Below are 55464 nucleotides of genomic sequence, written 5' to 3'. Positions count from 1 at the left end.
CTAAATGCCGACCCTACGTTTTACATCAACGATGTAGGGTGCGCATTTATGCGCACCAGGATCTTAGTGCAAATATTTCTCAAACCATCCTAAGGTTCGGCTCCACGCCAGCTCTGCTGCTGCCTTGTCATAACGCGGTGTCGAATCATTATGGAAGCCGTGATTCACACCGGGATAAATATACGCCTCGTAAACCTTATGGTTGGCTTTAAGTGCCGCTTCATACGCTGGCCAGCCTTCATTGATGCCTTTATCCAGCGCCGCATAATGCAGCAGCAGCGGGGCCTGAATTCGCGGCACATCTTCAGCCTTCGGCTGGCGGCCATAAAACGGCACTGCGCAGGCCAGCTCAGGAAAAGCCACTGCCGCCGCGTTGGCGACACCACCGCCATAACAGAAACCGGTAATGCCAACCTTGCCGGTGCCAGCCTCGTGATGCATCAGGAAATCCACCGCGGCGAAAAAGTCGTTCATCAGTTTGACCGGGTCAATCTTCGCCTGCATGGCGCGACCTTCTTCATCATTACCCGGATAGCCACCGACGGAACTCAGCCCATCCGGTGCCAGCGCGATATAACCGGCTTTTGCCACGCGGCGGGCGACGTCTTCGATATAGGGATTCAACCCGCGATTCTCATGCACCACCACCACGGCAGGGACTTTGCCGCTGACTTTCGCCGGGCGCACCAGATAACCGCGTACCTCTCCGTGTCCCTGTGGCGATGGGTAGTGAATGTACTCCGGGTTGATATCGGGATCGGTGAACTCCACCTGCTGCGCCAGCGCATAGTTCGGACTCATGGCACTTAACAACGTGGCACCGGTCATCCCGGCGATGGTGAACTTTGCTGCCAGTGTAATGAACTCGCGTTTGCTGATTTTGCCGTGGGCGTAATAGTCATAAAGCTCAAGCAGTTCCTGCGGAAAATCCTGTGCGGTAAGACGTGTCATAACCTCTCCTTCGCTGATTAACCAGATGGTATTGCCGCTCTAACAAAGCACAGTCAGGAGCAGGTGACAAATGGCATGACGCAAAGGGTTAAGGATTTTTCTGCACTTATGTTGTTACCTGTAAGCAACATAAAACCCTTTTTTTGTTTCTGATTTATTATTGTTGAGTTAACAAATTGGATATTTTTAAGCGGCTGACTATAATTTATAGCTGGATATCCCACCCGGAAAATTAACTCTTTTGTGGGGTGGAATAAAGCATAAGTTAAATCCATTTCATTGATTTTACATGAATTAGTGACAGTTAAATTTTTGCAAAAGACACTGTTATAGTTTTGTTGATCCTCACTGTTTATTTTTAAAAACACCACTTCCTTTTACAGTCACGCTCTCTTTCTTCGACTCGCGGGAAAATAAATTCGTTGCCGTTCAGGCGTTAATTATAAGTAAAAACTGGTGTTCTATTTGGCAAAGAGGTAAGCAATGTTTGGATTAGATGCCTTTCACCTGGCAAGGATACAGTTCGCATTTACTGTCTCCTTTCATATTATCTTTCCTGCCATCACCATCGGTCTCGCCAGCTTCCTGGCGGTGCTCGAAGGTATGTGGCTGAAATCCCGTAACGAGACCTATCGCGATCTCTACCATTTCTGGTCCAAAGTCTTTGCCGTGAACTTCGGCATGGGTGTGGTCTCTGGCCTGGTGATGGCTTATCAGTTCGGGACTAACTGGAGTGGTTTTTCACAGTTTGCCGGGAGTATCACCGGTCCGCTGCTGACCTATGAAGTCTTAACCGCCTTTTTCCTCGAAGCGGGTTTCCTTGGTGTCATGTTGTTCGGCTGGAACCGCGTCGGACCCGGCCTGCACTTCTTTGCCACCTGCATGGTGGCGCTCGGAACCATCATATCGACATTCTGGATTCTGGCTTCCAACAGCTGGATGCACACCCCGCAGGGTTACATTATTCAGAACGGCGTGGTGGTGCCGCAGGACTGGCTGAAAATCATCTTTAACCCCTCGTTCCCGTACCGTTTGCTGCATATGTCGACCGGTGCCTTCCTCGCCAGCGCCTTCTTTGTCGGTTCTTCGGCGGCCTGGCATCTGCTGAAGGGGAATGATAATCCGGCCATTCGTAAGATGTTTTCGATGGCGCTGTGGATGGCGCTGATCGTGTCGCCGATTCAGGCGATGATCGGTGACGCGCACGGTCTCAACACCCTCGAACATCAGCCCGCGAAAATTGCGGCGATAGAAGGTCACTGGGAAAACCCGCCGGGTGAAGCGACTCCGCTGATCCTGTTCGGTATTCCGGATATGGAGCAGGAGCGGACCAAATACGCGTTGGAGATCCCTTATCTCGGCAGCCTGATCCTGACCCACAGCCTCGACAAACAAGTTCCGGCTCTGAAGTCGTTCCCGAAAGAAGATCGCCCGAATTCCACCGTAATATTCTGGTCGTTCCGCGTGATGGTGGCGCTGGGGCTGCTGATGATTACCCTGGGCGTGATCAGCCTGTGGCTACGTTTCAAAGGGCATTTATACCAGTCGCGGCCCTTTCTGTGGTTCGCGTTGCTGATGGGGCCGTCGGGTCTGCTGGCGATTCTGGCGGGGTGGTTTACCACGGAAATTGGCCGTCAGCCGTGGGTGGTCTATGGCGTACAACGCACCATCGATGCGGTCTCCGCGCATGGTGATCTGCATATGAGCATCAGCCTGCTGGCGTTCATTCTGGTGTACTGCTCGGTGTTTGGCGTGGGGTATGGCTACATGATGCGTCTGATTAAACAGGGGCCGCAGGAGGGCGAAGGTCACGATGTGACGCCGGGTGGCCCGGGTCAGAGCAACACGCCAGCACGTCCGCTGTCTGCCGCTACCCATCAGGAGGGAAGCCACAAATGATCGATTTTTCTATTATCTGGTTCGCGATCATCGTGTTCGCCATCCTGATGTATATCGTGATGGACGGTTTTGATCTCGGTATTGGCCTGCTGTTTCCCTTCAACAAAAACCCGGTCGAGCGCGACATGATGGTGAACACCGTCGCCCCGGTGTGGGATGGCAATGAAACCTGGCTGGTGCTCGGCGGTGCCGGGATGTACGGTGCCTTCCCGCTGGCCTACTCGGTGATTGTCGATGCTCTGACCATTCCGCTAACGGCGATGCTGGTCGGGCTGATTTTCCGTGGTGTCGCCTTTGAGTTCCGCTTTAAAGCAACGGAATCACACCGCCCGTTCTGGGACAAAGCCTTTATCTGGGGCTCGGTGCTGGCAACCTTCAGTCAGGGCGTCTCGGTGGGAGCCATCATTAATGGTTTTCCGGTCAGTGGCCGCACCTTCGCCGGGGGCTACATGGACTGGCTGGCACCGTTCCCGCTGTTCTGCGGACTCGGCCTGTTGGTGGCTTATGCGCTGCTTGGCTGTACCTGGCTGATTATGAAAACCGAGCATGAGCTGCATCGTAAGATGTCCGCGCTGGCAACGCCGCTGGTGATTGCGCTGCTGGTGATTGTCGGTCTGATCAGCCTGTGGACGCCGTTCAGCCATGAGGCGATTGCCCAACGCTGGTTCACCCGTCCCAACCTGTTCTGGTTCCTGCCGGTTCCGGTACTGGTGCTGGTGTGTGCGTGGGGGATTGTGCGCGGTGTCAAACGCGAAGCCCATTACAGTCCGTTCCTGCTGACTTTGCTGCTTATTTTCCTCGGTTTCTCTGGTCTGGGTATCAGTGTGTGGCCGTATATCATTCCGCCTTCCATCACCATCTGGCAGGCAGCATCACCCGCCATCAGCCAGGCATTTATGCTGGTGGGCGGTCTGCTGATTATCCCGGTGATTCTGATGTACACCTTCTGGAGTTACTACGTGTTCCGCGGAAAAATCAAAGCCGACGAAGGATACCATTGAGATGCCAGGCGGGGTCAGCAACATGCATAACCATACTGAAGCGAAAGCGCCATTCTGGAAACGTATGATGTGGCTGGTGATCATTTACGGCGCAAGCGTGCTGGCACTAGGTGTGGTGGCAACGCTGTTTCGGATGATGATGACGGCTGCGGGGATGCGCTCGCATTAAGACATTCGGATGCGATTTTACCTGGTGCGGATAAATCCGCACCCTACAGACGTAGGGTCGCCATTAATGGCGACCCGGTAAGCAATCATATCGTTGCCTGCGTAAAAATTAGCTAACTAAGCAATTAATGCTTTTCCCGTTACGCTTTCTTTACTCTTCCTTACATTGGTAATACGTTTTTGTTATATTTATGTGACCGATAACGCAAATTCTGCGTCACCCACTTCCTTTCGATCATCACAGAAATGCTTAGCCTGAATCTGAAACAACAGTACATCGACGATTTGGTGGACTGGATTGAAGCGAACCTGACCGACGACCTCAACATCGATCTGATTAGCCTGAAATCCGGTTATTCCAAATGGCACATGCAACGCATGTTCAAAGAAATGACCGGACAAACGCTGGCGTCCTACACCCGCAAGCGTCGCCTGACCATGTCGGCGATGGCGCTGCGTCTGACGCGTATGCCGCTGATTGATATCGCCGTGCGCTTTGGTTTTGATAACCAGCAGAATTTTACCCGGGTGTTCAAAAACCATTTTTCGCTGACTCCCGGCGCGTTTCGTCGCATCCCGGAACTCCAGCTGAAAGACTTCCACAGCCGCATTACTACCCGACATCGCTGGGTTGACGTGCGACTGTCAGAGAAACCGGAGCTGCAACTCAGCGGAGAAGTGATCGAATGGGAATGCCGCTTTGGTGAGTTCATTCATGATCATGGCCATGTGGTGGCACAGCATGCGCGTGACTTCGTCGCCTTTGCCGGACAGCATGCCAGCAAAGGTTGGCTGGGCTTTCAGTTCAGCCCCGGAGAAGGGTCTGCCGATCAGCAGCACATTAGCCTGTTCCAGGCGCTGGAGAGCCAGCATGGCGATGTCCTGCCGCGTAATGCCGTGAACTGGACGGGTGAAAGCGGTTTATATGCGGAAGTGGACTGGCAGGGCTCGCCGGAACACATCAACGCCTTTACTTCCGACATGTATTACGTCCATCTGCCCGCGCTGGGCGTGGCACGCCGTCAGGGTAAGGATTTACTGCGCCTTGATCTGCAAAACAGCACGCCGGATCGTCTGTTCGGCACCTTTTTTATCCCGGTTACTGCCGGATAATGCATAAATCGTGCGGTAGTCTGTGATAAACCGCACGATTTTATAAAATCATCGCCATAAGCGGCGTAAAATTCTTCATTGAAACCTGATCCCCCGCGTAAAACCCTGACGCCCCCGAATCAGGCTGAATAATCACCTGCATTCCAGGTCCATCCCGGACCCCAAAGAGAAGAAAAATGATGCGACTTTTACCGTTGTTCCTTGTGACAGCGCTGACCGCGTTTTCGGCTATTGCCAGCGCTCAGCTCTCCGAACCGTTCTCACCGCCAGCCGGTCTGCATCCGCATCAGACCTGCCAGCAGCATGAAATTTCGGGTGATAACCCATTACCGCAGAACGATGGCGGGATGATGGAGTGTGGTCATCGCGACGCGCTGCAAAACTAAGTTTGCAGCGTCTGCCGCTCTGAGCGGCGTGCCAGCAGGCTGGCACGGATAAACGCGACGATAAACACCAGCGCAAACAGCACCACAATGGTGGGAGCAGGGGCGCTGTCCAGATAAAACGACCCATACACACCACCCAGCGACACCACGACGGCCACGATTACCGCCGTCAGCAGCGCGTGTGAAAAGCGCCGCGTCAGCAACAGGGCAATCGCCCCTGGTGCAATCAGCAGGGAAACCGACAGAATGATCCCGACCGCTTTCATTGTTGCCACTATGGTCAGCGCCACCATGCACAGCAGACCATAATGCAACAGGCGGGTGGGGAGTCCACTGGCCTGCGCCTGTTGTTGATCGAAGCAAAACAACAAAAAATCCCGCCATTTCACCGCCATTATCAGCAAAATCGCCGCGGCAATGATCCCGGTTTGCATCATGTCTGCCACCGTGATGCCCAGCATGTCGCCAAACAGGATGTGATCGAGATGGACCTCTGGTTTGCTGGCGATATACAGAATCAACCCGACCGCGAACATTCCGGAGAAGACAATCCCCATCACCGTATCCTGCTTGATGCGGCTGTTGTCCTTCAGGAAACCGCTGGCAACCGCGCAAAACACCCCGGCAACAAAGGCACCGGCGGCCAGCGGCAGGCCCAGCATCCACGCCAGCACGATACCGGGAAAGACCGCATGGCTCATGGCATCTCCCATCAACGCCCAGCCTTTTAGCACCAGAAACACCGACAGCAGAGCGCAGGGAATCGCGACCACCACGGCAATCAGCAGCGCGTGGCGCATAAATTCGAACTGGAAAGGTTCGCTCAGCAGACTCAGCATTGGGCATCCTCCAAAGAAGTTCGGGCACGCCGCCGCTGCGCCAGCAATCCCTGTTGCGGGGCAAAGATAAACGCCAGCAAAAACAGCAGCGTTTGCGCCACCACGATGATACCGCCCGTGGCGCCATCCAGATAATAACTGGCCCAGGCTCCGAGGAAGCTGGTGACGCTGCCAATGCCGACAGCGATGGCTAACAGGCGCGGAAAACGATCGGTCAGCAGCCAGGCGGTTGCACCCGGCGTCACCACCAGACAAATCACCAGAAATGCCCCCACGGTTTGCAGCGCGGCGACGGTCGACAGTGCCAGCAGGGTGAAAAACAGCAGCTTGAGGCGTCCTGGATGCAGGCCGATGGCACGCGCGTGGTTCTCATCAAAAAACGTGACCAGTAAATCTTTCCATTTAAAAAACAAAACGATGATGGAGACTGCGCCAATCAGCGTCAGTTGCAGAATATCGGCGGGGGCGATGGCGAGAATGTTGCCCAGCACGATGGTCTGGATGTTTACCGCCGTCGGGTTAAGCGACACCATAAACAGGCCGAGGCCGAAGAAAGACGAGAAGATCAGGCCAATGATCGCGTCTTCTTTTAACCGGGTACGCTGGTTAAGGAACAGCATGCAGCTGGCCGCCAGTCCACCGGAAAGAAAGGCACCGAGCGCAAACGGCAAACCGAGCATATACGCGCCCGCCACGCCGGGTACGATGGAATGCGACAGCGCATCGCCAATCAGCGACCAGCCTTTCAGCATCAGATAGCAGGAAAGAAAGGCGCACAGGCCACCGACCAGCGCAGCGACCCACATGGCGTTCAGCATATATTGGTAGGTAAAGGGTTCTATGAGTTGCTGCATCGTCAGACCCTCTGTTTGCCGGGGGGCAGATGTGCGACGAACGGACGTTCATCATCGGTGATGATGCGTTCTTCTGAACCGTTCAGCACCACATGGCGTAGCACGCCGCTAAACGCGCGTTCCAGATTTTGCTGGGTGAAGGTCGTCGCCGTCGGACCGCTCGCCAGCACCGTGCCTTTCACCATCACCGTGTAGTCGCAGAACTCCGTCACTGAGCCGAGATTATGCGTTGAGACCAAAAGGGTTTTCCCTTCATCGCGCAGTTCCCGCAGCAGGCTGATGATTTTGGCTTCGGTCTGCACATCTACGCCGGTAAACGGCTCATCAAGCAGAATCACTTCGCCCTGTTGTGCGATAGCACGCGCCAGAAACACGCGTTTTTTCTGGCCGCCGGAGAGTTCACCAATCTGGCGATGACGTAAGGCCAGCATGTCGACGCGATCCAGTGCAGCGTTGACCATGGCGTGGTCATGTTCTTTGGCGATACGCAGCATCCCCATATGGCCGTAACGTCCCATCATCACCACATCTTCCACCAGCACCGGGAAAGACCAGTCAACTTCTTCTGCCTGGGGTACGTAGGCCACCAGATTACGCCGTAAAGCCTGACGCGTTGGCATGCCGAGGATGCGTATTTCCCCCTGCGCCAGCCGCACAAACCCCATCACGGCTTTAAACAGCGTCGATTTCCCGGAGCCGTTAACCCCGACCAGCGCAGCGATGGAACCGCCCGGCACGCTGAAACTGGCTTCACGCAGGGCGGTGTGCCCGTTGCGGTAGGTGACGCTCACTCTGGATGCGGCAATGCCTGCGACCTGTGTCATAGCGTTACTCCTTCATGCCGTCTTTGATGCCCTGCACCAGGGTGCGGGTGGTGACATTGAGTAAGTCGAGATAAGTGGGGACCGGGCCATTGGCCTGGCTGAGCGAATCGACATACAACACGCCGCCGTAATGCGCTCCGGTTTCCCGTGCCACCTGGCGTGCCGCTTTGTCGGATACCGTGCTTTCACTGAAAACTGCGGGGATGTGCTGCTCCCGCACGCGATCAATCACGCGGCGTACCTGTTGCGGCGTGCCTTGCTGGTCGGCATTGATCGGCCACAGATAGAGTTCTTTCAGCCCCAGGTCGCGCGCCAGATAGGAAAATGCGCCTTCGCTCGATACCAGCCAGCGTTTATTTTCCGGGATTTGTGCCACTTGCTGGCGCAGCGGGAGCAGCGTCGCGGTGATTTTCTGTTTGTAAGTCTCGGCATTGCGCTGATATATCGCGGCATTGGCCGGATCGTAATGCATCAGCGCATCGCGGATGTTGTCGACATAAATCAAGGCATTGTCGGGGGACATCCAGGCATGGGGATTGGGTTTGCCATTGTACGGGCCTTCGGTGATGCCCATCGGCGTCACGCCGCGTGTAACGATAACTTCGGGCACATCTTTTAAGTGCTGATAAAAACGGCGGAACCATAGTTCAAGATTCAGGCCATTGGTGAGAATCAGCTGCGCCCCCTGAGCGCGTTTGATGTCGCCTGGGGTGGGCTGATATTCATGGATTTCGGCACCCGGCTTGGTGATCGAGCTGACGTCCGCCGCATCTCCGGCGACATTTTTGGCCATGTCGGCGATAACCGTGAAGGTGGTCACCACCCTGAACTTCTCGCTGGCGAAAGCGCCGGGAATCACCACGGTACTCAGCAGCGTGCACAGCAATATTCCTCTTATCATTTTCATACACCCATCCTCAGCATGATTAAAAAACGACCCGATATAGCCATTGCTATACTTTATAGCAGTTGCTAATACGATCGCCAAGTTCCGACGTGTAAAGCTGTGTATGTAAGGGGAATCACAGGGGGGAGAAAAAAGCCGGAACCTTAGTGGCCCCGGCTGAGGAGGTTATTGCGCGAAGTGATAAGGCTGGTAGAACGCCTCGCCTGCCCAGGCGTAATGGCTGTGAATTACAGGCAGCGTTTTACGTACATAATTGACAGCCTGTTTTTCATCCCCTGAACCGTTCCAGACCGCATACTCCGGGTACGGATAGACCGGGCGTGATGCGGCTCCGGCCGGAATGGTTTCCAGCTGCAAATCGGTACGTTGCATCATCACTGGCGGCTTGCCACCGGCTCCTGTCGGCTGACCAAAGCTGTTGTGCTGCTGCGGCGCGGCCTGATGCGTCACCACGGCGTCAGGTGCTTTGCCGTCTTCAACCCAGTTCATCATCGGCGTCAGGAAATCCACCAGACTCGGGCCTTCACCATTGGAACAGTGATACACACCCGGCAGCAGATAAAGGCGTTCAAACGCGTCACGCTGGGTGTTGCCCAGCTCTTTACCCAGCGCCTGGTGATAGGCGATGGAGTTGAGCGGGGAGATATGCGGATCGGCCCAGCCGTGCCAGATAATCAGCTTGCCACCGGCCTGAGCAAAGGCGCGCAGATCGGGATTGGTGGCGTCATACAGCGGATGCAGTTCGCTGAGCTGTTTGAAAGTGGCTTCATCAAACTTCACATCTTTCAACGCAAAGTCGGGGGCCGGGTTGGTCTTAAAGTTGACGTAACGCAGCGAGGCGAGCGAGATCATCTCGCTCATTACCGGCTGATCAGCCTTCTCTGGGATAAACACACCTTCCCAGGCCAGCTCAGAACCATATTGTGGCCCGCCGACAATCAGACGCTGACCGGTTTTGCTGTCGCGTGGACCATCGTAAAGTTTATGCAGTGCGCCAAGTTGTGCCGGATTCAGGCAGTTTTCCGTCTGATTCGCCTTACATGCCAGCACCTTCAAATCGGGATGGCAGGCTTCCGGTGCCGCAATCAGCCCATCTTTTTGCCCGTCCAGCGCGTCGCACTGCGCCAGTATCGCTTTGTGGATCAGCGGTAAATCCTGTGCCACGATCAGCGCCTTGCCGTTAGCATCGTGATTACTCACCACCTGCCAGGCATGGTACATGGCGTTCTGAACCTGGAAGTTCATCGCTGCCGCACCGGCGATAACGCCGTTGAAGTCCTCGGGGAAACGCTGGGCTTCCATCAGGGCTTCGCGTCCGCCATCGGAACAGCCGTTAAAGTACGACCATGCCGCCTTTTGCTGATAAAACGCGGCTATCAATGCTTTGGCGGCGACGGCGGTCAGATGCTGACCACGCCAGGCAAAATCCTGTCTTTTCTGTGGATCATTGCCCCAATCCTGCCCGGACTCTTTATGGCCCATATCGGTGGCGGCGACGGCAAAACCGTTGCTGTTGAGCGGTGCACAACCCGCTGCCGCCCCAGGTTGCAGGTTGATAGAGCCACACAGCCCGCCGCAGCCGAGTTGCATGAAACGTTGATTCCAGCTCTGCGTCGGCAGCAACAGACGAAAACCAATCTCCGGTGCCAGCGTTCCTTCCACTTTGCACCATTCGGTATGGTTGATGGTGGTCAGGGTCGCGGCGGTAACCCGGCTACCTTTGCCGCCAATCGTTGTCAGATCGAATTGTTGCAGGCTGTCACAGCTGACCGCAGGTTTCACCACGGATAATGGTGCGGCCTGGGCCGAAGATAACCAGAACAGAGAAAAAAGCAGCGACGTTAATGCGCCAGCCAGTAAACGAAATAGCCTTCGGGCCATAGTGATTCCTTATCCATAGAGGTAACGCGTTAAGTATAAAGAGAATCATGGCGGCAGCCGGTTCTCCTTCTGCCGGTCAAACGACAGGCAATGCATAACGGATGTAAATGAATATTTCGAGTTGTGCGCAATAGCATTTTTCGGCATTGCACTTAAGATATATCATAACTATTCTGACGGCGTCAGATGAGAATGAGTTTCGCTTTCATATTTGATTCATGCGCGGGCTTCTGACGTCCGACGCGAGGCAAAATAATGGAAAAAAAACCTGAATCGACCAGCGCAGCGCTGGCCCAGACTTACCACTCGATTTCGCTGGCGGCGGCTCGCACCGTTATCACTGCGGCTCTGCAAACGGCGGCCCAACATGGCTGGCATATCAGCGTCGCGGTAGTGGATCGCGCTGGCGAGCTGGTGAGTCTTGACCGCAGCGATGCGGCTATCGGCATCAGCCCGAGCGTGGCACAGGGTAAAGCGCGCACCGCCGCGTTGTTACGCGTCCCCTCGAAAGAGTTCGAAAGCTTTATCAATAGCGGCAGCCCCAGCTTCCTCGCCACCCCAGGCGTGACGCCACTCGAAGGCGGCATTCCGTTGTGGTTACACGGCGAAGTGATCGGTGCGGTTGGCGTGAGCGGCGCGCACGGGGCTAATGATTCGCTGGTGGCTGAGCAGGCCGCTGAAGCGCTGGCCTCATTCTAAGGAGCGGACGATGGCAGCATTGCAGGACAAACATCTGGTGGTGATTGGCGGCAGCTCCGGCATTGGTTTTGCGGTCGCACAACGGGCGGCAGCAGAGGGCGCGCGCCTGACACTGCTCGGACGCAACACCGAACGCCTTGCGCAGGCGCAAAACACCTTAGCGGAGCAGGGGGCACAAGTGGCGACCCTCGCGGTAGATGCCCACGATCACGATGCACTGCGCGCGGCTTTTAGCCAGCTTGATGCGTTTGATCATCTGGTCTCTATGGTTGGCGATGCCATGGGCGGTGGCTTCCTTACCGCCGATATGGCGCTGATTGAAAAAGTGATTTACTCGAAATTCCTCACCAATGTGCTGATTGGCAAACTGGCGGCAGAAAAAGTGCGGGCAGGGGGGGCTCTGACCTTTACTGCGGGCACCGGTGGTCGCGCCCAGCATGCCTGTGCCAGCTATGTCGGCAATCAGGGCATTGTGTCGCTGGCACAGGGGCTGGCTGTGGAGCTGGCTCCGAAAGCGCGCGTCAACTGCGTCGCTCCGACCTGGACAGTAACGCCGTTCTGGCGGCAGCAGGCGGCGGAGCAGGTGGAACAAACCCGCCAGCATTTTGCCGGGATCATCCCACTGGGCCGTACCGCGGAAATTGACGAGCTTGCCAGTGCTTATCTGTTCTTGATGCAAAACGATTTTATTACCGGACAACAAATCGCGGTGGACGGCGGCATTATGCTTGGCTGATCCCGCAGGAGAGATGACTTGAGAAAACACACCCCGACAGGTAACCCACGCGCGCCGCAACGTGTGCGCAATGAACTGCGTTTCCGCCACATCACCGTGGCAAGCAAAACCCGTGTTGCCGGAGAGTTCTGGCGCATTGTCTTTACCGGCAGCGATCTGGCGGGTTTCAACTCGCCCTCCTATGACGACCATATCAAAGTTTTCTTCCCGGAAGCGGGCGGGGTGCTGGCGCTGCCAAAGATGACCGACGAAGGCGTGGTATGGCCTGCGGGTATGCGTCCGGCAGCGCGTGATTACACGCCGCTGGCGTTTAATGGTGTGGATTCGCTGACCATCGATTTCTATATTCACGATGGCGGTGTTGCCAGCAACTGGGCTAGTGATGCGCAGCCGGGCGACCAGCTGGCGATGGGCGGTCCGCGTGGTTCGCTGATCATTCCTGCCGATTATGTCAGCCAGATCTATGTCTGTGACGAAACCGGCCTGCCGGCCATCAAACGTCGTCTGGCGGAAATTGACGCGCAGGACGTGCATCTGCTGGCCTTTGTGGATGAAGCCACTGGCCGTGATTATCTCGGCGATCTGGCTGGCGTCAATGTCAGCTGGCTTGGCAGTGGCAACATGCAGAGTGATAACCTTGGTGCGTTGATTGCGAAGCTGGACCGCATTTCACTGCCGACCGAAGAATACTTTATCTGGCTGACCGGTGAAGGCGAGGCGGTGAAACTGCTGAGCGACTACTTTACCCAGCGCCGTGGTGCCGACACTGATTTTGTGCGCGCGGTAGCCTACTGGCATCAGAAATAACCGACTCTTGCCCGCCCGTTGCCGCCTGTGTTGAATTTTGCCAGGCGGCAGACTACTATCAACCTCCCTTAACCCACCCTCAGGCAGGCAATGAAACAGCATCGGGATTTTGCATGGCACGGCGACCAGGCACAGCGTGGCTTTTGTGCGGGGGCGCGTAAGAAGCGCCGTGAACGTATGCTGGATGCCAGTGATATCCGTCTGTTAATGCTGCACTTTCTGGCGCAAAGTAATGCGCACGGTTATGAGCTGATCAAATCGGTTGAAGAACTCTCTAAAGGGGAATACTCCCCCAGTCCCGGTATTATCTACCCCAATCTGACGCTGCTGGAAGAGATGGATGCCATTCGTGTGGTGGACGCCCAGGAATCGCGCAAGGCTTACACGCTTAACGATGGTGGCCGTGCGCTGCTGGCGGAAAACCGTGAAAATGTCGCGACCATTATTCAACGTTTAACCTCGCTGGCTATTCTGGTGAATAACCGTAGCATTCCTGAGGTAGAACAGGCGATCCACAATATTAAATTCACGTTAAATCATCGTCTGGCGCAGGAAAATATTTCCGCTGAAACACTTGAGATTGTGATCACAGCATTGAATGAAGCAGCGGAAAAAATCGCAAAGAGTTGATCTAAATCATTTTTCACCCCATAAATTGTTGCAACATTGTTTAATTAAAATAATTAAATAAAAACAAAGTTGTAGCAATAATTACAGCTAAACCAAAAAGGTTTGGCTGGTAAATATAAACGGTAGTTTTTCTCGCCATTATTCAGCGCTACTTTTTCCGCATCGCATTCATTCTGAAGCGTTAAGGGAAAAGAATATGTCTGAAAACAAAAAACAGCCGGTGCATGATCTGCGTTCGGCCATCACATTGTTACAAAGCCTGAAAGGCGAATTCGTTAGCACCGATACTGAAGTCGATCCCCATGCGGAACTCTCCGGCGTGTATCGCTATGTCGGTGCCGGTGGTACCTGCGAGCGTCCAACGCGCAAAGGTCCGGCGATGATGTTCAACAAGGTGAAAGGTTTTCCTGATGTGCGCGTCGTGACTGGCCTGATGTCAACACGCGAACGTGTCGGCCATCTGCTGGATTGTGCACCAGAAAGACTGGGTTTTCTGCTAAAAGACTCGGTGCATCACGCCGTTGCGCCAGTGGTGATCAGTGAGAAACCGCAGTGCCAGGAAGTGGTGCACTACGCTGAAGACCCGAACTTCGACCTGCGTACCTTATTACCCGCGCCGACCAACACCGAAGAGGATGCCGGTCCTTACTTCACTATGGGTATGTGCTACGCGTCTGACCCGGAAACACATGAATCGGATATCACTATCCACCGTCTGTGCATTCAGAGCCGCGATGAACTTTCGATGTGGCTGACCCCGGGCCGTCATATTGATGCCTTCCGTGAAAAAGCAGAGAAAGCGGGCCAGCCGCTGCCGATTTCTATCAGCATTGGTGTTGACCCGGCGATTGAAATTGCCGCCTGTTTTGAGCCACCGACAACGCCGCTGGGCTTTAACGAACTGAGCATCGCGGGTGCGCTGCGTGGCAAACCGGTGGAACTGGCTCCCTGCATCAGCATCAACGAAAAAGCCATCGCTCACGCTGAAATCGTGATTGAAGGCGAACTGCTGCCGAATGTGCGGGTGCGTGAAGACCAGAACACCAACACCGGTAAAGCGATGCCGGAATTCCCGGGTTATACCGGCGAAGCCAAAGCACAGCTGCCGGTGATCAAAGTGAAAGCCGTCACCCACCGCAAACACCCGATTCTGCAAACCACCCTTGGCCCAAGCGGCGAACACGTCAGTATGGCCGGTATCCCGACCGAAGCCAGTATTCTCGATATGCTGGAACGCGCCATGCCGGGCCGTGTACAGAATGTGAATGCTCACACTTCAGGTGGCGGCAAGCTGCTGGCGGTGATTCAGTTTAAAAAATCCTCTCCGGTGGATGAAGGTCGCCAGCGCCAGGCTGCGTTGATTGCCTTTGCTGCCTTCCCGGAACTGAAACATGTGATGCTGGTGGATGAGGATGTGGATGTGTTCGACACCGACGACATCCTGTGGGCAATGCAAACGCGCTTCCAGGGCGATGTCGATATCGCCACCATCGCCGGCGTGCGCTGCCATCCACTCGATCCGTCGCAGGATCCTGCCTATAGCCCCAGCATCACGCAACAAGGTATGACTACCAAAACCATCTTTGACTGCACCGTGCCGTGGCATTTGAAAGCCCACTTTGAACGTTCGAAGTTCAAAGAAGTGGATGTAAAACGTTTCCTTCCCGATTTTGAGTAAGTGAGGTTGTAGTGAGCAGAAGGCGCATTATCGTCGGCATTAGTGGCGCGTCCGGTTTCCAGTACGGCATGAAGGCGCTGCAATTGCTGCGCGATCAGGATGTTGAGGTCCACCTGGTGGTGACCAAAGGCGCGGAAGTGACGCGTTCAATGGAAACCGATTGGCAGCGGCAGGAGATTACCGATTTAGCGGATGAGGTGCATAGCATCAGCAACCTTGGCGCATCGATCTCCAGCGGCTCATTTAAGACCCTCGGCATGTTGATTGCGCCCTGCTCAATGAACTCGCTGGCGTCCATTGCTCATGGACTGACCGGCAATCTGCTGACCCGTGCAGCAGATGTGATCCTGAAAGAGCGGCGTCGGCTGGTGTTAATGGTCCGCGAGACGCCGCTCAATCTGGTGCACATTCGCAACATGGCGGCAGTTACCGAAATGGGCGGCATTGTTTATCCGCCGGTTCCGGCCTTTTACCAGAAGCCACAATCCGTGGATGAAATGGTACATCACAGCGTAGCGCGCGCCCTCGACCTGTTTGATCTCGATGTTGGCAACCTGAAACGCTGGGGTGAAAAACATAATGAAGCGTAAGGAGTAAATTATGGTAGTGGGACCCTTTGTCAACGGCAGTGCCGTACTGATTGGTGGACTGGCGGGCGCGTTCCTCGGCACGAAAGTACCGGAACGCTTGCGCGTAGCTCTGCCGATGACCTTCGGCCTGTCGTCGATGGGCCTCGGGATTGTGTTGATTGGTAAGATTCACAGTTTACCGGCGGTGATTCTGGCGCTGATTATCGGTGCCGCCATCGGTGAACTGGTGTTTCTGGAAGAGAAAATTGGCCGCCTGGGTAATCTGGCAAAAGGGCTGGTTGGACGTTTCCAGAGCGAACAAACCGAAACCGGTCTGACGGGTGCCGCCTTTACAGAGAAGTATGTGGCGATTCTGGTGCTGTTCTGTGCCAGTGGCACCGGCATTATCGGGGCTATGACCGAAGGGATGACGCACGATCCCAATATCCTGTTTGTGAAATCAATCATGGATATCTTTACCGCAGCAATTTTTGCTACCTTGCTCGGTTATGCCGTGGCGGTCATTGCCTTACCGCAGCTGATTATTCAGCTGGTGCTGGCTTCTGCGGCGGTGCTGATTATGCCGCACACCTCGCCGACCATGATGAGTGACTTTACCGCAGCGGGTGGATTTATCATGCTGGCAGCCGGTTTCCGCATTGCGGGTATTAAATCATTCCCGGTAGCCAATATGCTGCCTGCGTTGATACTGGTGATGCCGGTCAGTTATCTGTGGACGATGTATATCCACTAAGCAATACGTCAGCCGCGGTTGGATCGTGGTTAGCCATGCTAAAATAAGCGCGGGGAAACGCGCGGAGTCATCATGGATCTCAAACGATTGCATTACTTTTGCACGATAGCGGAACAAGGCTCCATCAGTAAGGCCGCGAAGCTATTGAACATCGCACAACCGCCGCTGGGTAAACGCCTGCAGGAGCTGGAAGAGGAAATTGGCTCACCGCTATTTACCCGCACTCCGCGCCGCATGGTGTTGACCGAAGCCGGAACCTTTCTTTATCGCCAGGCGTGCGACATCTTAAGCCGGGTCAATCAACTCAAACGCCAGACCATCACCATTGCCACACGCAAACAGCGCCGGGTAAATATCGGTATTTCCTACCTTTATCTGCGTTATTTCAACACTATCCTGATGGATTACTACCGCAACCGTCCCGACTGGGATATCAATGTGATTGTGTCCGATTCCAGCCATCTGGAAGCGATGCTGCTGGATAACACCGTGGATATTGCGCTGATGCAGGTCCCTGGCGATCGTCAGCCCTGGTTTATCCGTGAGCTGGAACCGATTGATACCATTGCGGTGATTTCTTCCCACTATAGCCCGATGCTGGCCGGGAAAGCCTTGCAGTTCAGCGACCTGAGCGGCATTCCTCTGATATTGCTGCACCGCATCGGCGGGGAAGGGACCTATGAAGTGATGCGCAGCAAACTGTTCAGTAGCCTCGATCAGGTGAATATCACCATTAAAGTTTCAGAACCCCGTCTGGTACTGGAAATGATGGAGCAGGGCTTTGATGGCGCGGCATTTTTACCGCGCTCCGAGTTTATCCCCAGCGCGCAGGGCAAATATATGGTGTGCCCGCTGGCAGAACCTTTTGCGATTTATCATCCGGCGATCGTTACCTTAAGCACCGCGCAGGACCGGCTGTTATGGCCGCAGGAGCATGAGGTGGCGTAGCGGCGCTTGTGACAGCAGCGCAATCCGACAAATCAATTCCCCGTTGGTTTCTTCTTATCCACATGCCCCAGCTTGCGATCCGGGAAACAATAATCACGCACCCGCTGCTTTAATGCGGCGGCGTCGGGAAAACCGCCTTCCTGTTTACGCTCCCAAATCACCTTGCCATCAATGGTTATCTCAAACACGCCGCCGGTGCCGGGTTGTAAGGTGACGGAAGCTAAATCGTCAGCAAAAGTATGCAACAACTCTTGTGCCATCCACGCTGAACGCAGCAGCCAGTTGCATTGCGTGCAGTAGTGGATATTCACCGCCGGTTTGTGTGTCATTTCATCGCTCATCTTAATTGATTGATTAGTAATAAGTTAACCACGGTTAAGAAATTGTGCTGTCGTAGCGGCGCGATTTATCGCGCGCCTTTAGCAGCGATGCCAGAGAAAAACCGCGCGATAAATCGCGCCGCTACCAGTGAGTGCGGTTGTTAACCTCCACCCGATACCCGTGATCGGGTAAGTCATGTTGTTATTCTTAATTGATTGATTAGTAATAAGTTAACCACGGTTAACAAATTGTGCTGTCTAAGATACATCTTAGTGTAAATGGTATTGATAATGATTACCACTTGCATTACATTCCTGACGAAATCATTTATAACATAAAAAAAGTCTGTAACTTTTTACGGTTTTTTATACAAAAACTGTGGTTTTCTGGCAGCAAGCAAGTGAGCGAATACTAACAATTAACCAGGTATTTCGCGTCTATGTCTCCAATTTTTCAGGGGTTCACCTCACAGCGCCTGTTTAAAACAGCGGTGCTGGCATCTGCCATCCATGCGGCCTGCGGCTATGCAGCCACCAGCGATACTCAAGATCTGGCTATTTCAGGCAAAAAAACGACCACAAATGAACCGGTTATGACGGTCACTGCACCGAAACAGCCGCTGGTTGCCGGTAGCCGAACCACGCTTTCTGCCGACGAATTGCAGAAACAGGGTGGCAATGATTTTGGCTCCATTATGCGCTATCAGCCACTGGTCACCGCGCCGGGTGCCGCTGGCGGCAGTAACACCGGCAAGAGCGGCTACACCGGGGATCGTGGCGGTTATACCGGTTATAACATCCGTGGCCTGGAAGATAACCGGGTTTCTATTGACGTAGACGGCATTGAACAGCCGTTGGCTACCGGACGCAGCTCGGTGGGCCGTGCGGGTTCTGGCACTTTTGGTATTGGTCGTGACTATATCGATCCTTACATGTATGGTTCCGTGGGTATCGTTGAAGGCGCTACCGATGTTTCCAACAAGAACCTGGCGCTTGGCGGCTCGGTTTCTTTCCGACCAAAATCACCGGATGACTATCTGTCACCGACTAAACAAACCTACTTCGGTTATCAGAGTGATTACGACTCTTCCAACCGCAGCTGGCACAACGGCATCACTGCGGCGGCAGGCGATGAAACCCTGCGCGGTATTGTGGTGATTAGCCGTCGTGACGGCCAGGAAACCCGCAACAATAGCGGCACCATTGATGCCTATCCGGCGAACTGGCACTCCGACGCTATCGCCGCGACCGGGATCTGGCAGCCGAACAGCGAGCATCAGTTCAGCGCTACCCTGGATTATTACCACAAAACCAACCACACCAACTTCGATTACTGGGGCAGCAGTACGTCCACCATTTATGGTCGTGCTAATCAGAGCAGCCAGACGCGTCGCTGGAGCGGCATGCTGAAAGACCTCTGGACGCCAGATAACAGCCTGCTGGTGGATAGCCTTGAAAGCAGCATTTATTACCAGCAAACCGAAGCGCATGATGACACCGCCGCGCCGGATGCCGGTTCGGTCGAAGCCCACAATATCTATTCAAACTACAACACCAAAACCTTCGGCTTTGAAACCAAAGGTGAGAAAAGCTGGCTGTTTAACACCTTCCGCTACGGCCTGAATGGCAGCATTGCCAAAACTGAGCGTCCATACTGGATGGACCCGGCGCAGACCTCTTACAACAACATCACCCGACCGGAAGCCGATAGCCGTACCTGGAGCTTTGGCGTTTACGCTGAAGACACCATGAGCTGGGATCTGAATGGTCACACCTTCTCGATCATTCCAGGGGTACGTTACGCTTACCAGAACACCAAGCCGCAAAATCTTTCCAGCCTGGCGGGCGGTGATGCGGATCTTTCTACCGGTGATGTGGAAACGCTGTATGGCAAGGGTTTCAGCGACGGCCAGATTCTGCCGTCACTTGCCTTCCAGTATAACCTGACGCCGAAGATGATGGCTTACCTGCAATACAAGCGTGGTGCACAGTTCCCGAACGCCAGCCAGATGTATGGCTCCTGGAACCTGTCATCTAACTACGGTGGTAGTAATCAGTATGCCCTGCTGGGTAACACCGACCTGAAAACCGAAACCAGCAATAACTTCGAGTTCGGTCTGAAAGGTGAAGCGGTTGAAGGGATCACCTTCTCGGCGGCGACCTTCTACAACAGCTACAAAAACTTTATCGACTACACCCGTTATAGCCGCAGCGCGAACCCGGAAGTCTTCACCGATATCCCGAGCAATATCAACATCGCTTACCGCGCAGAAAACCGTGATAAAGCCTATATCTATGGGGCAGAGTTCGGCAGCAAGTTCAACATCGGGACATGGGTGCCTGAAGTTGATGGCCTGAGTGCACGCCTGGCATTTGGTTATGCGCAGGGTGCGTCGAAATCCAGCTACCTCGGTGACAAATATGTGCCGCTGGAGAGCGTACCGCCGATGCGCCTGATTACCGGTGTAGCTTACGACGATCCGGAACAGCGCTACGGTGCCGCAGTGACCGCTACCTTTAACCACGGTAAGCGCGCCACTTACACCCAGCGTCAGACCTACACCAACGCCGGTAGCGCGATTGGCACCACCAGCAATACTTACTACCAGAACATCCCAGGTTACGCGCTGGTGGATCTGACGGCGTACTATCGTGTCACCAAAAACGTCAAAATCAGTGGTGGGATCTACAACCTGACCGATCGCAAATACTGGGATTACCTCAGCAGCCGCGATCTGGAATCCACCACCAGCAAGACCGATCAGAACTACTATGATTCACAGCTTGCTGTGATGCCGGGCCGCACCTTCCAGTTGGGTGTTAACGTCGATTTCTGATAAACAACTTCGCCCTGCGGTGACGCAGGGCATTTTCATGGGAGCAAGCGCAATGAACCAAGGTTACGAACACTATCTGGCCCTGAAAGGCGAACATCCAAAAAAATACGCCCGCGATCTGGCCGCACTGATGGGCATTGGCGAAGCGCAGCTGTGTGAAGCGCGCGTCGGCCACGATGCTCAGGCGTTGAAAACCGATTTCCCGGCTCTGCTGACGCGACTTTCAGCGGTAGGGGAAACCAAAAGCATCACCCGTAACGAATACGCGGTGCATGAGCAGGTGGGTAAATATGAAAATCTGCACCTTGGCGAACACGCCGGGCTGATTCTCAACCCACGTGCGCTGGATCAGCGTCTGTTCCCGCAACAGTGGCACAGCGCATTCTTCCTGCGTGAGATGACCGCACGCGGTGAACGTCAAAGCATCCAGATTTTTGATCGCCACGGCGACGCGGTACTGAAAATCTACACCACGGAAAACACCGACATCGCGGCCTGGGATGCGCTGATTGCGCAGTTCACCACCGATGCCACGCCGCTGGAACTGACCCCGGCTAGCGGCCCGCAGCACAGCGCAACCCTCGACGCTGCGACGGTAGAAGCCGAATGGCGCGCCATGACCGATGTGCATCAGTTCTTCGGTCTGCTGAAGCGCCACAATATTTCCCGTCAGCAGGCGTTTCGCGCTGTGGCTGACGATCTCGCCTGGCAGGTCAGCAATGATTCGCTGGCGCAGCTGCTGAATCAGGCGCAGCAGGACGGCAACGAAATCATGATTTTTATCGGCAACCGTGGCTGTACCCAGATATTTACCGGTGCGGTGGAAAAACTGATGCCGATGGATAACTGGATCAATATCTTCAATCCCAGCTTCACGCTGCATCTGATGGCGGATCACATCAGCGAAAGCTGGGTGACGCGTAAGCAGAGCGGTGATGGCTTTGTCACCAGTCTGGAGCTGTTCGCCGCTGACGGCACGCAGATTGCCCAGCTTTATGGACAGCGCAGCGAAGGTACGCCGGAGCAAGCGCGCTGGCGTGAACAACTGGCGTTGCTGACGACTCCAGGAGCGGCCGCATGAAACGTCTGACCCTGTTGCTGTTGACCGCGATGGCCTTGCCGGCACTGGCGGCAGAACGCGTGGTGTCTATTGGCGGTGACGTCACGCAAATCGTCTATGCGCTGGATGCTCAGCAGAATCTGGTGGCGCGTGATAGCACCAGCCAGCAACCGGCTCAGGCGAATAAGTTGCCAAACATTGGTTATATGCGTCAGCTCAATGCCGAGGGCATTCTGGCGCTGAAACCGACGCTGGTCCTGAGTAGCGAACTGGCGAAACCCTCACTGGTACTGCAACAGGTGGAGCAGGCGGGGGTGAAAGTGGTGGAAGTCACCGGAAAAAACAGTCTCGACGCTATCCCGGAGAAGATCGCCACTATTGGTAAGGCCCTGCATCGTGAGACGGAAGCCAAAGCGCTGACGGAAAAAGTGCAGAAACAACTGGCGCAGTTGCCGAGCCAGCCACTGCCGGTGAAGGTGCTGTTTATCATGGCGCACAGCGGCATGAACACTCTTGCGGCGGGTGCGCAAACCGGCGCTGATGGTGCCATTCGCAGTGCTGGTCTGGTGAATGCCATGGGGGCGGTGCCGCATTATCAGCCGCTATCGCAGGAAGGCGTGGTGGCTGCCGCGCCGGATCTGGTGGTGGTAGGGCAGGATGGTTTGCGCACCCTCGGCGGTGAAGAGAAGGTGTGGTCACTGCCTGGCCTGGCACTGACGCCTGCTGGTCAGCATCACGCGTTGCTGGTGGTGGATGAGATGGCGCTGTTGAGCTTTGGTCTCGACACGCCGGATGCCATCGTCAAACTGCGCCGTGCGGCTGAAGCGGCGAAACATGACTAGCGTGGCGATGCTGCGCTGGCTGTGCCTGATGGCGGTCAGCATGCTGGTTTGCATGCTGATGGCGGCCAATTTTGGTGCGATGCCGCTGTCGATGCGCACACTGTGGCACGCGCCCCTTAGCGATATGGTGTGGCAGATCTGGCTGAATATCCGTCTGCCACGCGTGTTGCTGGCGGTGCTGCTGGGGATGGCGCTGGCGGTCTCCGGTGCGGTGATGCAGGGGCTGTTCCGCAACCCACTGGCCGATCCGGGTCTGCTGGGTATCAGCAGCGGGGCCGGTCTGGCGGTGGCGCTGGCGATCATCGTGCCGGTGGCGTTGCCGCCGATCCTCGCGTTATGGCTGCCGATGCTGGCCGCCTTTATCGGTAGTCTGGTGGTGACTGCACTTATTTTTAGCTTCAGTCGGATGGCGATGGGGAACCTGTCGCGGCTGCTGCTGGTGGGGATTGCCATCAATGCGCTGTGCGGCGCGGCGGTGGGGGTGCTGTCATGGATCAGCAACGATCAACAGCTGCGTCAGCTGGCATTATGGGGCATGGGCAGCCTGAGTTCGGCGCAATGGCCGAGCCTGGCGGTATGTGCCGTGCTGATCCTGCCTGCGCTGATCGCCATTCAGACCCGGGCGCGTCGCCTCAACCTGCTGCAACTCGGTGAGGAAGATGCGCATTACATGGGGATTGATGTGAAGCGGACCCAGCGGCAGTTGCTGGTGCTGAGCGCCTTGCTGGTCGGCACGGCGGTGTCGGTCAGTGGCATTATTGGTTTTGTCGGGCTGGTGGTGCCGCATGTGATGCGCTTCTGTCTCGGCAGCGATCATCGCTGGATGTTGCCGGGATCGGCACTGGCAGGGGCGATCCTGCTGCTGCTGGCGGACACGCTGGCGCGCACCGTGGTGATCCCGGCGGAAATGCCGGTAGGTTTGCTGACCAGCCTGCTTGGCGGCCCGTGGTTTCTCTGGCTGATTCTGCGCCAGCAAAGGGGGATAGATGAGTGATCGTATGCAGGCGCGAGGTCTGCGGTTTAGCCACGGTACTCGGGCGTTGATTGATAACGTCTCCGTCACGCTGGAACCGGGCGAGATGGTGGCGTTGATCGGTCCGAACGGTGCCGGTAAATCAACGCTGTTGCGCCTGCTGACCGGTTTTCTCACCCCGGATGCCGGTGAATGCTGGCTGGGACAACATCCGCTGGCGGAATGGCCGCGTGAACCGCTGGCGCAGCGCCGTGCAGTGATGCGTCAGCAAAATACCCTGACCTTTCCCATGCCAGCGGAAGAGGTGGTGGCAATGGGGCGTGCGCCCTGGCCCACGGCGGGCGGGAAAGCGGTGATTGAAGAGGTGATGCATATTACCGGCAGCCTGGAACTGGCGCGGCGTGATTATCGTTCGCTGTCGGGCGGTGAACAGCAGCGCGTCCAGCTGGCGCGCGTCCTGGCGCAACTGTGGCATGAAGATGGTCCGCGTGGCTGGTTGTTTCTGGATGAGCCGACTTCGGCACTGGATCTGTTCTGGCAGCAGCACAGCCTGCGTTTGCTGCATCGCTTAACGCGTAATGGCCGCTTCAGCGTGTGCACCGTGTTGCACGATCTGAATCTGGCGTCGCTGTGGTCGGATCGCATTCTGTTGTTACATCAGGGAAAACTGGTAGCCGAGGGAGCACCGCATGAGGTGATGACCGAGCAGACGCTGACGCGCTGGTATCAGGCTGATCTGGATGTGGTGCATCAGGCGGAGCAGGGCAGGCCGCAAATTCAACTGCGGGCCTGATTGCAGATAAAGAGGTCGCCATAAATGGCGACCCTACAGATTCCGCTTTGTAGGGTGCGCATTGATGCGCACCGGTGATTACCGACAATCAACAATCAATCGACCGCGCACTTTCCCTGCCAGCAACTGTTCCGCCCCTTCACGCGCTTCACTCAGCGGGATCACGCGGGTCAGTTTTTCCAGCTGATTCGCCTCCACCCCTTCAGCCAGGCGCTGCCACGCCTGCTGACGCAGCGGTTGCGGGCACATCACGCTATCCACACCAGCCAGAATCACACCGCGTAAAATAAAGGGAGCGACGCTGGCAGGCAGATCCAGCCCCTGTGCCATGCCGCAGGCGGCGACCACGCCATCCCGTTTCATGCCAGCCAGCACGTTGCTCAGGGTATGGCTACCCACGCTATCAATGGCGGCGGCCCAGCGCTCTTTCGCCAGCGGTTTGCCTGGTTGGCTCAGCTCGCTGCGATCGATCACGGAAGCAGCACCAAGGGTATTGATCAGATAGTCGCTGTCGCTGGATCGGCCACTAGAGGCCACAACTTCATAGCCGAGACGTGCCAGCAGGCTGACACTAAAGCTACCGACGCCACCACTGGCACCGGTCACCAGCACCGGGCCGTGCTGTGGCGTGATGCCCTGTTTTTCCAGCGCCATCACGCACAGCATGGCAGTGAAGCCCGCCGTACCAATTGCCATGGTTTGCAGTGGAGTCAGCGCGGCAGGGACTTTCACCAGCCAGTCACCGGAGACGCTGGCTTTCTGTGCCAGGCCACCCCAGTATTTCTCGCCCACGCCCCAGCCGGTCAGCAGCGCCACATCATCCTGCTGCCATTGCGGGTGGCGACTGTTGATCACGCGACCAACAAAATCGATACCGGGCACCATCGGGAATTGACGCACGATCGGGCCTTTGTTGCAGATGGCAAGTGCGTCTTTGTAATTAAGGGTGGAGTAGCTAACTGCGAGGGTGACATCCTGATCGGGTAGTTGTTTTTCTTCCAGATCTTTCAGGGATGTACGATATCCCTGTTCGTCATTATCAATGACCAGTGCCTTGAACATGCAGCCTCCGGCTGGTTGAGGAAATTGGAGTCATGGTACTCCCCAAATCAGAATGCGACTAGTGAACCAAATCAAGTGTATTTCATTCATCGATACCACCCTGAACATCAGCTAACGATGATGAATTGAAGAAGTGAAGCGCAAAAATGTACGATTTGTGCACGCCAACGTGCCTGAATATTCCCTGAACCAGTCCTGATTCCCTTATATCTCTGTGATATTTTTATTCATTATATTTCATATGGTTATTTCAGGTGTTAGCGTCCGGACACTTCTATCTGATGCAGCATGGAGATACGGATGACCGGGAAAAACTCGTTGAGATACTGATTCAAACCAAACCTCAACTAAAGGAGAAGATTATGACTGTTGAACAACAGTGGCGGCAGCAAGGTCGGCAAGAAGGGCGGCAGGAAGAACGCCAGATATTAATGCAGGAAATGGCGCGCCGTATGCTGGCGAAAAAGCTGGACCTGGAAACCATTATCGAGCTTACAGGCCTCAGCGCAGGCGAGTTACAACAACTGCGTTCCTGATAGCGAGCGGCACGGTCGCAGCGCTGCTCCGTGCGTTGTGCCGGATAGAAACGCCCGCACGATAAATCGTGCCGCTAGCGGATATCACATCAATCGCGTGCCTTATCCACCGCATCGCGGAAACGATACCAGCCGGTCACCAGCGGTAAAAACCACGGTTTGCCGCCGTACAACGGGATCGGTTTAAAGGTATTGCGTTCAAATGAGAGTGGGCGCGCTTCGGTGCCGAGCAGCTTCTGCGCCGCGCGATAACCAAGCCAGCTCATCAGCGCGACACCGTTGCCATTGCAGCCCACAGCAAAACGCGCATTATCCATCTCTCCGGCATAGGCGGTTTTATCCCATGTCATGCCGACATAGCCGCTCCACGCATGGCTGATTCGATACGGGGCCAGCTCCGGCCAGATCGCCAGCATCCGCTGGCGAATACGGATCGCCGCGGTTTTATCATCGCAATCCATAATGCCGGGGCGCGATCCAAACAGCAGACGTGTGCCATCGGGAGACGGGCGGGTATAGATCAGATCGCGACGGCTGTCGGTGATCATGCGGCCGCCGGGGATCAGTTTCGCCATCAGTTCAGGTGGAAGCGGTTCTGTGGCGATCTGGTAGCTTTTCACCGGGACAATGCGTTTTGCCAGGCCAGGGGACGCCTGGACGTCGGTGTAACCGTTGGTGAGGAAGATGACCTGGCGTGCGCGCAGCGTGCCGCGTTCGGTATAGACCACCTTGCTGCCACCTTCGTTTTCCACCCCGGTAACGCGTGCATGGGAGAACAGCTGCGCACCAAATTTACGTGCCAGGTCGCGCAGCGCGCGGTTGTATTTGCCCGGATGTACGCCGCCGTATTCATCCACCAGGATGCCGCCGTGATAAAAATCGGAGCCGATGATCGGAGCCTGGGTGGCGCGATCAATCTTATGCACCGTAACGCCCGTGACCCGGTGCAGGATATCGCCCATCTGATATAAACCAGCCAGCTGCTTCTGGGTATGCGCGCCAAAATAGCGCCCGCCGATAAACAGATCCGCGTCCAGTTGCTCCTCACGTACCAGATCCTGAATAAAGGCAAAGGAGGCGATGGAGTCGGCAATCATGCGCTGGAACAGTTCCGGGGCGATACCTTTAATTGCGCCGCCGACCACCAGCTTCTGGCCGCTGCTGATCATGCCGCCGGTGCGAGTGCTGCCGCCGCTGCCCAGCTCGTTTGCCTCCAGTACCACCACGTTTTTGCCGTGGCGTGCCAGCTCAATCGCGGCGTTAAGTCCGGCAAAACCGGAGCCGACAATCACCACCTCGGTTTCAGCCGGTAACGGATCGCGACAGGTTTCCGGCGGCGCGGCTTCCCACCAGTAGGGGGTGGTTTTGAAATCTTCAGTAAAAATTGCCTGATCAGACATGATGTCTCTCAACTCCGTTACAACACCTGGCCGAGGAACTCGCGCGTGCGCGCATCCTGCGGATCGTCAAAGAGCTGCGCCGGGGGCGCCATCTCCACAATTTTGCCTTTGTCGGTAAAGCACACCCGGTGCGACACTTCACGCGCGAAGCGCATCTCGTGCGTCACCAGCAGGCAGGTCAGGCCGTCATCCACCAGTTCACGAATGGTGTTCAGCACTTCCTTCACCGTTTCCGGGTCCAGCGCGGCGGTGACTTCATCAAACAGGATGATTTCCGGCTGCATCGCCAGCGCACGGGCAATGGCGACGCGTTGCTGCTGTCCACCAGAAAGCTCGCCGGGGTAGCGTCCCTCTTTGCCTTCCAGCCGTACCTTTTTCAGCAGACGCAGCGCCCGCTCGTGTACCGCGTCGCGTTCATGTTTCAGCACCTGCATCGGTGCCATCATCACGTTGTCGAGCACGGTGCGATGCGGAAACAGGTTGTACTGCTGAAACACCATCGCCACCTGATGGCGCAGCGGACGCATCGCTTTTTCGCTCTCGATCTCATGGACGCGGTGATTGCCGACGCGGATAAAGCCGTCGTCGATCGGCAGCAGGCCGTTGATACAACGCAGAATGGTGGATTTACCCGAGCCGGAAGGCCCGATGATGCATACCGCTTCGCCTTTGGTGACTTCCAGCGAGATGCCTTTCAGCACTTCGGTGTTGCCGAAGGATTTGTGAATATTGTCCAGCTCGATCAGGGACGGAGTACGATCGATCATATGGCATCCCCTTTGGTATGGTTTTCCAGCCGACGCGCCAGCAGGGCAATCGGATAGCAATAACAGAAGAACATCAGCAGCACGGTGACGTAGAAATAAACCAGCGAGCCTTCGCTTTCGGTTGCCAGCGTAGTGCGCAGCAGCGTCACCACTTCCTGCACCCCGGTGACGGTGGCCAGCGCGGTGGAGATCGCCAGCAGCGCGTACAGGTTCATCCAGCCGGGAATAATGCGGCGCAGCGCCTGCGGCAGAATGACGATGCGATAGATCTGCCACGGGCTGTATCCGAGTGAGCGGGCAGATTCCCACTGGCCGCTGTGCACCGAGTTCACTGCACCACGGATCACCTCGGCAAAGTTAGCCGCAGTGGGCAGGCTCAGGCCGACAATTGCTTTGAACAGCGGCGACAACGTGAACTGGAAACCCAGCAACTCCACGCGATACGGCAGCAGATACAGCATGGAAAACAGCAGCACCAGCCAGGGGGCGTTGCGCAGAAAGTTCATCACCGCGCGCGCCGGGATACTGAGCCAGCGGCGTTTTGCCAGCATCAGCAGACCAAGAAACAGCCCGAGCACCGTGGCAATTGCCATGCTGGCGATACCAATAAAGATGTTAAGAATGAAGCCACCGTTCAGCGGCCAGCCGTGCATCGAACCGGTGAGCAGCAGGGGCAGCCTTTCCCACACCTGGTGCCACTCGCCACCCCGATCGGTGACCATGCTGAACAACAGCAGCAGCAGGCCAATAAACAGAAAGGCGTGGCGCGTTTGTTTTTTGCGTTTCAGATAGAGAATGTCGCTCATCACTCAGGCTCCATAACCGGGATAGGCCAGCGCGCGCTGCACCCAGCCAATCAGCCATACCACTGCGCTCACCAGCACCACGTAGATCACCAGGATCAGCAGCATCACTTCCAGCGTGCGGAAGGTGTCGTTGTAGATCTGTCCGGCGGCGTACATCAGCTCCGGTACGGTGATCACCGACGCCTGAGAAGTGGTTTTGAACAGATTGGTCAGCACGTTGGTCAGTGGCGGCAGGCAGATACGGGCGGCAATCGGCATCTGCACATGGCGGAATAACCCCCAGCGCGTGTAACCCAGGGAGCGTGCCGCTTCCAGCGTTGCTTTCGGCACCGCATCGAAGCCGGAACGAAAGGCTTCGATGCACAGCGCGCCGCCGAACAGGCTGAGCGACACGGTGGCCGACATAAAGGCGCTAATCAGCGGCACCTGCAAACCGGTCACCGGGTCTTCGCTGGTAAAGCCAATCTGCGTGAGCGTGAAGTAGAAGAACAACATTTGCAGCAGCGGCGGCGTATTGCGAAACAGCTCGACGAACAACTCGATACTGGCATCCAGCCACGCGAGTCGGAACGTCAGGCCAAAAGCACCCAGCAGGCCGATAAGAATGGCGAACACCGAAGAGAGCGCCGCCAGTTCCAGCGTTTGCAGCACGCCCTGTAGCAACCATTGCTGGTACGTGGGGTCGAGCAGCCAGGAGAAATCGAGTCCGAACATGTTACGCTCCTGACGGCTTACTTAGCCGCAGCGCGCGCGGCTTCAGCACGTTTGGCAATGTACGGCGATGCCGGCATATCGAACTCTTTTTCCCAGCCAATCAGCTTGTTTTCACCTTCGGCTTTGACGATGGCTTTATCGACCGCGGCCCGGAAGGTGTCATCCCCTTTACGCAGACCACCGGCCATCGGCAGGTATTCATAAGGTTTCACCGCGATTTTGTAATCGCTCCAGCCGGGTTCTTTCAGCTTGTTTTGCAGCGACATGTCATCAAACACCATCGCCACGCAGCGGTTATCCTGCAACGCGCGGTAGGCTTCTGGCAGCGCGGTGAAGTTCACCAGTTGCAGGCCGTAGTTCTGCGTCACGGTTTTGTTGAAATAAGAGCCCTGAATCCCGCAGATTTTCTGGCCTTTCAGTTGTTCCCACTGGGTAAATTTCACTTCTTTGCGCGCCAGGATCGACGGGCCAGCAGCGGAAACATATTCATCGGTAAAGTCGATCTGTTTGGCACGATCCGGCGTCACGCCAAGGGTGGCCATGATCATGTCGATCTGCCCGGAATTGAGGAATTGCATACGGTTGGAGGCGTTCACCGGCACCAGCTTGATCTTGTCCGGCGAACCGAGCAGTTCATTGGCGATGTAGCGCGCCAGGCTGATCTCAAAGCCGACGGTGTTGCCGTTGTTATCCATGTATCCGTAAGGCGGATAGTCGTTCTTCACCCCGACGGTTAATACGCCGCGAGCTTTGATGTCGGACAGCGTGTCCGCGTGGGTGATAACCGGGGCGGCCAACAGCAACATCGAAGCAGCCAGAATACGCATGCGATGGTTTTTCATAGATATTTCCTCTGTCGGGATGAATCTGCAGGTGTTGTAAATTTTGTACTGTGAGCGACTTTTTTTGTTGAATCGCGTTGCTCACTTGTCAACCGAATATGAAATCTGCTAGAAAATTAGTCAACAAAAAACCATATACTGAAATCTTATGATTTAAAGTTTCACAATGTGGAACTTTAACGGTGAGGCGATGAACGAAAATTCGGGGAAAAATGGCGTCCAGTTACTCGATCGTGCAGTGATGTTGCTCGATCTGGTGTCAGATGCGGGAAGTGAAGGGGCAACGTTGAAAGCGCTGTGTGAACTGTCTGGCCTGAACAAAGTAACCTGCCACCGCATTCTCAATTCGCTGGTGGAACATCAGCTGCTGCAAAAGGTGCAGAGCGACAAATGTTACCGGCTGGGCACCAAGCTGCTGGTGTTTGGTGCCAAAGCAGCACGCGGGCCGGGCCTGCGTCGTCAGTTCCAGCCAGCGCTGGAGCGGTTACGCCAGCAAACCGGCGAGACGGCGATGCTGATGGCGCGCGATCGGGATGACTCGGTATGCATCGATCGTTATGACAGTGAATATCAAATGCAAACGTTGACGGGTTCGGTCGGGGGCGCAGTGCCACTGGGCCTCGGACCGGGCAGCCTGGCGATCCTCGCGTTCCTTGAGGCAGAACAGCAACAGGCGATTCTGGCGCGTAATCAGGCGCGGCTCGACAGCTGGCCACAACTGACAGCGGAAAATCTGCAACTGAAACTGGATCAGACACGGCAACAGGGCTTTGCCATCGATCCAGGAGAACTCATTCCGGGGATCGCCGGGATCGCGGTGCCGATTGAGGTTTCCGGCGCGGGCGTGGTGGGATCGCTTGGGCTGACGTTCCTCTCACCACGGCTGAATCCCGAGGTGCAGCAACGTTATGTGGCGCTGCTGAAAGAGGAAGTGGCCGCGATTGCGCCGCTGATTAGCCCGCTGGACACGCGGCTGCGGGCATCGTTGTAAATCGTCAAATGCGCGCGATAAATCGCGCCGCTACAACAAGCGCCGCATCTGTCGTAGCGGCGCGATTTATCGCGCAAGCCATTCTATCAGGGGAAAACCATGAGCAAATCAACACGAAAAGTCGCGTTAATCAGTGGAGCCAGTCGCGGTATCGGGGCGGCGATTGCTGCCAATCTGCTGGCGAACGGCTGGGCGGTCAGTCTCGGCTGTCGCTCACCGCAAGAGGTCTCCATCAGCGATAGCGACAACCAACTGGTGTGCCGTTTCGATGCTTTCGATGCCGCCACCGAGGAAGAGTGGGTCGCTGCGACTATCGAAAAATTTGGCCGTATTGATGCGGTGGTGCACAACGCAGGCATGATGCTGCCACTGTCGATCCTGGAAGCCACTGACGATGAATTCGATCGCACCTTTGACGTCAACGTCAAATCACCGATGCGTCTCAGCCGTCTCACCTGGCCGCATTTGCAGGCCAGCGGTGCCGGACGCATCGTGATGCTGGTGTCCCTTTCCGGCAAACGCGTCAAAGCCGAGCGCTCCAGCCTGTATGCCATGAGCAAGTATGCCGCGCTGGCGCTGGCGCACGGCTTACGCAAAATCGGTGATGCCGATGGTATTCGCTGCACCGCCATTTGCCCTGGATTTGTCGCCACCGATATGGGGACGGCGTTGACGGAAGTCCCGGCTGAGAAAATGACCCAGCCGGAAGATCTCGCGCACCTGATTCGCACGGTGCTGGAATTACCCACCACCACCAGCATCGCCGAAATTCCGGTGAACTGGACGGTGGAAGATAACTATTGATGCCCTTTTACCTGACGAGGAAATAAACCATGGGCCCCAGCGTTGATGCAGTTCCCTCTTCGGCGCAGTTTCCGACCAGCGCCGAAGTGGTGGTAATTGGCGGCGGGATTATCGGCGTAGCGACCGCCTTGTCGCTGGTGCAGCGCGGGGTACGTACCGTGCTGCTGGAGAAAGGCACGGTGGCGGCAGAGCAGTCGAGTCGTAACTGGGGCTGGTGCCGTCGTACCGGGCGCGATCTGCGCGAGCTGCCGTTGATCAATCTCAGTATGCAGCTGTGGGAAGGGATGAATACGCGCCTTAACCGCGAAACCGGGTTTCGTCGCAACGGCATCGTGTACGCCTCCCGCACTGAGCAACAACGCGAGCGCCATCAGCGCTGGGTGAATGAAGCCCGCCACTACGGTATCGAAAGTGAAATGCTGACGCCGCAACAGCTGCGCCAGCATCTGCCGCAGTTGCAGGCCAGCTATCCCGGCGGGTTATACACGGCGCTGGATGGGCGGGCGGAACCGCAGCAGGCGGCTCCGGCGATGGCAGCAGCGGCGATGGAGCTGGGACTGAATCTGCAACAGCACTGTGCGGTGCGCACTATCGAACGCACCAATGGTCGCGTCAGTGAGGTGGTGACCGAGCACGGCGCAATCCGTTGTCAGCAGGTGGTGGTGGCAGGCGGGGCCTGGTCGCGCCTGTTGTTACAAGGGCTGGGGGTGACGCTGCCACAGCTGAAAGTGCTGTCGACAGTGTTGCGCACTCGTCCGCTGGAGTTCGATCCCGGTGTCTGCGCCAGTTTTGGCAGCGTGGCGCTGCGTAAACGACTGGACGGTGGTCTGACCGTTGCCAGCTCAGCAACCAACACCGCCGATATTACGCTGGATTCCCTGCGTTTCAGCCCACGCTTTATGCCTGCGTTTTGGGTAGAGCGTAAGTCGTTACAGCTGCGTCTGGGCAAACGCTTTGTCGATGAAGCGCTGCGCTGGAAGCCGGGTCAGGCCGATAAACGATCGATTTATGAGGTGTTGCGCGTGCTCGATCCACTGATTGATCCGGCGATTGTGCAGCGCATGCGCCATAACCTGGCAGAACTGATGCCGCCGCTGCGCGATCTGCCGGTGGCGCAGTGCTGGGGCGGGTTGATCGACACCATGCCTGACGCCATTCCGGTGATCTCTGGCATTGATCAGGTGGCCGGGTTGTATCTGGCAACCGGTTTTTCCGGGCACGGTTTTGGCATAGCTCCCGGTGCCGGGCAACTGATGGCGGATCTGGTGCTGAACAGTACGCCGTCGGTGGATGCGCAGCCGTTCCGCTTCAGCCGCTTCAGCGATGGCGAAAAGATTCGTGCTCAGCACTGGCTGTAACGCTTTGTTATTAATATCCGCACCTTGCATAATTTTGCATAAGGTGCGGATATTTAAGCGTTTTTGATTTTATCATTTGATAAAATATGCTTATTATCAATGTGTTATCCAGATTCTTTCATGCGTAGAAATTGCCGCTGGCGGGTTGTTCCGGCAAAAAAAAGATGACATTATTGCGCCAGTTTATCCATTCCCTTTAACACTGAGGACGCTGCCATGCCCGGTACAATGCATCACTGCACTTGTTCCCGTTCGCTTCGCCGAAAGCGTTCCTCCGTCATCTGTTGTTCGCATTTCTCGCTCACCATGCGGTGAGGCCAGCTTAACGCTCGCTGTTGGACATGAGTAAAGACAGACGCGATCTGGCTTTACTGATGTCTATCGGTTGCGGCTGTAATCCACCTTTGCACCCATCCGTCTGACGTTATTCGCCGGGGAATCTTCCTCATTGCTGTGCCACTGGCACCCACTCATCCTTGACCTTTGGGGATTTGTGTTATGACACCACTGAAAATTGCTGCCAGCGTTGCTGTAGCGCCAAACCTGAGCCTGAACACCATGCGTGATGTGGTGACGCTGGACAATACTGACTTTACCGATGTGGCGGCTGTTGTCGTCTCGCTGGCAGATACGCGGAGTGGCGTGCTGGCGCTGTTGCGCCATACCGGCTTCAATCTGCCGGTGTTCGTTGCGAATGCCTTTGATGAAGAGGTGCTGCAACTGCCGGGTGTGACCGGCGAAATCAACGGTGCGCCGGAAGAGTGGGAGCGGCTGGAAGACGCCGCGCAGGAGTATGAATCCAAACTGCTGCCGCCGTTCTTTGACACCCTGATGCGCTACGTTGATATGCAGAACAGCACTTTTGCCTGTCCGGGGCATCAGGGCGGTGCGTTCTTTAAAAAGCATCCGGCGGGTCGGCAGTTTTATGAATTCTATGGCGAAAACGTCTTCCGTTCCGATATGTGTAATGCGGACGTGAAGCTGGGCGATTTGCTGATCCACGAAGGGTCCGCCAAACACGCGCAGAAGTACGCGGCGAAAGTGTTCAACGCGGATAAAACCTACTTCGTGCTGAACGGTACCTCCAGCGCCAACAAAGTGGTGACCAACGCGCTGCTGACGCGGGGCGATCTGGTGCTGTTTGACCGCAACAATCATAAATCTAACCATCATGGCGCGCTGATTCAGGCCGGGGCTACCCCGATTTATCTGGAAGCGGCACGCAACCCGTTTGGTTTTATTGGCGGCATTGATGCTCACTGCTTTGACGAAGCATATCTGCGCGAACGTGTGAAGAAAGTGGCACCACAGCGGGCGAAAGATCAGCGCCCGTTCCGCCTGGCGATTATCCAGCTCGGCACCTACGACGGCACGGTGTACAACGCGCGTCAGGTGGTGGATCGCATCGGCCATCTGTGTGATTACATCCTGTTTGATTCTGCATGGCTGGGCTACGAACAGTTTATCCCGCTGATGGAAGGCTGCTCGCCGCTGACGCTGGATCTCAACGAAAACGATCCTGGCATCTTTGTCACCCAGTCGGTGCATAAGCAGCTGGCCGGTTTCTCGCAGACATCGCAGATTCACAAGAAAGATAACCATATTCGTGGTCAGAAACGTTTCTGCCCGCATAAGCGCCTGAACAACGCCTTTATGCTGCATGCTTCCACCAGTCCGTTCTACCCGTTGTTTGCCGCGCTGGATATCAATGCGCGTATGCATCAGGGCGAAGCGGGTCGCAGCATGTGGCACGAATGTGTCACGCTGGGCATTGATGCGCGTAAGGCGATTCTGGAGCGTTGCGAGATGATCCTGCCTTTCGTTCCGGAGCAGGTGCACGGTAAACCGTGGCAGTCGGCAGAAACTGCGACTATTGCCTCCGATCCGGCGTACTTTAGCTTTGAACCAGGCGCGAAATGGCACGGTTTTGCCGGTTACGCCAGCGAGCAATATCTGGTGGATCCCTGCAAACTGCTGCTGACGACGCCGGGGATTGATGCGTCCAGTGGCGAGTACACGGCATTCGGCATTCCGGCGACCATCCTCGCCAACTACCTGCGTGAAAACGGTATCGTGCCGGAAAAATGCGACCTCAATTCAATTTTGTTCCTGCTGACCCCAGCGGAGAGTGCCGAGAAGATGGCGCATCTGGTGGCGATGCTGGAGCAGTTTGAACAGCATGTGAAGGAAGATGCGCTGCTGGCAGAGGTGTTGCCGAGCGTATATCGCAAAAATATGGCGCGTTATCAGGGCTATACCCTGCGTCGCCTGTGCCAGGAAATGCATGACTTGTACGTTAGCTATGACGTGAAAGATTTACAGAAAGCGATGTTCCGCGAAGCCTGCTTCCCGCAGGTGGTAGTCAATCCCCAGGATGCGCATCAGGCGTATATTCGTGGTGATGTGGAACTGGTGCCGATTGCGCAGGCAGAAGGGCGTATCGCGGCTGAAGGCGCGCTACCTTATCCTCCGGGCGTGCTGTGCGTGGTGCCTGGCGAGGTATGGGGCGGCGCGGTGCAGCGTTATTTCCTCGCGCTGGAGGAGGGCATTAATCTGCTGCCAGGCTTTTCGCCAGAACTACAGGGCGTTTACACCGAAGAAGATGACAACGGGCGTAAGCACCTGGTGGCGAATATGATGATATAAAGCCAGAAGCGGCCTGATGGCCGCTTCTACCCTTGAGCTGTAGCGGCGCGATTCATCGCGCGGATTTTTCCGGCAACGCGCACAGAATTGCGTGATAAATCACGCCGCTACGATATGTGCGAAGGGTTGTAGCGGCGCAATTTATTGCGCGATTTCGTCCTTAATAACGGTGATAACTGCGCTGGGCGTTGTTCACCTTGTACAGATATCGGCGTGACTCTGCTGAAGGATGGTCGTTAGTCAGCGTCTGATACACCTGGCTCGGCGACATGCTGTTAATGGTGGCAAAGGCGCGGTCTTTATCACTGGAGAACACGCGCAGTACGCTGCCCGCGCCGCCGTTATAGGCAGTAATCACCGCATAACGCCGTGACACTGGATCCTGAATACCGCCCAGGTAAGTGTTCTGCAACAGCGACAAATAGGCAGTGCCCGCATCAATGTTGTTTTCCGGATCCAGCAGATAGCTACGGCTCGGCTGGCCCCATTTCCCCTTCATACGATAGACATCGACACCCGCCGTATGCTGAACCACCTGCATCAGGCCCAGCGCGTCCGAGTTGCTGACCGCATAGGGGTTGAAGCTCGATTCAATCTGCATAATCGCCAGAATCAGTGAGGCATCGACGCCATACTGTTCAGCGGCTTTACGCACCATCGGCAGGTATTTATGCGCACGTTTGTCGAGGTGGTTCGGCACCATCGGAATGGTCACAGACCAGATAACATGCAGGCCCGACGTGCGTTTTTGCAGCTTGTTCTGAATCAGGTAGTCAGCAAAGTTAGCGGCGCGGCCCTGCCAGCGAATCGGTTGTCCGGTATTATCCAGCACCTGGCCATAAAGCAGCGGTTCTTTACTGATCTGAATATCGTTGGCATCGGAATAGAGGTCGACATTACCCGGATCTTCACCAATCAGCAGCGTGGTGATGATCGCCTGACGCAGGCTCGCCATCGGGTCGGTGCCGGAAATGGTCTCAATGGTAATGCTACCACTATCAAAGTTGATGTGGCTGCGGGTGTAATAATTGTCGCTATATTTGACGTAATCTTTCGGTCCGGCGATCAGAACCTCATTGATTCCCCAGATATTTTCGATGTTGTGGGCGAACTGCCCCATCAGGATGTCGAAACCGTTGGTGTCCTTGACCCACTCTTCGTGATATTGCCCTTGTTTGTGTCCGGAGCAGGAAACCAGCAGCGGTGCGATTGCCAGCATGGCGATCAATTTTTTATTCATTGTGAATGCGAGCCTGACCTGAAAAGGGCCTCAAGGTGAGGCCCTGAAAGTTTATTTTTCCGGCGGTGTGTAACCTTCAATGTGCACATCTTTGCCTTCAAACAGGAAATTCACCATTTCCAGTTCCAGCACTTTGCGATCGCCTGGGTTCATCATGTTGAGCTTTTTCTCGTTGATCAGCATGGTTTGTTTCGACATCCATTGCTGCCAGGCTTCTTTCGAAATCTCGTTGTAGATGCGCTTACCCAGCTCGCCAGGATAAAGCTGAAAGTCCTGACCTTCAGCGTCGCGTTGCAGATAAGTACAAAAAATGGTGCGGCTCATTACTCTTCCTCTTCGGTCACTCGCGTATGCAGTGCCAGTTGCTGGGGGTGTCGCAGTTCATGCAACAGGCGCTCGACCGGCGCAGCCAGACCCACTGACGGTGGTTGCGCTAAGTTATACCAGAGACCGCCTGCTTCATCCATCAGCGACCCGGACGAAGGCCATGCCAGCCACATAGGCACAATATCCAGATGGAAATGGCTGAAGGTGTGACGAAACGCGGTGAGCTGCTGTGGTCTGGCGTGGATGCCACGCTCTGCCAGCCAGTCGATCATCGCCTGTTCCGTGGTGAATTGCGGGAAGCAGAACAATCCACCCCACAGCCCCACTGGCGGACGCTGCTCCAGCCAGACATCGTCACCGTGCTGCATCATCAAAAACCAGCCACTGCGCTCTGGCAGCGTCTGTTTGGGCTTTTTACCGGGATAGCTGGCCCAGCTGTTGTTAGCATAAGCGACGCAACCGCTGTTTAACGGGCAGATTTCACATTTGGGACGCGAGCGGGTGCAGACTAACGCGCCGAGATCCATCATCGCCTGATTAAACTGGCTGACGCCCTGCGCCGGGGTGACGTCTTCGCTTATTTGCCACAGGCGCTTCTCGACATCTTTCTTGCCCGGCCAGCCCGCGACGGCGTAGCAGCGTGCCAGCACGCGTTTTACGTTGCCATCGAGGATGGGAAAATGCTGACCGAGTGATAAAGACAGGATAGCCCCCGCAGTTGAACGGCCAACGCCAGGCAGCGCCGCCACGTCATCAAAATTACGCGGGAACTCGCCACCGTGCTTATCCACCACTTGTTTTGCCGCTTTATGCAGATTGCGCGCGCGTGCATAGTAGCCAAGGCCGGTCCACAGGTGCAGCACCTCATCCAGCGGTGCGGCCGCTAAATCGGTTACGGTGGGAAAACGTGCCATAAAGCGTTCGAAATAAGGAATAACAGTGGCAACCTGAGTCTGCTGAAGCATCACTTCAGAGAGCCAGACTTTATAGGGCGTTTTCTCCTGCTGCCAGGGCAGGGTTTTGCGGCCAAAGCGCTGATACCAATCCAGCACCTGTTGCGCGAATTGCGGCGCTTGCATCATAAGAAGGCAATTTTCCATGGTTACTCTACAATCAGGCAGGAATTCCAGCACAGAGCGATCAGGGTGTAAACCGGAAGATTGCAAAGGCTTGCTTCTGCTATTGAACTTTGCATAATGCGCGTTTCCCTGAACAGGCTAATCAGCAGGCTTTGACATGATTAATGACGTCATCACCCCAGAATTTGATGAGAACGGACGGCCATTGCGCCGTATCCGCAGTTTTGTGCGCCGCCAGGGGCGCTTAACCAAAGGACAGCAGCTGGCGCTCGATCAATACTGGCCGGAGATGGGCGTCGAGTTTCAGCAGGAGCCGCTGGATTTGACCACACTTTTCGGACGCGATGCCCCGCTGGTGCTGGAGATCGGTTTTGGTATGGGGGCATCGTTAGTGACGATGGCGAAAAATAACCCACACCAGAACTTTCTCGGTATTGAAGTGCATGCGCCGGGTGTCGGTGCCTGTCTGGGTTCAGCGAAAGAAGCGGGCGTGGAAAACCTGCGCGTGATGTGTCACGACGCGGTGGAAGTGCTGGAGAAGATGATTCCGGATAATTCGCTGCGTATGGTGCAGCTGTTCTTCCCGGATCCCTGGCATAAAGTGCGTCACAATAAGCGCCGTATCGTCCAGGTGCCGTTTGCCGAGCTGGTGATGCGTAAGCTGAAGCTGGGGGGCGTGTTCCATATGGCAACCGACTGGGAAGCCTATGCGCAGCACATGCTGGAAGTGATGAGCAGCATCGATGGTTATCACAACCAGTCAGCTGACCATGATTACGTGCCGCGTCCGGAAACGCGTCCGTTAACTAAATTTGAGCAACGCGGGCAGCGACTGGGCCATGGCGTTTGGGATCTGATGTTTGAGAGGGTGAAATAATGGCCACACAGCGCAGCCGTCGTTTACGTAAAAAGTTGCATATTGATGAGTTTCAGGAACTGGGTTTCTCTGTCGCCTGGCGTTTTGCCGAAGGTACCAGCGAGGAGCAGATTGATAGCACACTGGATGCGTTTATCAATGAAGTGATTGACCCGAATGGCCTGGCCTACGATGGCAGCGGCTACCTGGTATGGGAAGGGCTGGTATGCCTGCAACAGACCGGCAAATGTACCGATGAACACCGCGAACTGGTACGTAAATGGTTACAGGATCGCCAGCTGGCGGATATCCAGGTGACTGAACTCTTTGATGTCTGGTGGGACTAAGATCACAGTCGGCTGTTAAACGGTGGCCATAAATGGCCACCCTACATTCGTTGTAGGGTCGGCATTTATGCCGACCGTGTTAATGATCGCACCGGTTTGATGACGGCATTTATGCCGACCGTGTTAATGGCCGCAGTTCCCGAAGGAAGACACAATCAGGAGATTTCATGGTTCGTAACGTTCTTCTTGCCGCGCTGCTTCTGGCGGCGACGCAGGCGCAGGCTGCTTATGAATGCAGCGTGAAGCCACAGGATGATGTGATTATTAAGCCGCAGAGCGTGCAAGTGGTGGGCGAGAATGGCAACCTCGAAATCTCCCCCCAGGGTGATGTGCAGTTCAATGGTCAGCGGGTTAACGTTGACAATGCCACGCGCCAGAAAGCCATCGACTATCAGAACGCGTTGCGTCGTGATTTGCCGTGGATTGACCAGGGTGCCACTTCGCGCCTGGAGAGAAGCCGTGTCGCGCTGGACCAGGTTATCGTCGAAAAACTCGGTCCGAACAGCAACGTGCGTAACCGCCTCACCACCCTTGATGGCCAGCTGAAGCAGCAGATGAATCGTATTATCGAGCATCGCAGCGATGGGCTGACGTTCCATCATCAGGCGATTGATCAGGTGCGCGCTGACGGTGAAAAGTTAGTGCAAAGTACGATGGGCGGCATCCTGCAGGACAGTCTGAATGAGATGGGTAGCCAGCAGGCAGGCAGCGGCAATAACCCGTTGCAGGCTTTAGTCGGTAATCTCGGCGGCTTACAGCAGTCGATTCAAACCGAATGGAACAAGCAGGAGAAGGACTTTCAGAATTTTGGTCATGAGGTGTGTAACCGCGTGACGGACCTGGAAGGACAGCGCAAAGGCGTGGTGCAGGGAATTAAGCATTAAAATAAGGGGCTGATATCAGCCCCTTATTATTTTTATTCGTTGTTAGCTTCTTTCGCCACTGTCTTATTGCTGGCGGCAAAGTTATAAATAACCAGCAGAGCAAAAATCCCGGTAATCACCATCGTGATGGTGCCTTTGTCCATATATCTGGCCATGTTGCCGAGCAGAATTCCCGTCACACCAAAATCCGTATCTGAGAAGGTGGTATTGGTTAAGCCCAGTGCGCCCAGTACCGGTAATAACGCCACCGGCAGGAAGGTAATCAAAACACCATGCGCAAATGCACCCAGCATCGCACCACGCTTGCCGCCTGTGGCGTTACCAAATACCCCGGCAGTGGCCCCACAGAAAAAGTGCGGTACAACGCCCGGCAGAATTAATACCCATTTCAGCTGGCCGAGGATAAATAATCCGACCAGGCCACCAACAAAGCTGGAGATAAAACCAACCAGCACTGCATTCGGCGCATAGGGAAAAACAATTGGGCAATCAAGTGCCGGGCGGGCATTAGGCACCAGTTTTTCCGAGAATCCGGTGAATGCCGGTACAATCTCCGCCAGAATTAAACGCACACCTTGCAGGATAATAAATACCCCGGCAGCGAAGGTGATGGCTTGTACAAATGAATAGACCAGGTAGTTCTGACCATGGCTAAAATGACTTTCCACATATTCTTTGCCCGCAGAAGCCGACAGAATAAAGTAGATAATCATCATGGTCAGAGAAATCGAGATGGTGCTGTCGCGCAAAAAACTCAGGTTTTTTGGCATGTTCATCTCTTCGGTGGATTTTGATCCCTTACCGACCAGCGAACCAATCCAGCCTGACAGCACATAACCCACCGTACCGGTATGCGCTAAAGCGACCTGATCATGACCGACGATTTTACGCATATGCGGCTGGGCCAGCGCCGGGAAAAATGCCATCAGCATACCCAGTGCCAGGGAACCGGTATAAATAAGCTGTACGCCCTCGAAACCGGCGACTGACAGAATAATCGCCACCATACAGGCCATATAGAAGGTGACATGACCGGAGAGGTAGATATATTTCAGGCGGGTAAAGCGGGCAACCACAATATTCGCCACCATACCAAACGCCATGATCAGCGTGGTTGGTGCACCGTATTTTTCCAGTGCAATCGAGACCATTGCCTCGTTGTTCGGAATAATGCCCTGTACATCAAAAGCTTGCTTGAAGATATCACCCAGTGGGGTCAATGAACCGACCAGCACTGACGCACCACCCGCCAGCACTAAGAATCCCAGAATAGTTTTTACCGTACCTTTAATCACATCCGGGAACGGTTTTCTTTGCGCGACGAGACCAAATAACGCCACTAATCCCACCAGGATTGAGGGCACTTTCAGTACATCGACAACGACCAATAAAAGGTTTTGGATAAACATAATAACCTCAGCGGTAAGCGTTCTGTTTTATAGTCGTGATCATTCAGGTTGCATATTCCCTGGTTGCAACCTGAATTATTTAGGGTAGAAAAGTTTGAGTCAGGATTTATTAAAGTATTCGCGAATTTTCTGCTCAAGCTCTTTGATGTCAATGATGTTATTGATGATGATAACCTTGCCCTCAGGAAGATTAGCACTGTAGGCAATGTCTTTAGCCATAACAAAAACATCAGCAACATCAGGGGTTACTGACCCCAGGTCAGAGTGTTCAACTTCCGCAGTGATGTCGATGGCTTTCAGCACCTTTTTAATGTTCATCTCCATCATAAAGCTGCTTCCCAGCCCTGAACCGCAAACCGCCATAATTTTCATATCACACCTCGTTAGTTTCCCTTGGGAAATTTTTAAATGACTTTATTGTCTGCCAGTAAAATGGCGATCAACTCTTCTTTACTGCGCGAGTTGAATAATCGACTCATGGCCTCGTCATCGGAAAGTACTTCTGCCAGTTGCGAGATCATCTCAATATGACTGTTACTATCCGGGGCTGAGAACATAAAAATCGCATCAACCGGATCGTTTTCATCAGCATCAAATTTGACGGGCGTTGCCAGTTTGACGATGGATAACCCCAGTTTAATGGCTCCCTGCTCAGGGCGAGCATGCGGCATCGCTATTCGTGGGGCGATAACAAAGTAGGGACCAATGTCCTGCTTTTGCTGAATGATGACATCAATGTATTGCTGAGAAATGGCACCTTCATTCAGCAGCGGGCGTCCTGCTACCTGAATAGCCTCTTTCCAGTCAGAGACATTTTCGAGGTACTGGATCTTTTCATCATTCAGCCACTTTGACAGATTCGACATATTGTTTTCCTGAATTAAAGACGTGTTCAGTGATTACTTCAGTAAGCTACGGGCTGTTTCAAGTACGTTTTCTACCGTAAAGCCGAAATGTTTGAAAAGTACGTTTGCCGGAGCTGACTCACCGAATGATTTCATCCCGATCACTTTCCCATCCAGACCGGTGTAGCGCTGCCAGAATCCTTCAATGCTGGCTTCAACTGCCAGACGTTTGCGCACCTCGTTTGGCAGCACCGATGCTTTATATGGCGCATCCTGTTGATCAAAACGCTCGGTGCAGGGCATAGAAACCACCCGGACCTTACGACCTTCCTGGAGCAGGACTTTTGCGGCGGCGACGACCAGATCGATTTCCGAACCGGATGAAATCAGCAGCAGCTCGGGCTTGCCCTCACAATCAAGCAGCACATATCCGCCACGCGAAATGTCGGCCAGTTGAGCAGCCGAACGCGGCTGCTGCTCAAGCGGTTGTCGGGTCAGAATCAACGCGCTGGGACCATTTTTACGTTCAATCGCCTGTCGCCATGCCACCGCCACTTCGACCTGATCGCAACCGCGCCAGGTTTCCATATTGGGTGTCAGGCGCAGCGAAGCTAACTGTTCAACCGGTTGATGGGTGGGGCCATCTTCGCCGAGGCCGATGGTGTCATGGCTATAAACGAATACCGAGCGGATCTTCATTAATGCCGCCATACGCACGGCATTGCGGGCGTATTCCATAAACATCAGGAAGGTGCCGCCGTAGGGGATAAAACCGCCATGCAGCGCCATGCCATTCATCATGGCGGACATACCGAACTCGCGCACACCGTAGGAAATGTAATTGCCCGCCGGATTTTCGGCGCTGAAGTCGATGGATTTCTGCTGTCTGGTCAGATTCGATGGTGAAAGATCCGCCGAACCGCCCAGCATTTCCGGCAATAGATCGGCGAAATGATTCAGGCATTTCTGGCTGACCTGACGGGTGGCCAGGCTGGCAGGCGTCGCCTGTAACCCAGCGATGTAGCTATCCATATCTTCCGCCCAGTTTGCCGGCAGTTCGCCTTGCATACGGCGGACAAACTCATCAGCAAGTTCCGGCCATTGCTGCTGATAAGCGGCAAACAGCTGGTCCCACTGTTGCTGATTTTTTGCCCCCTGTTCGCGGGCATCCCAGGCCTGGTAAATAGCATCGGGAATTTCAAACGGTGCGTAAGGCCAGTTCAGCGCTTCACGCACCAGCGCGACTTCATCGGAGCCGAGAGCGGAACCATGGCAATCGTGGCTGTTGGCTTTATTCGGTGAGCCAAAGCCGATGATGGTTTTGCAACATAACAGGCTGGGTTTGTCTGTGACCGCTTTGGCCTCACGCACCGCAGCATCGACAGCGGCGGCATTGTGCCCATCGACACCTTCAATCACATGCCAGCCATAGGCACGGAAACGCGCGGCGGTATCTTCGGAGAACCAACCTTCAACGTGACCATCAATGGAAATGCCGTTGTCATCCCAGATGGCGATCAGTTTTCCCAGTTGCAAGGTGCCAGCCAGACCACATGCCTCATGGGAGATCCCTTCCATCAGGCAACCGTCGCCTAAAAACAGCCAGGTGTAATGATCGACCACGGCAAAATCAGGTTTGTTGAACTGCGCAGCCAGCGCTTTCTCGGCAATCGCCATTCCTACCGCATTCGCCACACCCTGGCCAAGTGGTCCGGTGGTGGTCTCCACCCCTGGGGTATAGCCATATTCAGGGTGTCCTGGGGTGCGGGAATGGAGCTGGCGAAACTGGCGAATGTCATCAATCGACAGATCGTAACCAGTCAGATGCAGTAAGGAATAAAGCAGCATCGAGCCATGTCCGTTGGACTGAACATAACGGTCGCGATTGAACCATTGAGGATTTTTGGGGTTGTGGCGTAAGTGGTGACGCCAGACAACTTCGGCAATATCCGCCATCCCCATCGGCGCGCCAGGATGTCCTGAATTGGCCTTCTGGATCGCATCAATGCTGAGAAATCGAATCGCGTTTGCTAACTCTCTATTTACCATGAACTGATCTCGCTTTAGCTCTGTTTTATGCAGTAACCCGGACTCTTTACTGTTGGCCGTTAACGCTTCGGTGGCAAAAGATGTCCAGTCATTTCCCCTGAAATCTGGCTGTTACTGCACCTGGTGTTGTGCGCGTAATCTTTTCCAATTTTGGTGCTGTAGAACTGAAACTTATTAAAAATGCATATTTATCAATATATTGAGTATTGTTTTTATTTTTCTATCAATGCATTGGCATTCGTAATCAAGTCTAGACATGTTTAATGTGTCTAGTCATCTTGATAATGCACATGGACGTGTATAGATACAATATGTAAGATTGAAATCTGGCTGGACACCCTGAGATTGAGTGCAAATTCGTTAACTTGATCACATCCTGATGCGGTCAGACTGGCACTTAGAAAATAAACTCAGGCATACATGTGCACTCATGGCTCACAGGAGCCGGAGCCTACTCTTATCGGGAAGAACGTTGATGGTCGATGGCATTACTGAGAAGCAGAAAGAGGTTGTCGATTACATCCTCCAGAAGATCAAAGACGAGGGGCTTCTGCCTGGAGATAAACTCGATACTGAAATTGCGATAGCGAAAAACATCGGCATTACCCGTGCGACGGTGCGGGAAGCAACCCGTATTCTGATTGAGCAGCAGCGTATTTACCGGGTAAAAGGGTCTGGCCTTTTCGTTGGCTCCATTGGTAAAAGTAACCATTCTGGCCGCTTTCATGCGCTGTCACCTTTTGATTATCAGGCGCAGAAAAAGGGCTATAAAGGGGTCAGAAAAGTCATTACTGCCAGCATCATCAAAGTGCCGTCAGCGGATATGGCGCAGGCACTGCGCATTAAAAACAGCGACCAGGTGTACAAAATTGTTCGTCTGATGTGTTTTGATGATATTCCTGTTGCCCTGGAACAGTGTCATTTGCCGGTCAGCATGTTTAGCAGCATGGAGTTCAGCAAGCTGGAAATATCTAAATACTCTTATATTGAGCAAATTACGGGCAAGAAAGTTCAGCGCAGGGATCAGCATTTAAATGCGATTAATCTGACCAATCCTGACCAGATTAATCTGCTGAAAATGAAGGAAAATGAGGCGGTTCTGGAAATTGCTGAAACGGTATATCTGGATGATGGTACGCCCTGTGAAGTCAATATCGCGCTAATTAATACCCATCTGCTCCAGCTCAGACAAAATACTGAGAGAAGTTGACTGCGTAGCGGCGCGATTTATCGCGCGCCCTGGTTTTAAAATATGCGCGATAAATCGCGCCGCTACGTCAGACGTTATTCTTCCACCAGAAACAATTCCAGCAGCGAATTAAGGAATAACTTACCTTTTTCCGTAATCTGCCACTGTTGTTCCGTTTCTACTATATATTCCGCAGCCATTGCCGCTTCAATCTGCGGGCGGATGATCGTTTCTTCCAGCCCGGTATAGCGACGGAAGTCAGCGCGCGGTGCCACTTCCAGCAGACGGAAACGGTTCATAAAGAACTCGAAAGGTTTATCCGCATCAGCAACCTGATGCTGCTTATCAAGATAATTGCCCTTCATAAAGCCGCGTGGATGACGGGTTTTCACCGTGCGCAAAATGCTGCCATCCGGTTGGGTCAGCTTGCCATGGGCACCACAACCAATGCCGAGGTAATCACCAAAGCGCCAGTAATTGAGGTTATGCTCACAACGATAACCGGGCTTCGCATAGGCGGAGGTTTCATATTGCTGATAACCGGCCGCCGTCAGCAGTTGATGGCCTTGTTCGAAGATATCCCACAACGCGTCATCATCCGGCAGCACCGGGGGACGTGAACCAAACAGCGTATTTGGCTCGATGGTCAGCTGATACCACGACAAATGCGGCGGATTCAGCGCAATCGCCTGACGTAAATCATCGAGCGCTTCCTCCAGCGATTGGTCTGGCAGGCCGTGCATCAAATCGAGGTTAAAGCTGCGCAGGCCAAGCCCGGCGGCGAGATGGGCAGCGCGTTTCGCTTCTTCCGGGCCGTGAATACGCCCCAGGCGTTCCAGCTTCTGTGGGCTGAAACTCTGCACCCCAATCGAAATACGGTTGATTCCGGCACGCTGGTAGCCGCTGAAGCGATCGGCTTCTACCGTGCCAGGATTGGCTTCCATGGTGATTTCTGCATCTGCTGCCAGCGGTAGCCGCGCACGCACGCCATCCATCAGCATCTGCATGGCATTGCTGCTCAACAGGCTGGGGGTGCCGCCACCAATAAAAATGGTGCGAACTTCGCGTCCGCTGGTGAGCGGCAAATCCTGCTCCAGATCGTTCAGCAGGTGCTGCACATACTCGATGTGCGGCACTTCGCCTTTCAATGCGTGGGAGTTGAAATCACAGTAGGGGCACTTCTGTACGCACCACGGAATGTGGATGTAAAGGCTTAACGGCGGTAAATCAGGCATTGCGCATCGCATCCAGTAACAGCGTCAATGCTTTGCCACGGTGAGAAACGGCGCGCTTTTCATCTTTACTCAGCTCCGCAGCCGTTTTGCCCAGTTCAGGGACATAGAAAATCGGATCGTAGCCAAAACCACCCTGGCCTGCTGCGGCACGGGTGATTTCGCCCGCCCAGCTGCCGTGAAACACCAGCGGCGTAGGGTCAGCAGCATGGCGAACATACACCAATACGCAGTGGAACTGTGCCTGGCGCTCGCCATCCGCGACGTTTTCCAGCGCAACCAGCAGCTTCTCAAGATTCTGCTGATCGCTGGCTTCCAGGCCCGCGTAGCGCGCGGAGTAGATCCCCGGTGCACCGCCGAGGGCGTCAACGGCCAGACCGGAGTCATCCGCAATCGCGGGCAGGCCGGTGATTTGGGCAGCATGGCGCGCTTTCAGGATGGCGTTTTCGATAAAAGTCAGACCGGTTTCTTCCGCTGACTCCACGCCCAGCTCGGTTTGTGCCACGATATCGAGGCCAAAGGCCGACAGCAGGTCGGCCAGTTCACGAACTTTGCCCGGATTACCGGTGGCGAGAACAACTTTTTGCATAACAGTTCCAGATTAACGAATTACAGCAAGTACCAGAGACCCGGGAACAGGTCCATGCCGAGGAAATTCAGCGCATACAGCACCAGAATGACAATCATGGCAGAAAAATCGATGCCGCCCATCGCTGGCAGAATGCGACGAATCGGTGCCATCAGCGGTTCGGTCAGTTGAATCAAAACATAATCAATCGGACCACGGCCCTGGCTGATCCAGCTCATCAGCGAACGGATGATGATCACCCAGAACACCAGATAACCGGCAGATTTCAGCAGCGACAGCAAGCCGACCAGCAGGTTGGTGGGATCGACCGAGAACACGCCGACCTGAATCAGCAGCAGAATCGGGTATTTCAGGGTGGTCAGCACAAACGCCAGCAGCAGCGAGGCGGTATCGATCGGCCCCAATGCGGGCAGCACGCGACGCAGCGGTTTGATGATCGGCTGGGTAATCTTCACGACAAACTGCGACAGCGGATTGTAGAAGTCACAGCGTGACCACTGCATCCAGATACGCAGCAGCAATACCATCACGTACAGGTCGATCAGCGTTTTGACTAAAAACGTCATTGTTAACATGAGGTTCCTCAATTATTGTTGTGAAGTGCGCGCATAATCCCGCGCGCCAAAGACGGCGGTGCCGATGCGCACCATGGTACTGCCTGCGGCGATAGCCGCTTCCATGTCGTCGCTCATTCCCAGAGAAAGCGTATCGACGCCAGGGTAATCCTGTTGCAGAGCATGAAACGCAGCGGCCATCTGCTGGCATACCGCCAGTTGACGCTCGTAATCCTGCTCGGGTGCCGGAATCGCCATCAGACCGCGTAAACACAGCTGTGGCAAAGCGGCAATCTCCTGTGCCAGCGTCGGCAGCGCATCCAGCATGATGCCAGATTTGCTGTTCTCGTCACTGATATTTACCTGAATTAACACATTAAGCGGTGGCAGATGCGCCGGGCGCTGGTCATTCAGACGCTGCGCAATACGCTGCCGATCCACGGTGTGACACCAGGCAAAATGCTCCGCCACCAGACGGCTCTTATTCGACTGCAACGGCCCGATGAAGTGCCATTGCAGATCAGGATGTGCGGCCAGCGCGGTGACTTTTTCAACCCCTTCCTGCACGTAATTTTCGCCGAATGCCCGTTGTCCGGCAGCTATCGCTTCTGCAACCGCGCTCACAGGTTTGGTTTTACTCACTGCAAGCAGCGTGATTTCTTCTGGCGCGCGTCCGCAACGCGCAGCGGCAGCGGCGATACGCTCGCGCACTTGCTGTAAGTTGTGCTCAATGGAAGTCATAGTCAGGAGAGTTTCTATGGATTTGGATAAAGTTGTGGCCCTTAGTGTAAAGCATAACGCCGCCGATCTGCACCTTTGCAGCGGACATTTGCCACACTGGCGGCGGCAGGGCGTGCTGGAACCCGTCCCCGAACAGGCTGTGCTGGAAGCGGCATGGCTGGAAAACTTTATCAGCCAGTGGCTGGATAGCGCGCAGCAGGCGGTGCTGGACGCGGAAGGCCATGTGGATTTCGCTATCACACTGGCAAGTGGGATGCGGTTGCGTGCCAATCTGTTCCTGCAACGGCACGGGCTGTCGCTGGCGCTGCGCCTGATTGCCAGCCAGGTTCCCGCGCTTGCGAGCCTGCATTTGCCGCCGGTGGTGGAGCAGTTATTGCAGCTGGATGAGGGGCTGATATTAATTACCGGTGCCACCGGCAGCGGCAAATCCACCACCCTGGCGGCGCTGGTGGATAACCTGAATCACTATCAGGCGCGCCATATTCTGACGCTGGAAGATCCCATCGAGTTTGTTCACCACAGCCAGCGTTCGCTGATTCAGCAGCGGGAAGTGGGAGCGCATTGCGCCTCGTTTCGTCACGGGCTGAAAGCGGCGCTACGTGAAGATCCGGATGTCATTCTGCTGGGTGAGCTGCGCGATAGTGAAACCATTCGGCTGGCATTAACGGCAGCCGAAACTGGCCATCTGGTGCTGGCGACGCTGCACACGCGTGGGGCAACCCAGGCGGTGGATCGGCTGGTGGATGTGTTTCCTGCCGAAGAGAAGAACCTGGTACGCAGCCAGCTGGCGGGCAGCCTGAAAGCGGTGCTGGCGCAACGGCTGGTTGCGGCGAAAAACGGGGGGCGGATTGGCTTATTTGAAGTGCTGGTGGCAACCCCGGCGGTGGCTAACCTGATTCGTGAGGGCAAAATGCATCAGCTGCCGGGGGTGTTGCAAACCGGCGCTCAGGCCGGGATGCAAACCTTTGCCCAGAGCGAGCAGGCACGGCGACAGCAGGGGTTAATCTGATGGATCAGTGGTTGTCGAACCAGTCCTCAAGGATGATCACCGCCGATTGTGCATCAACCCGTCCTTTCTGCAGAGCGCGATAGCCGCCACGTTCGAACAAACCGGCGCGCGCTTCAACGGTACTGAGACGCTCATCCTGTAATTCGACACGCACGCCAAAACGACCATGCAGACGATTGGCAAATTTACGGGCGCGCGCCGTCAGTTCCTGTTCGGTGCCATCCATATTCAGCGGCAGCCCGACCACCACGTAATCCGGTTGCCACTCTTTCAGCAGACGCTCGATCAGATTCCAGTCCGGCGTGCCGTCCTGTGCTTTTAACGCCGTCAAAGCGCGCGCGGTGCCCGTCAGCTGTTGCCCGACGGCAACACCGATGCTCTTGGTGCCGAAATCAAAGCCCAGCAGGGTTTCACTGGCCATCAGGCGTGCCCTGCATCGTTGGTCATATTATGGATATCCACACCAAGGCATTTAGCGGCTTCACGCCAGCGCTCGGCAATCGGCGTCTGGAACAGGATATGGGTGGAGGCCGGCGTAGTCAGCCATGCATTTTCCAGCAATTCATTTTCCAGCTGATCCTTTTCCCAGGCGCAGTAACCCAGCGCCACCAGCACGTTCTCCGGCTGGGAAGTACTGCCAATCGCTTCCAGCACGTCCCTTGAGGTCGTAATCACAGTAGTGTCGGAGATACGAATGCTGGATGAGTAGATGTGCTGCGCAGAATGCAGAATAAAGCCGCGGTCCTCCGCCAGCGGGCCGCCAGCGAATACCGGTTTATCCAGCCTGATGGCCGGATCGCGATCTGATGGGCTGATTTTGAGCTTTTTAAGGATGCCTTCAACCGTCAGATTATCCATGGGCTTGTTGATGATTAAGCCCATGGCACCGTCTTCATTATGCTCGCAAATATAGACTACCGAGCGTTTGAAGAAGGGATCCTGTAGGGATGGCATCGCAATCAAAAAATGATGCTGTAAATTCATTCTCACTCGTATACCAAAAATAACCGGCATTGCCGCAGCAATACCGGTTTTAGGTGGTTCGTGGAGCGCAGGCTCCGGCGGCATCCTTAGCCCAGACGTTTCTCAATCGCATCCATCAGCATACCGGTGATGGAGATTGGGAAGGCGGCTTCAATTTCACGCACGCAAGTCGGGCTGGTTACGTTCACTTCAGTCAGTTTATCACCGATGATATCGAGACCGACAAAAATCAACCCTTTTGCTTTGAGCGCAGGGCCAACACGGCGTGCAATCTCCCAGTCGCTGTCACTCAGCGGGCGTGCTTCACCACGTCCACCTGCTGCAAGGTTACCACGGGTTTCGCCGCCCTGCGGAATACGCGCCAGGCAATAAGGGACGGGTTCGCCATCCACCACCAGCACACGTTTGTCACCGTCTTTAATCGCTGGCAGATAATTCTGCGCCATGCAGAAGTTCTGACCGTGGTTGGTCAGGGTTTCGGTGATCACGCCAAAGTTAGGATCATCCTGCTTCACGCGGAAGATCGATGCACCGCCCATGCCGTCCAGCGGTTTCAGGATCACATCACCGTGTTCCTGCCAGAACGCGCGCAGTTTCTCTTTGCTGCGGGTGACCAGGGTGTCCGGGGTTAAATCGGCAAACCAGGCAGTATAGAGTTTTTCGTTACAGTCGCGCAGGCTCTGCGGTTTGTTAACGATCAGCGTGCCTTGTTCTTCCGCGCGTTCCAGCAGATAGGTGGCATAGATGAACTCGGTATCAAACGGCGGATCTTTGCGCATCAGCACCACGTTGAGATCGGCCAGTTTGATCTCCTGCTCGCTGCCAAATTCGTACCATTTGTCGTAGTTTTGCTCCACGCTGAGCAGACGCGTGCGTGCGTAAGTGACGCCACCGCGCAGGGAGAGATCGTTCATCTCCATGTAGTGAATTTCGTAACCACGGCGCTGTGCTTCCAGCAACATGGCGAAGCTGGTGTCTTTTTTAATGTTGATGGACGAAATCGGGTCCATAACGATGCCAAGCTTAATCATTATTCTCTCCTCAAAGGGGGAATCAGCTACCCCTGCCTAGTCTGTAACCCGCAAGTATCCCTTAACCGAGGTCACCAAACCTCACCTGAAGTGCCGTAATGGCGGTGAGGGCGGTTGTTTCGGTGCGCAGCACGCGTGGTCCCAGCAGAATATCGGTAAACCCGTGCTGCGACGTCATGCTAATTTCGTCTGATGATAAACCGCCTTCCGGGCCAATCAGCAGGCGGATGCGTTCCACCGGTAGCGGCAGCGTGTTGATACTGTGGCTGGCGCGCGGGTGCAAATTAAGTTTTAGGCCGTCTTCCGCTTCAGCACACCACGCCTCCAGCGTCATCGCTTCCCGAATTTCCGGCACACGATTACGGCCGCACTGCTCACAGGCGGCGATTGCGATTTTCTGCCATTGCTGAATCTTCTTAGCCAGACGCTCCGCATCCAGCTTTACGCCGCAGCGTTCAGAAAACAAGGGCGTAATGACGTTGACGCCAAGCTCAATCGATTTCTGAATAGTGAACTCCATCTTTTCACCGCGCGACATCACCTGGCCGAGATGCAGATGCAGCGGTGATTCACGGTCATCCAGCTGGCTTGCAAGGACTCTTACTTGTACACGCTTTTTATCGGCCTGGGTGATTTCGCCAGCAAAAGTCAGATTACTGCCATCAAACAGCTCAAGCCGCTGTCCGGCGCTCATGCGCAGCACGCGACCGACGTGGTTGGCGGCGTCCTCATCGAGGAAAATCTCACTGCCCACCGTCAGTGATTCGGGGTGAAAAATGCGAGGTATACGCATTGGGTTCCTGCCAGCGTTAATGCCGTGCTCCAGGCACGGCCCAATCGGAAAACAGCTAGTTTAGGGTAGCGCTTTTAGCGCTGGCAAGCCTGAAGCACATAAGGATTATGATTGCCCTGGACTTTGGCAATGCGGTTATCGCGTTCGCACTCCCACGGCGTTACCGGATATTGCTTATCCCAGGCGGTAAACAGCTGAGTTTGCTGGCGTGACAGACTCAGGTGATATTGATCGCGCATATAGAAGTAGGTGCGGGCAATCGCGCCACGGGCGCGTTCCGGCGGCTGCGCCAGCTTCTGTTTGAAATCAATCTTCATGCTGCACTGACCGTAAGGTTGATCCCCACCGTTCCACTGGCTGTACTGGAAGTTGCCACGGTCGCCGTTCACTTCACCAATCGCCGGTTGCAGGTTATGCAGATCGCTCTCAATCCGGCGGTAGTCAGCATCTTTGCTGCAATTTTTACGACCACCGTTCTGCCAGCATTGACGCTGATGGCCGAACTCCCACGCGGGCATCACATGTTCCCATTCAATGCGCTCTGCACGATTGGCACTTTTGCGCACGTTGTAGCCGCAGCTGCTCAGATCCGGTACGCCTTTTTTACCGTGCCAGTTAATTTTACAACCGCAGTAGAAACTGCCGGGGGCATCGGCATTGATGTATGCCGCGTATTCTTTGGCTTGCTGGAAATTGTTCTGATGATAGTTGTTGAGGTTAAGGCTATACGCGCTAAGCGGGGCGACTAACAAGGTCAGGGCGAAAATAATTTTGCGAGACATATTCCAAAAATTAACCTGGTGCGAAAAAAGGCGGCAGGTTAGCAGAATGCTGGCGGGGGTGAAATGGGATAATCGGACTAACTTGCTGTAAATTCACCGGGTTGCAGCAAAGTGCCGCAATGGACGCAGCGATATTCGCTTTCGCCGCGCAGCACACGATTGTGGCGGCGCACGGTCAACTGATGTTGCTGGCAACCGCAGCGGTAGGGGAAGGTCTGACTGCGCACCGAGTCGATTTCAAACTGATGGGTACGACGTGCCGCAACCCCCAGCACGTTTTCCATCATCCATTTCCACTCTTTGCCGTGTGGCGCAACGCGACCGAAGGTTTTCCACACCAGCAGATGTGCCAGTTCGTGTGGCACCACTTCGTCGATAAACGCCTGCTGGTTTTCCAGTAACAATACCGGGTTGAGGCGGATTTCCCACTTTTCCAGCCAGGCGGTTCCCGCCGCAGTGCCGCGTTGCTGGTAGATCAGTTTGGGTTCGGGATAGATGCGTTCCAGCCGCTCGTTAGCCAGTTGCAGGAACTGACGCAGTGAACGCATAACAGCTTGTTGTACAGCGATGGGCAGGCGGGGCGTTTTCATGTCGGCCAGCATAAGATGTTGCGCCAGAGAACTCAACCGTTGCGGGACGGGCAATAAAAAAGGGCTGCCAGCTGGCAGCCCTTGTGCGTTATATCTCGATCACTGCTGACCGATTTCGCGCAGTTTTTTGCCCGACAGCAGGTTGCGTTCGATGTGCTCCAGTGAGACGTTTTTGGTCTCCGGAATCAGCACCAGTGTCAGCAGGATAAAGAACACGTTCAGTCCCGCGTAGACCCAGAAGGTCGGTGCGTTGCCCAGCGAATTCAGCATCGTCAGGAAGGTTGCGCCGACAATCATGTTGGCAATCCAGTTGGTGGCGGTTGAGACGGTGATACCAAAGTCACGACCTTTCAGCGGCTGGATTTCAGAGCACAGTACCCAAATCAGCGGGCCGGCACTCATGGCAAAACCAACGATAAACATCAGCAGCATAGCAACCGCAAAGTATTGCGCACCTTCGGAGTGAATGCCGATATGCAACATGGAACCGAGGATGCCCATACCTGCCGCCATCACCAGGAAGCCCAGTACCAGCGTCG

59 protein-coding genes (1 of these 59 only partly in view) are annotated in these 55464 nt (G+C 55.0%); 28 read left to right on the top strand and 31 right to left on the bottom strand.

Translation table 11 applies throughout. The annotated features are described in order from the left end of the window. Window positions 1-63: 63 nt before the first annotated feature. On the bottom strand, window positions 64-951 hold the full coding sequence (yghX, locus tag CUN67_RS16760; RefSeq protein WP_208716428.1) for a YghX family hydrolase: 888 nt from the start codon (window positions 949-951) through the stop codon (window positions 64-66). A 483-nt stretch (window positions 952-1434) separates the two neighbouring features. On the opposite strand from yghX, the gene CUN67_RS16755 reads away from it, so the two are divergent. From CUN67_RS16755 to CUN67_RS16735, 5 genes are all read left to right on the top strand, one after another. After that, the gene (locus CUN67_RS16755; RefSeq protein ID WP_208716427.1) at window positions 1435-2850 is read left to right on the top strand and encodes a cytochrome ubiquinol oxidase subunit I; all 1416 of its coding nucleotides are present in this window, start codon (window positions 1435-1437) and stop codon (window positions 2848-2850) included. Beyond that, on the top strand, window positions 2847-3851 hold the full coding sequence (gene cydB, locus CUN67_RS16750; protein ID WP_208716426.1) for a cytochrome d ubiquinol oxidase subunit II: 1005 nt from the start codon (window positions 2847-2849) through the stop codon (window positions 3849-3851). Before CUN67_RS16755 ends, cydB begins: the two co-directional genes overlap by 4 nt. Before the next feature lie 22 nt (window positions 3852-3873). Continuing rightward, entirely contained in the window at window positions 3874-4020 is a 147-nt protein-coding gene (locus CUN67_RS16745; RefSeq protein ID WP_254711359.1) for a DUF2474 domain-containing protein, read from the top strand. Between the two features lie 245 nt (window positions 4021-4265). Further along, the gene (locus tag CUN67_RS16740) at window positions 4266-5132 is read left to right on the top strand and encodes a helix-turn-helix domain-containing protein (protein ID WP_208716424.1); all 867 of its coding nucleotides are present in this window, start codon (window positions 4266-4268) and stop codon (window positions 5130-5132) included. A 176-nt stretch (window positions 5133-5308) separates the two neighbouring features. Further along, window positions 5309-5518, top strand: a complete 210-nt coding sequence (locus CUN67_RS16735) for a hypothetical protein (protein ID WP_254711358.1) — start codon at window positions 5309-5311, stop codon at window positions 5516-5518. On the opposite strand, the gene CUN67_RS16730 is transcribed toward CUN67_RS16735, so the two are convergent. From CUN67_RS16730 to CUN67_RS16710, 5 genes are all read right to left on the bottom strand, one after another. Then, window positions 5515-6357 carry a metal ABC transporter permease gene (locus tag CUN67_RS16730; protein ID WP_208716423.1) on the bottom strand — a complete coding sequence of 281 codons (843 nt, stop codon included), beginning with the start codon at window positions 6355-6357 and terminating at the stop codon, window positions 5515-5517. The genes CUN67_RS16735 and CUN67_RS16730 overlap by 4 nt on opposite strands. Beyond that, on the bottom strand, window positions 6351-7211 hold the full coding sequence (gene sitC / locus CUN67_RS16725; protein WP_208716422.1) for a metal ABC transporter permease: 861 nt from the start codon (window positions 7209-7211) through the stop codon (window positions 6351-6353). Before sitC ends, CUN67_RS16730 begins: the two co-directional genes overlap by 7 nt. A gap of 2 nt (window positions 7212-7213) precedes the next feature. Then, entirely contained in the window at window positions 7214-8035 is an 822-nt protein-coding gene (locus CUN67_RS16720) for a manganese/iron ABC transporter ATP-binding protein (protein WP_208716421.1), read from the bottom strand. Between the two features lie 4 nt (window positions 8036-8039). After that, the gene (locus tag CUN67_RS16715) at window positions 8040-8942 is read right to left on the bottom strand and encodes a metal ABC transporter substrate-binding protein (protein ID WP_208716420.1); all 903 of its coding nucleotides are present in this window, start codon (window positions 8940-8942) and stop codon (window positions 8040-8042) included. 165 nt (window positions 8943-9107) lie between these two features. After that, window positions 9108-10823, bottom strand: coding sequence for a tannase/feruloyl esterase family alpha/beta hydrolase (locus tag CUN67_RS16710; protein ID WP_208716419.1), 1716 nt, complete (start codon window positions 10821-10823; stop codon window positions 9108-9110). A 255-nt stretch (window positions 10824-11078) separates the two neighbouring features. On the opposite strand from CUN67_RS16710, the gene CUN67_RS16705 reads away from it, so the two are divergent. The 8 genes from CUN67_RS16705 (at window position 11079) to CUN67_RS16670 (ending at window position 17644) form a co-directional block, all read left to right on the top strand. After that, on the top strand, window positions 11079-11522 hold the full coding sequence (locus CUN67_RS16705; protein ID WP_208716418.1) for a GlcG/HbpS family heme-binding protein: 444 nt from the start codon (window positions 11079-11081) through the stop codon (window positions 11520-11522). A gap of 10 nt (window positions 11523-11532) precedes the next feature. Further along, window positions 11533-12258, top strand: coding sequence for an SDR family NAD(P)-dependent oxidoreductase (locus CUN67_RS16700; protein WP_208716417.1), 726 nt, complete (start codon window positions 11533-11535; stop codon window positions 12256-12258). 18 nt (window positions 12259-12276) lie between these two features. Next, entirely contained in the window at window positions 12277-13065 is a 789-nt protein-coding gene (locus CUN67_RS16695; protein ID WP_208716416.1) for a siderophore-interacting protein, read from the top strand. A gap of 90 nt (window positions 13066-13155) precedes the next feature. After that, a complete protein-coding gene (locus CUN67_RS16690; RefSeq protein ID WP_208716415.1) occupies window positions 13156-13695 on the top strand; it encodes a PadR family transcriptional regulator in 540 nt (179 codons plus the stop codon). Between the two features lie 196 nt (window positions 13696-13891). Then, a complete protein-coding gene (locus tag CUN67_RS16685) occupies window positions 13892-15373 on the top strand; it encodes a UbiD family decarboxylase (RefSeq protein WP_208716414.1) in 1482 nt (493 codons plus the stop codon). Window positions 15374-15384: 11 nt separating this feature from the next. After that, on the top strand, window positions 15385-15963 hold the full coding sequence (locus CUN67_RS16680; protein WP_208716413.1) for a UbiX family flavin prenyltransferase: 579 nt from the start codon (window positions 15385-15387) through the stop codon (window positions 15961-15963). A 10-nt stretch (window positions 15964-15973) separates the two neighbouring features. Continuing rightward, window positions 15974-16696: a DUF554 domain-containing protein gene (locus CUN67_RS16675; RefSeq protein WP_208716412.1), complete on the top strand. Its 723-nt coding sequence runs from the start codon at window positions 15974-15976 to the stop codon at window positions 16694-16696. 72 nt (window positions 16697-16768) lie between these two features. Beyond that, window positions 16769-17644: a LysR family transcriptional regulator gene (locus tag CUN67_RS16670; protein WP_208716411.1), complete on the top strand. Its 876-nt coding sequence runs from the start codon at window positions 16769-16771 to the stop codon at window positions 17642-17644. A gap of 32 nt (window positions 17645-17676) precedes the next feature. On the opposite strand, the gene CUN67_RS16665 is transcribed toward CUN67_RS16670, so the two are convergent. Continuing rightward, the gene (locus CUN67_RS16665; RefSeq protein WP_208716410.1) at window positions 17677-17973 is read right to left on the bottom strand and encodes a SelT/SelW/SelH family protein; all 297 of its coding nucleotides are present in this window, start codon (window positions 17971-17973) and stop codon (window positions 17677-17679) included. Window positions 17974-18413: 440 nt separating this feature from the next. On the opposite strand from CUN67_RS16665, the gene CUN67_RS16660 reads away from it, so the two are divergent. The 5 genes from CUN67_RS16660 to CUN67_RS16640 are packed head-to-tail and all read left to right on the top strand — an operon-like array spanning window position 18414 to window position 24469. Then, window positions 18414-20801, top strand: coding sequence for a TonB-dependent receptor domain-containing protein (locus CUN67_RS16660; protein WP_439332282.1), 2388 nt, complete (start codon window positions 18414-18416; stop codon window positions 20799-20801). Between the two features lie 52 nt (window positions 20802-20853). Next, window positions 20854-21882 carry a hemin-degrading factor gene (locus CUN67_RS16655; RefSeq protein WP_208716408.1) on the top strand — a complete coding sequence of 343 codons (1029 nt, stop codon included), beginning with the start codon at window positions 20854-20856 and terminating at the stop codon, window positions 21880-21882. Beyond that, window positions 21879-22703 carry a heme/hemin ABC transporter substrate-binding protein gene (locus CUN67_RS16650; protein WP_208716407.1) on the top strand — a complete coding sequence of 275 codons (825 nt, stop codon included), beginning with the start codon at window positions 21879-21881 and terminating at the stop codon, window positions 22701-22703. The genes CUN67_RS16655 and CUN67_RS16650 overlap by 4 nt, the downstream gene beginning before the upstream one ends. Next, window positions 22696-23697, top strand: a complete 1002-nt coding sequence (locus CUN67_RS16645) for a FecCD family ABC transporter permease (RefSeq protein ID WP_208716406.1) — start codon at window positions 22696-22698, stop codon at window positions 23695-23697. Before CUN67_RS16650 ends, CUN67_RS16645 begins: the two co-directional genes overlap by 8 nt. Beyond that, window positions 23690-24469, top strand: a complete 780-nt coding sequence (locus CUN67_RS16640; RefSeq protein ID WP_208716405.1) for a heme ABC transporter ATP-binding protein — start codon at window positions 23690-23692, stop codon at window positions 24467-24469. The genes CUN67_RS16645 and CUN67_RS16640 overlap by 8 nt, the downstream gene beginning before the upstream one ends. A gap of 78 nt (window positions 24470-24547) precedes the next feature. Here the strand turns inward: CUN67_RS16640 and acuI are convergent, their stop codons facing one another. Beyond that, entirely contained in the window at window positions 24548-25531 is a 984-nt protein-coding gene (acuI, locus tag CUN67_RS16635; protein WP_208716404.1) for an acrylyl-CoA reductase (NADPH), read from the bottom strand. A gap of 362 nt (window positions 25532-25893) precedes the next feature. Here acuI and CUN67_RS16630 point away from each other — a divergent pair, with 362 nt between their 5' ends. Beyond that, on the top strand, window positions 25894-26067 hold the full coding sequence (locus CUN67_RS16630; protein WP_208716403.1) for a hypothetical protein: 174 nt from the start codon (window positions 25894-25896) through the stop codon (window positions 26065-26067). Between the two features lie 89 nt (window positions 26068-26156). Here CUN67_RS16630 and CUN67_RS16625 read toward each other — a convergent pair whose 3' ends face one another. From CUN67_RS16625 to CUN67_RS16605, 5 genes are read right to left on the bottom strand one after another with little or no spacing between them, the layout of a single operon-like run. Beyond that, a complete protein-coding gene (locus tag CUN67_RS16625) occupies window positions 26157-27467 on the bottom strand; it encodes an NAD(P)/FAD-dependent oxidoreductase (protein WP_208716402.1) in 1311 nt (436 codons plus the stop codon). Window positions 27468-27484: 17 nt separating this feature from the next. Beyond that, a complete protein-coding gene (locus CUN67_RS16620) occupies window positions 27485-28234 on the bottom strand; it encodes an amino acid ABC transporter ATP-binding protein (protein ID WP_302882280.1) in 750 nt (249 codons plus the stop codon). Then, complete coding sequence (locus tag CUN67_RS16615) at window positions 28231-29040, bottom strand: amino acid ABC transporter permease (protein ID WP_084876613.1); 810 nt, start codon at window positions 29038-29040, stop codon at window positions 28231-28233. Before CUN67_RS16615 ends, CUN67_RS16620 begins: the two co-directional genes overlap by 4 nt. Before the next feature lie 3 nt (window positions 29041-29043). Then, the gene (locus CUN67_RS16610; protein WP_208716401.1) at window positions 29044-29754 is read right to left on the bottom strand and encodes an amino acid ABC transporter permease; all 711 of its coding nucleotides are present in this window, start codon (window positions 29752-29754) and stop codon (window positions 29044-29046) included. Between the two features lie 17 nt (window positions 29755-29771). Continuing rightward, complete coding sequence (locus CUN67_RS16605) at window positions 29772-30596, bottom strand: transporter substrate-binding domain-containing protein (RefSeq protein ID WP_208716400.1); 825 nt, start codon at window positions 30594-30596, stop codon at window positions 29772-29774. A 190-nt stretch (window positions 30597-30786) separates the two neighbouring features. On the opposite strand from CUN67_RS16605, the gene CUN67_RS16600 reads away from it, so the two are divergent. The 4 genes from CUN67_RS16600 (at window position 30787) to CUN67_RS16585 (ending at window position 36395) form a co-directional block, all read left to right on the top strand. Next, the gene (locus CUN67_RS16600) at window positions 30787-31587 is read left to right on the top strand and encodes an IclR family transcriptional regulator (RefSeq protein ID WP_208716399.1); all 801 of its coding nucleotides are present in this window, start codon (window positions 30787-30789) and stop codon (window positions 31585-31587) included. A gap of 99 nt (window positions 31588-31686) precedes the next feature. After that, the gene (locus tag CUN67_RS16595; RefSeq protein ID WP_208716398.1) at window positions 31687-32391 is read left to right on the top strand and encodes an SDR family NAD(P)-dependent oxidoreductase; all 705 of its coding nucleotides are present in this window, start codon (window positions 31687-31689) and stop codon (window positions 32389-32391) included. A 29-nt stretch (window positions 32392-32420) separates the two neighbouring features. Continuing rightward, the gene (locus CUN67_RS16590; RefSeq protein ID WP_208716397.1) at window positions 32421-33749 is read left to right on the top strand and encodes an NAD(P)/FAD-dependent oxidoreductase; all 1329 of its coding nucleotides are present in this window, start codon (window positions 32421-32423) and stop codon (window positions 33747-33749) included. Between the two features lie 498 nt (window positions 33750-34247). Beyond that, complete coding sequence (locus CUN67_RS16585; protein ID WP_208716396.1) at window positions 34248-36395, top strand: ornithine decarboxylase; 2148 nt, start codon at window positions 34248-34250, stop codon at window positions 36393-36395. A gap of 160 nt (window positions 36396-36555) precedes the next feature. Here the strand turns inward: CUN67_RS16585 and mltC are convergent, their stop codons facing one another. Genes mltC through mutY form a run of 3 tightly spaced genes read right to left on the bottom strand, consistent with a single transcriptional unit; the run spans window position 36556 to window position 39044 of the window. After that, window positions 36556-37635 carry a membrane-bound lytic murein transglycosylase MltC gene (mltC, locus tag CUN67_RS16580; protein ID WP_208716395.1) on the bottom strand — a complete coding sequence of 360 codons (1080 nt, stop codon included), beginning with the start codon at window positions 37633-37635 and terminating at the stop codon, window positions 36556-36558. Window positions 37636-37686: 51 nt separating this feature from the next. Then, entirely contained in the window at window positions 37687-37959 is a 273-nt protein-coding gene (locus CUN67_RS16575; protein ID WP_084876606.1) for an oxidative damage protection protein, read from the bottom strand. Next, a complete protein-coding gene (mutY, locus tag CUN67_RS16570) occupies window positions 37959-39044 on the bottom strand; it encodes an A/G-specific adenine glycosylase (RefSeq protein WP_208716394.1) in 1086 nt (361 codons plus the stop codon). The genes CUN67_RS16575 and mutY overlap by 1 nt, the downstream gene beginning before the upstream one ends. Window positions 39045-39198: 154 nt before the next feature. Between mutY and trmB the strand changes: the two genes are divergently transcribed. The 3 genes from trmB (at window position 39199) to CUN67_RS16555 (ending at window position 41128) form a co-directional block, all read left to right on the top strand. Continuing rightward, on the top strand, window positions 39199-39918 hold the full coding sequence (gene trmB / locus CUN67_RS16565) for a tRNA (guanosine(46)-N7)-methyltransferase TrmB (RefSeq protein ID WP_208716393.1): 720 nt from the start codon (window positions 39199-39201) through the stop codon (window positions 39916-39918). Further along, complete coding sequence (locus tag CUN67_RS16560; RefSeq protein WP_208716392.1) at window positions 39918-40244, top strand: YggL family protein; 327 nt, start codon at window positions 39918-39920, stop codon at window positions 40242-40244. Before trmB ends, CUN67_RS16560 begins: the two co-directional genes overlap by 1 nt. 167 nt (window positions 40245-40411) lie before the next feature. Next, window positions 40412-41128: a DUF2884 domain-containing protein gene (locus tag CUN67_RS16555; RefSeq protein ID WP_208716391.1), complete on the top strand. Its 717-nt coding sequence runs from the start codon at window positions 40412-40414 to the stop codon at window positions 41126-41128. A 32-nt stretch (window positions 41129-41160) separates the two neighbouring features. Here CUN67_RS16555 and CUN67_RS16550 read toward each other — a convergent pair whose 3' ends face one another. The 4 genes from CUN67_RS16550 to tkt form a co-directional block, all read right to left on the bottom strand. Then, a complete protein-coding gene (locus CUN67_RS16550) occupies window positions 41161-42537 on the bottom strand; it encodes a PTS ascorbate transporter subunit IIC (protein ID WP_208716390.1) in 1377 nt (458 codons plus the stop codon). Between the two features lie 99 nt (window positions 42538-42636). Continuing rightward, window positions 42637-42909, bottom strand: a complete 273-nt coding sequence (locus CUN67_RS16545; protein ID WP_208716389.1) for a PTS sugar transporter subunit IIB — start codon at window positions 42907-42909, stop codon at window positions 42637-42639. Between the two features lie 32 nt (window positions 42910-42941). Further along, window positions 42942-43403, bottom strand: a complete 462-nt coding sequence (locus tag CUN67_RS16540; RefSeq protein ID WP_208716388.1) for a PTS sugar transporter subunit IIA — start codon at window positions 43401-43403, stop codon at window positions 42942-42944. Window positions 43404-43436: 33 nt separating this feature from the next. After that, entirely contained in the window at window positions 43437-45431 is a 1995-nt protein-coding gene (gene tkt / locus CUN67_RS16535; protein ID WP_208716387.1) for a transketolase, read from the bottom strand. A gap of 475 nt (window positions 45432-45906) precedes the next feature. Here tkt and CUN67_RS16530 point away from each other — a divergent pair, with 475 nt between their 5' ends. Continuing rightward, window positions 45907-46641: a GntR family transcriptional regulator gene (locus tag CUN67_RS16530; protein WP_208717243.1), complete on the top strand. Its 735-nt coding sequence runs from the start codon at window positions 45907-45909 to the stop codon at window positions 46639-46641. A 74-nt stretch (window positions 46642-46715) separates the two neighbouring features. Here the strand turns inward: CUN67_RS16530 and hemW are convergent, their stop codons facing one another. From hemW to CUN67_RS16510, 4 genes are read right to left on the bottom strand one after another with little or no spacing between them, the layout of a single operon-like run. Beyond that, the gene (gene hemW, locus CUN67_RS16525) at window positions 46716-47855 is read right to left on the bottom strand and encodes a radical SAM family heme chaperone HemW (RefSeq protein WP_208716386.1); all 1140 of its coding nucleotides are present in this window, start codon (window positions 47853-47855) and stop codon (window positions 46716-46718) included. Then, window positions 47848-48441, bottom strand: a complete 594-nt coding sequence (locus CUN67_RS16520; protein WP_208716385.1) for an XTP/dITP diphosphatase — start codon at window positions 48439-48441, stop codon at window positions 47848-47850. Before CUN67_RS16520 ends, hemW begins: the two co-directional genes overlap by 8 nt. 20 nt (window positions 48442-48461) lie before the next feature. Beyond that, window positions 48462-49016 carry a YggT family protein gene (locus CUN67_RS16515; protein ID WP_021186199.1) on the bottom strand — a complete coding sequence of 185 codons (555 nt, stop codon included), beginning with the start codon at window positions 49014-49016 and terminating at the stop codon, window positions 48462-48464. A gap of 12 nt (window positions 49017-49028) precedes the next feature. Beyond that, window positions 49029-49736 carry a YggS family pyridoxal phosphate-dependent enzyme gene (locus tag CUN67_RS16510; RefSeq protein ID WP_208716384.1) on the bottom strand — a complete coding sequence of 236 codons (708 nt, stop codon included), beginning with the start codon at window positions 49734-49736 and terminating at the stop codon, window positions 49029-49031. 16 nt (window positions 49737-49752) lie between these two features. On the opposite strand from CUN67_RS16510, the gene CUN67_RS16505 reads away from it, so the two are divergent. Next, window positions 49753-50745, top strand: a complete 993-nt coding sequence (locus CUN67_RS16505) for a type IV pilus twitching motility protein PilT (RefSeq protein ID WP_208716383.1) — start codon at window positions 49753-49755, stop codon at window positions 50743-50745. A 4-nt stretch (window positions 50746-50749) separates the two neighbouring features. Here CUN67_RS16505 and ruvX read toward each other — a convergent pair whose 3' ends face one another. From ruvX to CUN67_RS16470, 7 genes are all read right to left on the bottom strand, one after another. After that, entirely contained in the window at window positions 50750-51166 is a 417-nt protein-coding gene (gene ruvX / locus CUN67_RS16500; RefSeq protein ID WP_208716382.1) for a Holliday junction resolvase RuvX, read from the bottom strand. Next, complete coding sequence (locus CUN67_RS16495) at window positions 51166-51729, bottom strand: YqgE/AlgH family protein (RefSeq protein WP_208716381.1); 564 nt, start codon at window positions 51727-51729, stop codon at window positions 51166-51168. The genes ruvX and CUN67_RS16495 overlap by 1 nt, the downstream gene beginning before the upstream one ends. A gap of 86 nt (window positions 51730-51815) precedes the next feature. Continuing rightward, entirely contained in the window at window positions 51816-52760 is a 945-nt protein-coding gene (gene gshB / locus CUN67_RS16490; protein ID WP_208716380.1) for a glutathione synthase, read from the bottom strand. A gap of 61 nt (window positions 52761-52821) precedes the next feature. Beyond that, entirely contained in the window at window positions 52822-53553 is a 732-nt protein-coding gene (gene rsmE / locus CUN67_RS16485) for a 16S rRNA (uracil(1498)-N(3))-methyltransferase (protein WP_208716379.1), read from the bottom strand. Window positions 53554-53627: 74 nt separating this feature from the next. Next, entirely contained in the window at window positions 53628-54335 is a 708-nt protein-coding gene (gene endA, locus CUN67_RS16480; RefSeq protein WP_208716378.1) for a deoxyribonuclease I, read from the bottom strand. Between the two features lie 77 nt (window positions 54336-54412). Beyond that, the gene (locus CUN67_RS16475; RefSeq protein WP_208716377.1) at window positions 54413-54925 is read right to left on the bottom strand and encodes a SprT family zinc-dependent metalloprotease; all 513 of its coding nucleotides are present in this window, start codon (window positions 54923-54925) and stop codon (window positions 54413-54415) included. Between the two features lie 99 nt (window positions 54926-55024). Next, on the bottom strand, window positions 55025-55464 hold the 3' portion of the coding sequence (locus tag CUN67_RS16470; RefSeq protein ID WP_208716376.1) for a sugar porter family MFS transporter. The gene runs 955 nt beyond the window's last position; only the last 440 of its 1395 coding nucleotides appear in the window; its start codon lies off the right edge, out of view; it ends in the stop codon at window positions 55025-55027.

This window comes from Pantoea cypripedii (genome assembly GCF_011395035.1).
In the GTDB taxonomy this organism is placed as follows: domain Bacteria; phylum Pseudomonadota; class Gammaproteobacteria; order Enterobacterales; family Enterobacteriaceae; genus Pantoea; species Pantoea cypripedii_A.
The sequence above is the reverse complement of the archived record's forward strand: the minus strand, read 5'-3'. Positions and strand labels throughout refer to the sequence as shown.

What these genes read in the sequence shown, in the direction of transcription:
- CUN67_RS16475 (WP_208716377.1), bottom strand. Translation starts at nt 54,925, where the DNA reads ATGAAAACGCCCCGCCTGCCCATCGCTGTACAACAAGCTGTTATGCGT.
- CUN67_RS16665 (WP_208716410.1), bottom strand. Translation starts at nt 17,973, where the DNA reads ATGACACACAAACCGGCGGTGAATATCCACTACTGCACGCAATGCAAC.
- mutY (WP_208716394.1), bottom strand. Translation starts at nt 39,044, where the DNA reads ATGATGCAAGCGCCGCAATTCGCGCAACAGGTGCTGGATTGGTATCAG.
- CUN67_RS16505 (WP_208716383.1), top strand. Translation starts at nt 49,753, where the DNA reads ATGGATTTGGATAAAGTTGTGGCCCTTAGTGTAAAGCATAACGCCGCC.
- CUN67_RS16720 (WP_208716421.1), bottom strand. Translation starts at nt 8,035, where the DNA reads ATGACACAGGTCGCAGGCATTGCCGCATCCAGAGTGAGCGTCACCTAC.
- CUN67_RS16625 (WP_208716402.1), bottom strand. Translation starts at nt 27,467, where the DNA reads ATGTCTGATCAGGCAATTTTTACTGAAGATTTCAAAACCACCCCCTAC.
- CUN67_RS16670 (WP_208716411.1), top strand. Translation starts at nt 16,769, where the DNA reads ATGGATCTCAAACGATTGCATTACTTTTGCACGATAGCGGAACAAGGC.
- CUN67_RS16690 (WP_208716415.1), top strand. Translation starts at nt 13,156, where the DNA reads ATGAAACAGCATCGGGATTTTGCATGGCACGGCGACCAGGCACAGCGT.
- CUN67_RS16715 (WP_208716420.1), bottom strand. Translation starts at nt 8,942, where the DNA reads ATGAAAATGATAAGAGGAATATTGCTGTGCACGCTGCTGAGTACCGTG.
- CUN67_RS16640 (WP_208716405.1), top strand. Translation starts at nt 23,690, where the DNA reads ATGAGTGATCGTATGCAGGCGCGAGGTCTGCGGTTTAGCCACGGTACT.
- mltC (WP_208716395.1), bottom strand. Translation starts at nt 37,635, where the DNA reads ATGAATAAAAAATTGATCGCCATGCTGGCAATCGCACCGCTGCTGGTT.
- CUN67_RS16735 (WP_254711358.1), top strand. Translation starts at nt 5,309, where the DNA reads ATGATGCGACTTTTACCGTTGTTCCTTGTGACAGCGCTGACCGCGTTT.
- CUN67_RS16740 (WP_208716424.1), top strand. Translation starts at nt 4,266, where the DNA reads ATGCTTAGCCTGAATCTGAAACAACAGTACATCGACGATTTGGTGGAC.
- CUN67_RS16585 (WP_208716396.1), top strand. Translation starts at nt 34,248, where the DNA reads ATGACACCACTGAAAATTGCTGCCAGCGTTGCTGTAGCGCCAAACCTG.
- CUN67_RS16610 (WP_208716401.1), bottom strand. Translation starts at nt 29,754, where the DNA reads ATGTTCGGACTCGATTTCTCCTGGCTGCTCGACCCCACGTACCAGCAA.
- CUN67_RS16495 (WP_208716381.1), bottom strand. Translation starts at nt 51,729, where the DNA reads ATGAATTTACAGCATCATTTTTTGATTGCGATGCCATCCCTACAGGAT.
- CUN67_RS16655 (WP_208716408.1), top strand. Translation starts at nt 20,854, where the DNA reads ATGAACCAAGGTTACGAACACTATCTGGCCCTGAAAGGCGAACATCCA.
- CUN67_RS16620 (WP_302882280.1), bottom strand. Translation starts at nt 28,234, where the DNA reads ATGATCGATCGTACTCCGTCCCTGATCGAGCTGGACAATATTCACAAA.
- tkt (WP_208716387.1), bottom strand. Translation starts at nt 45,431, where the DNA reads ATGGTAAATAGAGAGTTAGCAAACGCGATTCGATTTCTCAGCATTGAT.
- cydB (WP_208716426.1), top strand. Translation starts at nt 2,847, where the DNA reads ATGATCGATTTTTCTATTATCTGGTTCGCGATCATCGTGTTCGCCATC.
- CUN67_RS16590 (WP_208716397.1), top strand. Translation starts at nt 32,421, where the DNA reads ATGGGCCCCAGCGTTGATGCAGTTCCCTCTTCGGCGCAGTTTCCGACC.
- CUN67_RS16710 (WP_208716419.1), bottom strand. Translation starts at nt 10,823, where the DNA reads ATGGCCCGAAGGCTATTTCGTTTACTGGCTGGCGCATTAACGTCGCTG.
- CUN67_RS16645 (WP_208716406.1), top strand. Translation starts at nt 22,696, where the DNA reads ATGACTAGCGTGGCGATGCTGCGCTGGCTGTGCCTGATGGCGGTCAGC.
- CUN67_RS16745 (WP_254711359.1), top strand. Translation starts at nt 3,874, where the DNA reads ATGCATAACCATACTGAAGCGAAAGCGCCATTCTGGAAACGTATGATG.
- CUN67_RS16555 (WP_208716391.1), top strand. Translation starts at nt 40,412, where the DNA reads ATGGTTCGTAACGTTCTTCTTGCCGCGCTGCTTCTGGCGGCGACGCAG.
- CUN67_RS16605 (WP_208716400.1), bottom strand. Translation starts at nt 30,596, where the DNA reads ATGAAAAACCATCGCATGCGTATTCTGGCTGCTTCGATGTTGCTGTTG.
- CUN67_RS16600 (WP_208716399.1), top strand. Translation starts at nt 30,787, where the DNA reads ATGAACGAAAATTCGGGGAAAAATGGCGTCCAGTTACTCGATCGTGCA.
- CUN67_RS16685 (WP_208716414.1), top strand. Translation starts at nt 13,892, where the DNA reads ATGTCTGAAAACAAAAAACAGCCGGTGCATGATCTGCGTTCGGCCATC.
- trmB (WP_208716393.1), top strand. Translation starts at nt 39,199, where the DNA reads ATGATTAATGACGTCATCACCCCAGAATTTGATGAGAACGGACGGCCA.
- CUN67_RS16520 (WP_208716385.1), bottom strand. Translation starts at nt 48,441, where the DNA reads ATGCAAAAAGTTGTTCTCGCCACCGGTAATCCGGGCAAAGTTCGTGAA.
- CUN67_RS16595 (WP_208716398.1), top strand. Translation starts at nt 31,687, where the DNA reads ATGAGCAAATCAACACGAAAAGTCGCGTTAATCAGTGGAGCCAGTCGC.
- CUN67_RS16510 (WP_208716384.1), bottom strand. Translation starts at nt 49,736, where the DNA reads ATGACTTCCATTGAGCACAACTTACAGCAAGTGCGCGAGCGTATCGCC.
- yghX (WP_208716428.1), bottom strand. Translation starts at nt 951, where the DNA reads ATGACACGTCTTACCGCACAGGATTTTCCGCAGGAACTGCTTGAGCTT.
- CUN67_RS16540 (WP_208716388.1), bottom strand. Translation starts at nt 43,403, where the DNA reads ATGTCGAATCTGTCAAAGTGGCTGAATGATGAAAAGATCCAGTACCTC.
- CUN67_RS16530 (WP_208717243.1), top strand. Translation starts at nt 45,907, where the DNA reads ATGGTCGATGGCATTACTGAGAAGCAGAAAGAGGTTGTCGATTACATC.
- CUN67_RS16650 (WP_208716407.1), top strand. Translation starts at nt 21,879, where the DNA reads ATGAAACGTCTGACCCTGTTGCTGTTGACCGCGATGGCCTTGCCGGCA.
- acuI (WP_208716404.1), bottom strand. Translation starts at nt 25,531, where the DNA reads ATGTTCAAGGCACTGGTCATTGATAATGACGAACAGGGATATCGTACA.
- CUN67_RS16705 (WP_208716418.1), top strand. Translation starts at nt 11,079, where the DNA reads ATGGAAAAAAAACCTGAATCGACCAGCGCAGCGCTGGCCCAGACTTAC.
- CUN67_RS16675 (WP_208716412.1), top strand. Translation starts at nt 15,974, where the DNA reads ATGGTAGTGGGACCCTTTGTCAACGGCAGTGCCGTACTGATTGGTGGA.
- CUN67_RS16700 (WP_208716417.1), top strand. Translation starts at nt 11,533, where the DNA reads ATGGCAGCATTGCAGGACAAACATCTGGTGGTGATTGGCGGCAGCTCC.
- gshB (WP_208716380.1), bottom strand. Translation starts at nt 52,760, where the DNA reads ATGATTAAGCTTGGCATCGTTATGGACCCGATTTCGTCCATCAACATT.
- CUN67_RS16550 (WP_208716390.1), bottom strand. Translation starts at nt 42,537, where the DNA reads ATGTTTATCCAAAACCTTTTATTGGTCGTTGTCGATGTACTGAAAGTG.
- CUN67_RS16515 (WP_021186199.1), bottom strand. Translation starts at nt 49,016, where the DNA reads ATGTTAACAATGACGTTTTTAGTCAAAACGCTGATCGACCTGTACGTG.
- hemW (WP_208716386.1), bottom strand. Translation starts at nt 47,855, where the DNA reads ATGCCTGATTTACCGCCGTTAAGCCTTTACATCCACATTCCGTGGTGC.
- rsmE (WP_208716379.1), bottom strand. Translation starts at nt 53,553, where the DNA reads ATGCGTATACCTCGCATTTTTCACCCCGAATCACTGACGGTGGGCAGT.
- endA (WP_208716378.1), bottom strand. Translation starts at nt 54,335, where the DNA reads ATGTCTCGCAAAATTATTTTCGCCCTGACCTTGTTAGTCGCCCCGCTT.
- CUN67_RS16615 (WP_084876613.1), bottom strand. Translation starts at nt 29,040, where the DNA reads ATGAGCGACATTCTCTATCTGAAACGCAAAAAACAAACGCGCCACGCC.
- CUN67_RS16755 (WP_208716427.1), top strand. Translation starts at nt 1,435, where the DNA reads ATGTTTGGATTAGATGCCTTTCACCTGGCAAGGATACAGTTCGCATTT.
- CUN67_RS16630 (WP_208716403.1), top strand. Translation starts at nt 25,894, where the DNA reads ATGACTGTTGAACAACAGTGGCGGCAGCAAGGTCGGCAAGAAGGGCGG.
- ruvX (WP_208716382.1), bottom strand. Translation starts at nt 51,166, where the DNA reads ATGGCCAGTGAAACCCTGCTGGGCTTTGATTTCGGCACCAAGAGCATC.
- sitC (WP_208716422.1), bottom strand. Translation starts at nt 7,211, where the DNA reads ATGCAGCAACTCATAGAACCCTTTACCTACCAATATATGCTGAACGCC.
- CUN67_RS16545 (WP_208716389.1), bottom strand. Translation starts at nt 42,909, where the DNA reads ATGAAAATTATGGCGGTTTGCGGTTCAGGGCTGGGAAGCAGCTTTATG.
- CUN67_RS16730 (WP_208716423.1), bottom strand. Translation starts at nt 6,357, where the DNA reads ATGCTGAGTCTGCTGAGCGAACCTTTCCAGTTCGAATTTATGCGCCAC.
- CUN67_RS16560 (WP_208716392.1), top strand. Translation starts at nt 39,918, where the DNA reads ATGGCCACACAGCGCAGCCGTCGTTTACGTAAAAAGTTGCATATTGAT.
- CUN67_RS16575 (WP_084876606.1), bottom strand. Translation starts at nt 37,959, where the DNA reads ATGAGCCGCACCATTTTTTGTACTTATCTGCAACGCGACGCTGAAGGT.